Genomic DNA, 57,671 nt, shown 5'->3' with positions numbered 1-57,671 from the left:
TAGATATCAAGTCCCCAAACATTTTATAATCTATTCCTTGAGTTTTCATATAAAGGACTTCATTCCATCCACCAGGATTCCTAAGAGGTTCAAAAGCCATTATTTTTCCATCCACTTGAACTATATTGCCATATTCTATTTTACTATTTAGTTTTGTATAAAGTTTTATTTTAATTGGTTTTACATGGATTTTATTTTTACAAAGGATTTCACTGGATTTTATAATGCAGCTTATTTGACCGTCCCCTGTATCCTTGATATCCTCGATAACGCCTTTCACCTTAACATTCATACTGCTGTTTTTATTTATTGCTTCTTCTAAAATAACATCCTTAGGAATAAAGCTCAGCTCTATTTGTATATATCCAAACAACAAAAATAAGGGGAATACCAATATTCCGTTCCACTTTGTTTTTTTGTATAGTATTATTACAATAACAAAAATAAAACTAAAAAAAAGGATAGTGCTGCTTAAATTTAAGCAGTACCATCCCCCTAAAATACCTAATAAGTACATTAAAAATATCCAGATAAGCGGACGCTTCATTTTGTCCTCCACTTAATTCATTATCTAATTAAATTTTCATCTCTATCAAATAGACCGCTAAAATCATAATGCCCCTTAAATTCTTGTTGTTTTTCCCCTTCTATTAAAAATTGTACTTTTTTAACATTAGGTAACTCTGTAAGGGAATTTACAATAGAATAAATAGTCATAGTTTCCCCTGTAGAGCCTCCCCAATGTTTCGTTCTAAATTCATTGCTTAAATCCACATAACAAATTCCATCCTTAGTTTCGATATCCTTTATAGTTGTTTCTGGTGGAACTGTCATGATTAATTCCTTATTATTAGGTCCTAAAATCAATTGCTCCACAATGTATTTTTCCAATGAAATATTAGGATTTATTTCTATTTGTCTTTCTTCGGGAACTAATTTTTCTGCGTTATTGCTAGAAAAATATAATTTAACATTTTGTAAGCTAGCCTTAGTTATAGCATTGGACGGTTCAAGAACTATATCTTCCTTTGACATAGGACCTATAGCCTTACCATCTGCACCAAGAAGAGGCTCACCTTCAATCATAATTTCTAATAAGTCCACAAAATCAAATTCTGTAAGGCTTTTCACCAAGGATGCCCTAAGCAATACTTGTTTTTGTGCTGATAAATCTTTATATTGCGACGAGATATCAACTTTTAATGTGTTGCCCTCTAATACCATCGTATTGATTTTAATGTCCTGTGGAATAGAAGGTTGAAGCCCCACGGTTTTAGGCATTTTTTTAAGCTCCTCAACAGAGTATTTTATTAAGTCTTCTTTGCTTTCTAAATTGACCAACCGTTTTTCTTCTTTTAATTGTGATTTATCCCCATCAATAAAATATAAGATTACTTGCGTATCCTTATTTTTATCTTGTTTATTGTTTGACATTTTACAGCTTACTAATGAAATAAGTAAGATAAGTGAAAAAATAAATATGAAAATTAATGCGGTTTTATTTTTGGATCTCATCCTATCACCTCCGATAGATATACACTTATTATTAACTGTAATAGAATCAGTCTATATGGTATGGGATATTATATAATATAATCTTTACAATCATAGCAAATAGTTGTTACAAAATTATTAACTTTGCTTAAGTGGCAATCTTATAGTAAATTCTGAACCTTCACTCTCATTATTCGTTACCTTAATACTTCCATGGTGTAATAAAACAGTTCGATAGGTAATCGACAATCCCAATCCAGTTCCCCCCGTTTCTCTATCCCTTGTCTTATCTACTCTATAGAAACGATCAAATATTTTATCTTTTTCTTCTTCTGGAATACCTATTCCTGTATCGATAACCTTGATAAATGAATTTTGATGGTCTGCATCTACAGTTACCCTTACAGTTCCAGCTTCTTCAGTATATTTAATACCATTTTCAACTAAATTAGAAATAGCTAAGGTAAGTTTCATTTCATCTACTTCTGCATACACATCCCTAAAACTCTCATATATTAATTCTATATTTTTTTTGTTTGCTAGGGGGTGAAGACGTTTTAAAATTTCTTGAATGAGTTTATTTAAATTAGTATTTTGAACTGTCATGGGCACTTCTTTTCGATCTAACCTAACCAGTAATAAAAGATCATTTATAATTGCAGTTAATCTATCCACTTCTGAATTAATATCTATAAAAAATTCTTTATACATCTCGTTTGGAACTTCCTCTTGAAATAATAAAGACTCTCCTAAGACCTTAATAGAACTTAAAGGGGTCTTTAATTCATGGGATACATTTGAAACAAATTCCTGCCTTGACTGATCTACCTTCAAAAGCTGACTAGACATATGGTTAAATGCATTTCCAAGTTCTGCTAGTTCATCTCTACCTTTTATTTCGACTTTTTGTTCAAGATGTCCCTCTGTAATTTTTTGAATTACTTTTAACATTCTTTTTAAAGGATTAGTAATTACCCCTGAAGCAAAAAAACTTAAAATACCAATTATCATACTGGTGAGTATAGTTAAAAGATACAGCTGCCTTTTTATGGTATCTAAGGTTTTACTCACCATATCGTCAATTGGAGCAGATATCATTACTGCACCTATTATTTGGTTGCTATCTATAATGGATGCAGCAGCATATACTAAATTATCTTCGTGCTTTTCAGCGGTATCCTTTCCTTGAAGAGCTTTAAGTATTTCCTTATATACATGGGTCTTTTTCTTTTCTTCTGTTTGTTCTGTCTTATTAGAATCATAGGCCTCAAAACTATTCCCATCAACCACAATAATTCGGGCCTTGATTTCTTTGCTGGTTTGCTCAATCTCATATACAAACAATTCCCTTTTACTATCATCTAGTAAGTATTTTCCTATAGCAATATGTCCTGCGGTTACATTTGCCTGCCTGAGTAATTCTGCCTTTCGCTCTTCAATATAGTTATTTTCTAATCTCTTATATAGGGTCGTAGAAAATGCCATCAATGGTATAAAGCTAATGAGCATAAAAGTTAGTAATATCTTCCACCGTAAACTGTGAAATTGTTTTGTCTCAATCCTTAAAATAATAACCAACTCCCCATTTTGTATGGATAAATTCAGGCTGACTTGGGTTTGCTTCAATTTTTTCTCTTAGGCGTCTAACATGTACATCCACAGTTCTCACATCCCCTGGATAATCATACCCCCAAATTGTTTCCAAGAGACTTTCTCGGCTATATACTTTTCCAGGATTTGAGGCAAATAATTCTAACATATCAAATTCCTTTGCAGTTAGGTTTACTTCTTTTTCATCAACAAAAACCCTCCTACTACTTATTTCCATTTCAAGTCCATTGGTTTTTATCTTTTTCTTATCCGTTACATTTTCATTCTGAGTCACCCTTCTTAAAATTGCTTTTATTCTCGCCTTCAATTCCAATATGTTAAAAGGCTTTGTAAGGTAATCATCGGCCCCATATTCCAACCCCATAATTTTATCCATATCTTCACCTTTTGCAGTAAGCATAATTATAGGTACGTCAGAAAATTCTCTTATTTGTTGACAAACATTTAGCCCATCAATTTTAGGAAGCATGACATCTAATATAATTAAGTCATACCTATCTTTTTTCGCCATTTCTAAGGCTTCTTCTCCGTCATAGGCTGCATCCACAAGTAAGTTTTCCTGCTCCAAACTAAATTTAATCCCTTTTACAATTAATTTCTCATCGTCAACAACTAGAACTTTATTTTTCATTATATCCTCCTATTGTACTGTAATATTATTTCTTATTTTTTCAAAGGTCTTATCACCTATTCTTGATACGTTTTTAATTTCTTCAATCGTCCTAAAAGAACCATTGGACTGCCTATACTCAATGATATTTTGAGCTATTACAGAACCTATTCCTGAAAGTGTTTGAAGTTCTCTTGCTGATGCAGTATTAATATTTATTAATCCACTGCTACTAGTATTTATTGTAGAAACCTGCTCCTCTCTATTTTCCACTTTTAAGAGGGATTTGTCAATTTCTTCTCCTATTTTTGGTACATAAATTTTTTGTGTATCGATAACTTTTTCTGCTAGATTTAAATAGTTTAAATCTGCATCCTCTAGGGCCCCGCCTGCCATATCGATTACATCCTTAATACGGCTCCCTTCTTTCAGGGTATAAACATCGGGATTATTTACTGCTCCGCATATATAAACTGCCATAAGTATTTCTTCTTTAATAGGCTGTTCTTTAATAGGCTCTTCCTTAATAACTTCTTCTTTAATTTTTTCTTGATTTAATTTACTAGTATCTGCTTCTATAGGAGCCTGAATATCGGCTTCTATCTCGTATTCTAAGGAATTTAGTTCATTTATTGGGGAATCTATTAAGGATAATCGATTATTAATGTATAAAATTCCACATATTATAAATACTATTATAATGCATGCATAAAGTAAAGCTTGTCTTTTCATTTGCTTATTTCTCCTTTTTTATTATAATAGATAATCATCATTTCTTTACCAATTTTGATTTTTTTGATATACTTAAACAGTACTTTAAATAGAGAGGAGTTTCATAATGCACATTTCCCGTTTTTTAAGCAGGGCATGGGGTATTTTGGTGCTATCAACCTCCTTGGTTATATCCACGATTTGCACCCCATCTGAAATTTTTGCCCAAAATAAGCCAGTTATTCAATCTGAGTCTGCAATTTTAATGGATGCAAAGACCGGATTTATAATATACGAAAAAAATATTTACAAAAAGCAATTTCCTGCTAGCATCACCAAAATTATGACTACATTGTTGGCTATCGAGAACGGAAATTTAGAAGATACTATCACTTTTTCAAAAGATGCTGTTTATAGCATTGAGTGGAGAAGTAGCCATATAGGAATGAGAGAAGGAGAACAAATTTCTTTAAGAAATGCTTTGTATGGGATGGTACTTATGTCCGCTAATGAAGTATCTAATGCTATAGCAGAACATATAGATGGTTCTATTGATGGTTTTAGTGAGCATATGACTAGAAGGGCCAAAGAAATAGGGGCTATAAATACGAATTTTGTTAATCCTCATGGATTACATGATGAAAATCATTATACTACTGCTTATGATATGGCCTTAATTGCTAGAGAATGTCTTAAGTATGACGATTTTAGGGAGATTATAGGAACCATTACATATACGATTCCCCCAACCAATTTAGTCGAGGAGCCACGGCCTTTAGCCCATCAACATAGATTGTTTAACCAAAGGGCTTATCCCAATTCCTACTATGATGGTTGTGAAGGTGGTAAGACTGGTTTTACCGACGAGGCAATGCATACCCTTGTAACCTATGCAAAAAGAGGCGATATGGAACTTATTTCAGTTATTCTAAAATCTGAAAAACAGGCCATGTATGATGATACAGTAACATTACTAGATTATGGATTCAATCATTTTAAATTAATCCCTATAATAGAACAGGGCACCTCAATGGGTACTTTTCCCATTATCTATTTTGATGACGATGAAAACGAACATCAAGAAAATGTTGAGGTGTATGCCCAATCTGAAGTTTTTTGTGTGCTTCCAAAAGAGGCCTCAAAAGAAGATATAATTAAAAAAATCTCCCCTCCCAAAAAGGTAAATCTACCTATTAATAAAAATGAGGAAATTGGGGATTTGGACCTTGTGTTTGAAAATAAAGTTCTAGGTACCGTAAGTCTTATTTCAAGTGAAAACATAGAAAAAGCCCAGCCTGTTTCCACAAGTCAAGTTAAAGAAATAATAACCCCTCACAGCAGTCCTAATAAATATATTAGAATATTTATTATGATAGCTGCTACAGTGTTAATTTTGTTTGTGTTATTTTTTATTTTGATTTTGATTTATTCCTCTAAAAATAGAAAGCGCATGTACTACCTACCCAAAAATAAGCTCCGCCTTTCTAAGTCCTTGCACAAACGATAAAACGGGCGAAAATTCGCCCGTTTTATCGTTTACTTAATATTAGATTTTAACTCTTCTTTAGAGATAGTCTTAGCATCTCCCCATAATCTTTCTAAACAATAAAAATCCCTTACCTCATTATCAAATATATGAATGACTACCGAACCAAAATCAATTAAAATCCAGCCTGCTGAATGGTAACCTTCCCTGTGGACCAATTGATATTTATGTTTAAGTAATTCTTCTTCTACTGCCTCTGCCATGGCTTGAACCTGAATTGCATTCCTACCTGAGGCAATAACGAAATAATCTGCAATAACTGTTATATCTCGAATATCTAAAATCTTTATATCCTCTGCTTTTTTGTCGTCCAAAGCTCTATAGGCGATGCTAATCATTTCATTTAAACTCAATTTTTCTCCTCCTTTTTTGAAGTTAAGTAATCTAATGCCTGTAGGGTTAAGGGATGTAATGTTTTTTTATTATTCTTAATGTACTCAATCGTATTTATAAGAGCAAATATCACTGCCTTATCTAAATTCTCATAAGATAGCCTTCTCACGGTTTCCAACCCTTCAAAATTTTCACGATTGGGTTCTATATAATCTGCTAGATAGATTATTTTCTCTAGTTTTGTCATATGGGCTCTCCCCGTCGTATGATATCTTATGGCATCTAATATTTCTCTATCTAATATATTGTATTCTCTTTTTGCTATTTCTGCACCTAAAAAACTATGACATAATTCAATATCATCCCTCATAAATGAATCCAGAGGGATATGATACTCCTTGCATAATCTTGCTTTGGTGTTTACTGGCATATCCTTTGCACAATCATGGAGTAAAGCTGATAAAAATATCTTTTCTTTATCCATCCCATAAATACTCCCTAATTCTTGCGAAACTTGTACTACTCCTAAGGTGTGTTTGTATCTTTTAGGGCTAAGTGCCGATTGGAGTTTTTGTCTTATGGTATCATAATTCATCATAATTGCATCCTTTTACACATATAATTTAAACTTGTATATATAGTTTTCAACCGATTCAGGTACTAAATATTTAATAGGCATTCCTTTTTGAACCCTATTTCTAATATCTGTCGAAGAAATTGCCAAAGCAGGTACCTCTAAAAAATGAATCTTAGACTCATAATATTTTTTTATAATTTCTATCCTTTGGATAAGTTCTTCTATATTGTATTCCGGACGATTAACAGCTACAAAGGTACATAATTTTAGTAGTTCTTCTGCATCTTTCCATGAGAAAATATGCAGGAGAGCATCTGTACCGGTAATAAAAAATAATTCTATATCTTCCCCATAATCCCTTTTCAAATCCCTAATAGTATCAATCGTGTACGTTGGACCTGTTCTATCAATTTCTATTCTAGAAACATTAAAATGGGGATTAGCTGCGGTGGCTAATACACTCATTAGATACCTATGCTCACTATGGGTTACTTTTTTATCTGATTTGTGGGGCGGTTGCCCTGTAGGCATAAAAAAAACCTGCTCAATATTATATTGATATCTGACTGCCTCTGCAGTAACCAAATGACCATAATGAATGGGATCAAATGTCCCCCCCATAATTGCTAAAGATTTAGGGGTTTTGGCTTCATCAACTATATTTCTCATATATATAATCCTCCCATAAATTTCATCTACCGTTATTTAGGCAACTCAATTGATGGATTTTCTTTAGATTTTCGATACAGAACAATCTTTTTACCTATTACCTGAATAGGTTCAGAGCGGGTTCTTTCATGGAGTATATCACAAACCTCCCTAGGTAACATCATACAATTATTTAAAACATTTATCTTAATAAGCTCTCTCTTTTCTAAGGCCTCATCTATCCCCTTGGTCAAATCAGGAGTTACCCCACCCTTACCAATTTGAAAAATAGGTTCTATATTATTGGCTAAGCTTCTAAGGTATGCCCTTTGTTTACTGGTAATCATACATTTTCCCTCCTTAAATTCCATCTAATGGTTAGCATGAACATATCACTATTTGTAGTATTCAAATTCCAAATCATAGATTCTTACATAATCCCCTTCTTGTATACCACTTTCCACTAAGGCATCAATAATTCCTCGTTCCCTAAGATATTTTTGAAAAAAGGCAAGTCCCTTTTCTGATTCAAGATTGGTATATCCTATCATTTTTTCTACTCCGGTTCCTTCTACAATATAATAATTATCACTTGATTTATTAATGGTAAATGGTTCGTTAGTTTCTTTAGGTTCCTCAAATAGTTCAAAGTCTTCTTCAAACTTTAAAGGTTCGGCATCTATTTTTTCTAGTAATTTACTTACTTCTATCATTAATGGTTTTAGGCCTTTTTGTGCAGCAGCAGAAATGGGGATTACCTTGAAACCCATAGGCTCAAAAGTTTCTTTTAGCAAAGATATATTTTCCTCGCTCCCTGGGATATCTATCTTATTTGCAGCAATAATCTGGGGTCGTCCAGCTAGTTCTTCATTATAAGCCTTTAATTCATAATTAATTTTTTCGATATCTTCTATCGGGTTACGTTCTTCTAACCCTGCTGCATCCACCACATGTACTAGAACTTTTGTTCTTTCAATATGCTTTAAAAAGTCATATCCAAGACCTACTCCTTCATGGGCTCCTTCTATAAGTCCCGGTATATCTGCTATTACAAAATCCCTTCCATACGGATTGTCTACAACACCTAGGTTTGGATTTAGGGTAGTAAAATGATAATTTGCAATTTTGGGCTGAGCATTAGTGATAACAGATAAAAGTGTAGACTTCCCAACATTAGGAAACCCTATTAACCCAACATCTGCAATAACCTTTAGTTCTAAAATAACCCAGTATTCTCTTCCTTCTTGCCCACTTTCAGCATATCTTGGAGCCTGCCTTGTAGAAGTAGCAAAATGCTGATTACCTTTGCCCCCTTTACCGCCTTTAAGTAATATCCTCTTTTTTGTTTCTCCAGTCAAATCCGCCATAATTTTACCACTTTCGGCTTCCCTTATAATGGTTCCCGGGGGTACTTTTATAATTAAATCTTTTCCATCTTTACCATGGCATCTTTTTTTCCCTCCGTCTTCACCAGGCTGTGCTTTATAATGTCTTTTGTGTTGGAAATCCATAAGTGTACCCATACCTGAATCGACTTCAAAGATAATATCCCCACCTTTTCCGCCATCGCCTCCATCTGGCCCTCCATTAGGCACATACTTTTCTCTCCTAAAGGATACTGCCCCATGTCCGCCTCTTCCTGATTGTATAAATATTTTTGTTTTATCAACAAACATTTTATCACCTTCTTATTAAAATCCTTCTCTACTTTTTTATTATTCGCCACGGAATCTACTATTATAACAATTATGTACAAATAATATTATATACTAAAAAAGGTTTCAAATGAATTCATTTGAAACCTTACAAATATATGTTTTTACAATTAAGCAGGATATACAGAAACCTGTTTTTTGTCTCTGCCTTTTCTTTCGAATTTAACATTTCCATCAACTAAAGCAAATAATGTATCATCCTTACCTCTGCCAACATTATTGCCCGGATGGATTCTTGTTCCTCTTTGTCTATATAATATATTACCGGCTTTAACGAATTGTCCGTCTGCTCGTTTTGCTCCTAACCTTTTAGATTCGGAATCACGACCGTTTTTAGAAGATCCTACTCCCTTTTTGCTTGCAAAAAACTGAAGGTTCATTTCTAACATAAGTACACCTCCCTATATGAAATCTGAATGTTCTTATCATATCTTTTTTTAATATTCGTTAATCCAAATTCTAATGAATTAAACAATAATAAGGTTTTATCACTAGGACTTTTAAGTAAAACCACATTTAAAAATCCGCCTTCATCATCACTTTGTACCTCTATGGAATCCCTTGTAAATTGTTTTATTGAATTTACTGTATTGATAGCCAATGCACTAACAGCAGCGCATACTATATCTTTTCCATATTCACCATATGATGCGTGACCGCTTATTCTAAAACCAACCAACTGCTTGTCATCATTTAAATAAAAATTAACTTTAATCATGATTATGCATTAATGGCTTCAATTTTAATCTTCGTATATGGTTGTCTATGACCATGCTTCTTGTGGTAACCTTTTTTAGGTTTGTATTTGTAAACAATGATCTTTTTACCTTTTCCTTCTTCTATAACAGAAGCAGAAACACTTGCATTATTTACAAAAGGGGTTCCTACGGAAAGGGAATCATCTTTAGATACAGCGAGAACCTTATCAAATGTAATTTGCCCACCATCAGCTATTCCTAGTTTTTCAACAGAAATAATATCTCCTTCTTGGACCCTATATTGCTTACCACCTGTTTCAATAATTGCGTACATTCGTACACCTCCTTAAACCGATACTCGCCGAATACGGTACTTCAAGTCTAGAAGTTTCGACCTCTTCGTGCGGCTACATACCGACTAATGGTATCATAGCTCCTTCTAATTGTCAAGGTTTTTGCAAAATCCCTTTATTTTTCCTTTATAATATTGTATTTTTCGTTTGTAAGATTGTTATTTTCTATAAACTCTAATTTTTTGCCGTATTTTTTTTCAGTTAAAGACTTATAGGATGTATCCTTTGAGCTAAACCATTTTATCACCTGTTGGTTTGCTTCTATAGTAATCCTACTATATATTGTTTGAGTAAATATAAAGTCTATTTCCTTTTGGATTTTATCTCCGATATATTTAAGAGAATGTGTCATCCCCTTGCCCTCACAAAGCGGGCATTTATTAAATAATAAAGATGTAAGAGATGGCCCTGTTTTTTTTCTTGTCATTTCTACAAGTCCTAAGTTCGTTATGCCTAATACAGATGCCTTTACCCTATCATTTTTTAGCTCCTGTTCAAGAACATTAATAACTGCATTCTTATCTGCCTTGTCTTTCATATCAATGTAGTCGATAATTATTATTCCACCAATATTTCTAAGTCTTAGCTGCTTTGCAATTTCTATGGAAGCCTCTATATTAGTTTTCAAAATGGTTTTTTCCATATCTTTTTTACCTACATATTTTGCTGTATTTACATCGATAACTGTCATCGCTTCGGTGGTGTCAATTATAATCATACCTCCGCTTTTTAACCATACATGGCGATTTAAGGCTTTTTCAATTTGACTTTCTATCATAAGGTGCTGAAAAAGATTAGATTCCTCTTTGTATTGAATTTTGTCTTTTAAATGGGGAGATATCGCACCAATGAATTTTATTACATCTTCATAGATATCCCTATCATTAACAATATATTTCCTAATTTGTGAGGTTAATAAATCCCTACAGGCCTTTAGAGGAAGGGATATTTCTCCATACAAAAGGGACGGCGCTAATATGTACGTTTCCTTTTTTTCTATTTCTGCCCATCTAAGCTTTAAGAAGTTTAGTTCCTTAATCAATTCTTCTTCACTTTTACCCACACTATCAGTTCTTATGATGATACCGCAATTTTCTATTTTATGCTGCTCAAATATAGCTTTTAGACGTTCCCTTTCTGTATTATCCTCTATTTTTCTAGATATTCCGATGGAATTTTCCCTAGGTATAAGTACCATATACTTTCCTGTAATATTAATATTGGATGTAACTTTAGGGCCTTTCATACCCATTGCTTCTTTTTCTACCTGAACAGTAATATGCTCCCCTTGCTTTATATTTAAAGTAGAATTGTTTAGGTTTTGTTGTAATTTCCTTAAATCAAGATATGCATTTTTTTTATGACCTATATCCACGAAAGCAGCCTCAAGTCCTGGAAGAATCCTCTTAATAACTCCTCTATATATATTCCCTACTGTTTTATGTCTATTTTCATCATCAATATACAATTCAACTAGTTTTTGATTTTCTACCAATCCTACACGAATTTGATTAACACCTGCATCTACGATAATATCAGTGGCCATATGGCTATTCACTCCATCTTTAAATTTAGTAAGGGAATAAATTGGTTTTCCATTTCTGAAAATATTTCTGTTCTATGGATTTGCATTGTATATTCCCTAAACTTCCATTGGTTTTCTTCATAAAGTTTTTTAAGCACAGTTTCAGGTTTTAGATTTATCCTGCTTCCTGTTGCCAATTGTAAGTCAAGAGTCCATTGCTTATCTCTTTCTTCCATGGAATAATGCTGAATCATATGCTTGATGTTTATTTCTCTAACCTTCTTTTTCCCTTTCTTTATAACCCATATTTCTTTTTGAGAAAAAAAGCTTTCCCCCTTTTTTATAAAATCATCTGGAACATCTTTTTTATTGATAAATATTTTATAGCTGGCAGAGTCAACTGCTGCCATGCCTATTTTATCACCTTCCCCAAGATGAACGACATCTTCTATCTTAAGACCTACAGGGAGAACTTTGTTAAGACTGTGCTTAATTTGTATGTTTTCCATATTACAGTCTTCATTTAAATCTAAATCCATATATTCACTTTCACTAGTTGCCCCTATAGGTAGGGGAAGGGCAATATACATAAGCTGGTGAGGATTGTATCCCTTTGAATATTTTATAGGAAGTTTAGCTCTTTTTATACATCTTTGAAATAGTCTAATTAAGTCAAGATGACCCACAAATTTCGTGTTTCCAGACTTTGTAAACTTAATTCTAACCTTCATAACAAACTCCTCCCCCAAATCCTTTTGCCCCACAATCTTCACACTTTTGCCTACAGTTAGGGGTTCTTTTCCCGTTTAAGGCTCTTTCATGTTCTTTCTTTAAAAATGTCTTTGTTACTCCAACAAAAATATGATCCCAGGGAAGAATTTCATCGTAACTTCTTCTTCTATTGGCATAAAACCAAGGCTCTATCCCAGTTTCTTCAAAAGCCTTATTCCAATGGTCCATATTAAATAATTCAGTCCACCCGTCAAATTTTGCTCCAAATTTCCAGGCAGAATAGAGTAGTTTCCCTACTCGCCTATCTCCTCTTGCAATTGTTCCTTCTAGGGCACTGATTATAGCATCGTGATAATTATATTGAATCTGTCTTCTTTTTATTTTTCCTTTTAAAGCATATTGTTTATCCATAAATTCTTGATAACTATTTTGTGGCTCCCATTGAAAAGGCGTAAAGGGTTTTGGTACAAAACAAGAAGAACTTACAACAACTTTCACGGCCTTTTTTCTTTCTTCCTTAGGGATACTATAAAATATATCCACTATTTTTTCTGATAATTTAGCTATTCCCAAAATATCTTCTTCTTCCTCTGTTGGGAGTCCAATCATAAAATATAATTTTACCCTATCCCATCCACCTTCAAAAGCCCTTCTTGAACCCTCCATAATATCTTGTTCATTTATTCCTTTATTTATGACATCTCTTAGTCTTTGTGTCCCTGCCTCTGGGGCAAAAGTTAAACTGCTTTTCCGTATTTCCTGTATCCTTCCCATCAAATCTAAGGAAAACTCGTCAATCCTGAGGGAGGGAAGGGAGATATTTACCTTGGCCTCCCTACAGGTTCCAAGTAATTCCTCTGAAAAACTCTCCAATTCTGAATAATCGCTGGTACTTAAGGAAGACAATGATATTTCATCATAGCCTGTACTTTCTAACAGCATCATAGCTTGTTTCATAAGCACATCTCTTGATTTTTCTCTAACAGGACGATAGACAATTCCTGCATGACAAAACCTACATCCCCTGATACATCCTCTAAAAACTTCCAAAACTACTCTATCATGAACTGTTTGAATCCAAGGAATTATTGCCTTAGAAGGATAAAAGGAATTATTTAAATCCTTAACTATTTGTTTTTTTATCTTTGTCTTTGCCCTTTTATGGTTAGGAGTGAAACTTTTGATTGTACCATCTTCGTTATAATCAACATCATAAAAACAAGGTACATATATTCCTTCAACATCCAGCAGTTTTTCTAGGAAGTCCCTTCTTGAACCGCCCTGTTTTTTATGTTCTTTATAAAGGTTCAATACTTGTCCTAGTGAAGCCTCTCCTTCCCCAATATAGAAAAAGTCTACAATTTCTGCCAAAGGTTCTGGATTGTATGCACAAGGTCCTCCTGCACAAACAATGGGATGAGCATCTGTTCTGTCCTTGCTCCATATAGGTATACCTGATAAATCAATTAGATTAATCACATTTGTATAACACATTTCATATTGCAGGGTGAAGCCCAAAAAATCAAAATCGGCAATTTCATTTTGGGATTCTAATGAAAATAATTTAATATTATTTTCCCTCATTTTTTGCTCCATATCTACCCAGGGAGCAAAAACCCTTTCACAGTATGTATCTATTCTTTCATTTAAAAAATAATATAATATCTGCATTCCAAGATGGGACATACCAACCTCATAAACATCAGGAAAACAAAATGCAAATCTTATATCTATTTCTTTAGGATTCTTTATAATAGTATTTACTTCATTTCCGATGTATCTAGCGGGCTTTTCTACCTGTGTTAATATTTTATCTTCTACCCTTAACTTTACCATTGTTTTTCCTCCATAACTACAATTCGTTTAATTAAAAACTTATTGCAAATTCAACATCTAATATATGAATGACTTGGCCCTTTACCATTCAAATGTGCAATTTATATATTACCTTAACAAAAAAAAATAATCAAATCATAAGTAAGTAATTTTATTCATGATTTGATTATTCCATGGCTTCCTCCAATATGGGTAAATCTACATAACTAATAGGATCAATACTTAGACCATTTCTAAAAATACTATAGTGCAAATGGGGTCCTGTTGATAATCCTGTATTTCCAACAGTTGCAATTATTTGGCCTTGTTCAACCAAATCTCCTTCTTTTACAAGAATTTCATTACAGTGGGCATATTTGATTGTATATCCCCCTTGTACTTCATATTCCACAACATTTCCATAAGTATAAGATAATTCTCGTTTTGATACTCTTCCACTTTTAACTGCTACTATGTCTTTATTTTTCTCCGTGCCAATATCAATGCCATCATGGAACTCTTTCTTATCTAAGACAGGATTGGTTCTATTTCCGTAGGCAGAAGTAATATTCCCTTCAACAGGATTTATCCATGGCTCTTCATATAATCCAATACCTGCTCTAAATCCTATGGAATCACCAATTCCATAGGCTCCCCCAATTCAGGCTCTAATATAAAAATTTCTTCATCCTTATTAAGATTTATATCTTCTAATTCACCACCATTTTGTTCTATATCTAGGATTTGATCCTTTGGCATATTAGGTTCTTCTATTAAACAATCTTCCATCCTATCTTTATCACTGCTATTTTGAGTTTTATCCTCTTCAACCCAATCTTTTACTAAAGGAATATTACCAACTGTGTTTTTTACCGTGGTTATTGCTTCATCCCATGTCATATTATAATATATAACTTCACCAATATTTTGTGTGAGTGAATTTGTAAATTCTAATGGGGTGAACTTTAAAACTAAAATAAATAGAAATACAAAAACACTAATTCCTAGTTGTTTTAACATTAAGTTTAATATTACTTCCTTCGTATTGACCTTTTGATTTCGATATCTTCTTGTAGAGCCATGTAAATTCCTTCTCCTTTTTTCCATAATGCCCCTCCCATATTAATTTTATCAATACAATAGTCTATGGATACAATTAATTATATTACTAGGGCATTGTTTTTATGAGGATTCGGCTGTATTTATTAAAATGCAAAAAATGCACCAAAATGTGCATTTTTATCTCATAGCATCTCTCCACTCTAAATCCCCTCGTTCCAAAGCTTTTATAAGAAGTTCCGCAGTGGCCAAATTAGTTGCAACCGGAATATTATGGATATCGCATAATCTCATTAGGGCAGCTATATCTGGTTCATGATGTTTTTGTGATACAGGATCCCTCAGGAATATAACCATGTCAATCTGGTTATGGGCAATCTGGGTTCCTAATTGTTGTTCTCCCCCTAAATGCCCTGCAAGATATTTATGAACAGTCAAATTAGCTGCTTCTTCTATTAATCTCCCTGTGGTACCTGTGGCATAAAGGTTATGTTTAATTAATATATAGCGATATGCTATGGCTAAGTTTTCCATCAACTTCTTCTTTGCATCATGAGCTACCAATCCTATGTTCATATACTTTCCTCCTAAAAAAAAGACTTTTCTCTTCTCATGCCAACATTTAATATCAGTCCTACACCTATCATGTTCGCCCATAAAGAACTTCCTCCAGCGCTAAGAAAAGGGAGAGGGATTCCTGTATTAGGAAGAAGTGCTGTAACAACTCCTACGTTCACAAAAGTCTGAAATCCAATCATTGTAATAACACCTACAATTAATAACTTTCCCAGGGCATCCTTTGCATCTTTGGCAATCCAAATCCCCCGTATAATTATCAAAAGTATTAATCCTATTACTGAAATACATCCAATAAATCCAAATTCTTCACCGATAACAGAAAAAATAAAATCAGTATGAGGCTCAGGTAAATAACTTAATTGATTTAATGTCCCTTTATACAAACCCTTGCCATAAAGCTGACCAGAGCCAATGGCGTGAACTGACTGTTCTGTTTGAAAAGTGTTATCAGAGCTTTGTTCCTCATTGTTAATCATTGAAATAATGCGATCTCTTTGATAATATTTTATAAGTTTTTGGTCTGGAGTTTTAATAATGTATAAAAAAGCTATTGTCAAAATGGGAATTCCTATAAGAAGAGCCCCTAAAATATATTTATAGCTGATGCCCCCTACATATAATAATACCAAAAATATAACTACAAAAACAATACTAGTAGATAAATCAGGCTGTTTTTGTATAAGATAAACAGGTACTACTAAAAAAATAAAAGCCATTATTACTGTTAAAAAGGTGTTCATTTTATCTATTCTTTTATCAAATAATTTTGCCATAAATAAAATTATAATTATTTTTGCAAACTCAGATGGTTGAAGACGAATGGGCCCGATTTCAAGCCAACGAACTGCTCCTTTAGCATCATCTCCTAGAACAAGAACCGATAACAAAAGTCCCAATCCTACTACATATGCCAGTATATATAGTTCACCTAAAATATGATAGTCAATAAGTGCTGTAACAAGCATTAATATAAGGCCAATTAAATAGAACATTATTTGTTTATGGACATACTCAGGGTCAGCTCCAGAATTTACATGAAGAGCACTGCTAATTGCAACAACCCCTATCCCTACTAAGGCTGTTACTAGAAGAACTAACCCTATATCAAAACGTTTTAATTGTTCCTTGGAAATCATTTCTAATCACCTTTCATAATGAATTAAGCAGGATATATATCCTGCTTAATCATCGACTTCCTGCTTTACTTATGTTTTTTATTGGAATATTCGCATATAAAACTGGGACAGTACCATCATTTTCTTCTAATTTTGTTTGATCAATCCCTATATCTAAGTCTGTCTCGTCTATATCCATATAGTTTGATATAACTTTGATAATATCGGATTTCATCATTTCTAGAAGCTCGGTGGAACAGTTAATACGATCATGAATCAATAGTAATTTTAATCTATCTTTCGCAACGCTCCCCGAACTTGGTTTTCTACTGAAAAATTTTAAAATTTCCATGGTAATTCACATCCTTTAATTACCTATTCCGAATAATTTTTTTATCTTACCCATAAATCCTTCATTGATATCTAAATCCATCAATGGTACATTATTTCCCATAATGCGTTCAACTGCATTCCTAAAGGCTTGTCCCGCTAAAGAAGATGAATCTGTTACTGCTGGTTCTCCTCTATTGGTTGAAACCACAATATTTTCATCATCTGGTATAACCCCTAATAAATCAACAGCTAATATGTCAACCACATCATCCATCGCCATCATGTCTCCCCTTTTTACCATATTCATACGAATACGATTTAGAATAAGGGTAGGATTTCTTAGTTCGCTTGCCTCTAATAAACCAATGATACGGTCTGCATCCCTAACTGCTGATACCTCCGGTGTTGTAACAACAATAGCTCGATCAGCCCCAGCTATGGCATTTTTAAACCCTTGTTCAATACCTGCAGGACAATCAATAATTATGTAATCAAATTCTTCCCGAAGTTGATCACATAACTTCTGCATCTGTTCCGGACTGATAGCGTTTTTATCCCTAGTTTGAGCTGCTGGAAGCAAATATAATGTAGGGTAACGCTTGTCCTTAATCAAAGCCTGTTTAACCCGGCAGTGACCTTCCACAACATCAATTAAATCATAGACTATTCTATTTTCTAGTCCCATGACAACGTCTAAATTCCTAAGACCAATATCTGCATCTAGTAGCACTACCTTATTACCTTTTAGTGCGAGCCCAGTTCCAATATTGGCCGTTGTAGTAGTCTTACCAACGCCCCCTTTTCCCGATGTAATAACAATAACCTGACTCATGCAATTTCCCCCTTGCTGGCAAAGCATAATCTATATATTCATATTCTAACAGAAGTTTAATAAAAATGCATCATTTTTATTTCTACAAAATTTATCATGAAACTATTAATTATTACAAGTTTTCTAGGAGCTTATGATCTATTGGTTCAATATAAATGTTTTCATTATGTAAATGGGCGATTTGTGGAAATAGTTTTAGGCCTTCCTTATAATCTTCTTGGTCTGGAGCCCTTGTAATTATACCGCCTATTCGAAGTTGCATAGGTCTCATTCCTAAAGCAGCAACAAAGGCTTTACTACTGCCATCACAACCGGCATGAACGATTCCTTTGAGGAAACCTAGGATAATGATATTTCCTTTAGCAATTATTTCCCCGCCGGGATTCACATCCCCAATGACTACCACACTTCCCGGAAATTCTATTGACTGTCCGGAGCGGATTGTTCCCTTATAGTATTGGGTTTTATCTACTTCCATTCTTCCATTTTCAATCCTATTTAGCGGGAAATCATCAGGTCTATCCCCTGATTTCTTTGCACCAATGTTTTCCTCGTGAATATAACTTATGTTCAATTGGGTTTCTTCTGAAATAATTTGTAATAATTTATATTCTTCATCTTCATTTAAGATACGTCCCTTAAAGGTAATACTAACCTTCGCATCCTTAAAGAATTTTTTTGCTTCCTCGGTCTTCTTTCTTAGAACTTTTTTTAAGATATCAAAATCTATATCAGGGCTTAATAAAATAACCAATCCATCCTTTGTCCCTTTGAAAATTACACAGTTTTCATGATTCATACCTAATTCCCCCTTTAGCCCCGAGTATGCCTATCCAAAGAATTTTCGATACTTTTTTTCTTTTATTTCTAGTTTTTCATTTAAATAATAAATACCTTGGTATACAAATAATGAGATAATTCCTGTATATACCACACCGGGTAGCATAATATTATTAAAGAAAAATATAAAGTTGATTTTCCCCCTCACTAGATAAGTAAATACATAGACTGATAAATCATAAAAAAAAGTACTAAAGATAGTTAAAACAAGGGGTAATAAAAAGCTTTCTGGATAGAAATCCTTATTTATCTTTCCACAAAAATATCCAATATACATTCCAATTAAGGCAAAAAATCCAATAGCTGTTCCAAAGTATACATCTTGCAATAATCCCGCAAAAAGTCCTACAATTGCCCCCTCTTTACTTCCCCTAAGAAGTGCAAAAGAAACAATAATCATTATGTAAAAATTAGGAATAACACCTCTTATTTTCAGGGCCTGAAAATAAGTAGATTGCAATATATTGGTGATTATTAAAATGATACTTATAGCAAATATTCGGCGCACATATACTACTCCTTTGATTCTCCATCTTTTTTATTCCACTTTTTGTTAATTACCAAGACTTCCTCCAAATGTCGAAAATCCACTACAGGCTCAATTAATGCATATTTTGTTAATCCATGGCTTTCTATTTCAATTTCTTTGACAATTCCTATCATAATACCAGGAGGGTATATATCACTCAAATTTGAAGTGACAATTTCATCACCCTTTATAATATCTGCCTCAGCATCGATATATTCCATCTTGCAAAGCCCATCGTTCATTAAGGTTATATCTCCTTTAACAACCCCTAAATCCCCTGTTCTTAAAACTTTTGAGCTAACCGCATTTCTATCGTCAATAGCAGATAAAACCTTAGAATAATTAGGCGCAGTTTCAATAATATGACCTGCCAATCCATTTCCGGAAAGTACTACCATATCTACTTCTAATCCCTGATTACTGCCCTTATCAATTAAAAAAACATTGTACCAATTTCCCGGATCCTTACCGATTATTTCTGCCCCGATTTTCGGATAATCAGCATATTTTTTATCTAGCTTTAGCAAGTTTCTTAATCGATTATTTTCATCTTTATACTGCTGCAATATTTTATTTTCATAGGACAATTCATCTACTTTTTTAAGAAGCTTGGTATTTTGTTTTTCTAAATCTTTTATATTCTTAACAAAGCCTATTTGATCTATTACCCAGTCCCCGACACTACTGAACGACTTTTGAACAGGAATGACCACATAACCTAGTCCTTTTTCGATAAAAGAAATATTATTTCTTTTCCCAAAGGTAGCAACCAGTACTAGAACTAGTAAAATAGTTAAAAATAAAAGTAAATACTTATTAGGAATCTTAAATGAGTGCTTCAAAAAAAACCTCTCCTATCAAATAATTATTTTTAAATCTTTTTAGGAGATATTAATACATTTCTTAGAGTCTCTATATGCTCCAAGGCAAGTCCTGTTCCCAAAGCAACGCAATTTAAAGGTTCAGAAGCTATGTTAACAGGCATACCTGTTTCCTCAGTTATGAGCTTATCCAATCCCGATAACAATGCCCCTCCTCCTGTTAACATTATGCCTGACTCCATTATATCAGCTGCCAATTCCGGTGGGGTTTTTTCTAAAGTATATTTTATGGCATCTACAATGGCATTAACAGGTTCTCTTATAGCATCCATGATTTCGGTGGATGTAATGTTCATAGTTTTAGGAAGTCCTGTCACTAAATCCCTTCCCCTTACTTCCTTACTTTCTTCTTCAAGTTTCCGAAAAGCAGAGCCTATCGTTACCTTGATTTCTTCTGCTGTCCTCTCTCCAATCATAAGGTTGTACTCTTTTTTGATGTAATTTACGATATATTCGTCTAATTCATCCCCGGCTACCCTTAGGGACTTACTAGTCACAATGCCGCCAAGGGAAATGATGGCTACCTCACTAGTACCCCCTCCAATATCAACCACCATACTTCCGGTAGGTTCTTCTACTGGAAGACCTGCACCTATAGCAGCAGCCATTGGCTCTTCTATAAGATGGGCCTCCTTAGCACCTGCGTTCTTGGCAGCTTCATAAACGGCTCTCATTTCCACCGCTGTAACCCCTGAGGGAACACAAACAATAACCCGTGGCTTGGAAGTAAAAAGTCCTCTTCTATATGCCTTTTGAATGAAATATTTAAGCATTGCTTCCGTTGTAGCAAAATCTGCTATAACCCCATCTTTTAAAGGTCTTGTTGCTACGATGCTCCCCGGTGTTCTTCCTATCATCTGTTTTGCCTCATCACCTACAGATAATACCTCATTGGTCCTCGTGTTAACAGCAACAACTGATGGCTCACTAACGATAATTCCTTTACCTTTTAAAAATACCAATGTATTTGCAGTTCCCAAATCTATGCCCATGTCTCTTGAAAAAAACATAATTTTTCCTCCCAAATAACTATTCTAGATTATATACGATTATCCCCACCGAAGTTTGCCTTAAGTATTTAAAACTTCTAACTTCTATATAGTATAGCCCATATTTATGTAATCCATTAAAATATAAGTAAATTCTTTATAAGTTTGATTTTTTTGTATGTAAACACTAGTAACATCATACCCTTTTTTATTGTTTTTTTCAACAAAAATCTATATAAAAAGGACTATAACTCTAAATAAGGTTTTAGTCCTAGGGCTTTCATATGATACCTCGTTCTTTTAAGCTTATATAACTTCCATCACCTATTATAATGTGATCTAGTATATGAATACCGATTAATTCTCCACATTCTATCATTCTTTTAGTTACTTGTATATCTTCTTTACTTGGAGAAGGGTCTCCACTGGGATGATTGTGCAGCATTATAATTGCTGTGGCACTTTTTTTGATTGCATATTTGAATACTTCCCTTGGGTGAACTATGGAAGAATTAATACTTCCTTTAGTAATGTCTCTATCTGAAACAATCTGGTTTTTTGTATCTAAAAGTGCTATCTTAAAATGCTCCTGTTTTAGATATCTCATTTCTTCCATATAAACGGATGCAATACTACTTGGAGAATTAATCCTATGCTTTAATAAGTTTTGATGTTTGGATATTCTTTTAGATAATTCTAGGACTGCTTTTATTTGGATTGCTTTAACCCTTCCAATCCCATTTATACTCATTAATTCATCAAGAGAGTATTGGTACAATCCATATAATCCTTCTTCTTTTTCCAAAGCTAGTAATCTTTGTGCTAATTCCACCACCCTTACATTTCTTGCACCAGTTCTAAAAACTATTGCTAATAATTCTGCCTCAGATAGGACCTGTGGTCCGAAATGTTCTAACTTTTCATAGGGTCTTTCCAGTTCTGGGAGTTCCTTCATAGACATATGGGAGCAATTTATAGTGGTCATTACTCACACTCCTGACTTTTAAAAGTAATATAATTAAATAGTTCAATGTCTATTTCTCCTAATAATGCAGCAAGCAGCTTTAAAGGAAGACCCACTACATTATTATAATCCCCATGTATTTTATCTATAAGTAGGGTTCCTATCCCCTGTATGCCATAGGAACCTGCCTTATCCATAGGTTCCTTAGTATCTATATAAGCATTTATAATCTCTGGTGATAACTCCCTCATATGTACTTCCGTTTTTTCGAAGCCAGATTTTATGATATTGTCTGAGGTTTTAATTAGGGTAATACCTGTATACACTTCATGCATATCCCCCTGAAGAACAGAAATCATAGAATATGCATCGTCCATGTCTTTAGGTTTTCCAAGAATCTTGTTCCTATGAACCACAATGGTATCTGCCCCTATGACTAAATAACCTTTTCCCAAACCTCTAGCTACATCTTCTGCCTTTTGTCTGGATAATTCAATCACCAAGTCCCATGGCAGGGTAGAGGGTTCCATCTTTTCTTCGGCACTGCCAACGATAATATCAAAAGGGATTCCTATTTGTCTAAGAAGCATCCTTCTCCTTGGAGAACTTGAGGCTAAAATAATCTTGTCCATACATACACCGCCTAATGCAATTAGTAATTTGCTATATTTTCCTATATATAAGTATAGCCCCTATAATTCCTATTATACTTCCTATAGTAATTTGTATTTTGATGCTGAATTCAATATATAATAATTCCAAATCTAAAACCAAAGGGTTTTGAAATCCAAATTCTTTACCATATCTAATCCATTCCATATAGGGAATCTGTCCAATATAATGACCGATAAAACCTCCTATAACAATTCCTCCTAACAAAAATAAAAAAAGTGCCCAATTATTCTTTCCCCTTGTTCCATTCACTAGATACCCTCCTCAAATTGTATTTGTCCTATATTTTAACACAACTTATTAATCTTTTCATAAAAAAATGCACCAAAGCAAATTGTGCATTTTTTTTATATAAGATATACCATTTAATTTTATTTTTTAATTTAGAACAGGGTTCTATCCATACCTATATTAAATTGCCTCTGTAGAATAATTATCTTTATTAGAAATCCCTTCATCTAACACTTCTCCAAGGATGACTTTTGTAGGACATTTCTTAACGCAGGCCATACATTCCGTGCATTTATCATATTTTATATGGGCAAGATTGTCTTGAAACTCAATGGCATCATATTCACAGGCTTTAACACAAAGTCTGCATCCAATACATCCCACTGAACAGTTTTCCTTCGCTTCCTTACCTTTATCCTGTGAATTACATACTACTCTTACCTTATTTTTAACCGGTATCAATTCAATAATTGCTTTAGGACAAGCATCTACGCATTTCCCGCAGGCAGTACATTTTTCTTCGTCAATTACTGCAATTCCATTTTCAATTTTAATAGCTCCAAATGAACAAACCTTTTTACAGCTTCCAAGTCCGAGACAGCCATAGCTACAAGCCTTAGCACCACCCCCGGGAACAAGGGCTGCATCCCTACAATCCATAATTCCGTGATATTCGTATTTATCTTTAGCCTTATCACAGGTTCCCTTACATTTTACAAAGGCAACTTTTCTTTCAGTCTGCTCTACCATAAGCCCCATATAGGAGGCAATTTTTTCTATAGATTCACTATTATTAACCGGGCAGGCAGCAGGATTAGCACTTCCACCCACCACTGCTTTTGCAAAGGCATCACATCCGGCAAAACCACAGCCCCCACAGTTAGCTCCTGGGAGTAAATCGCGAACTTGCGGAATCCTTTCATCAACTTCCACGGCAAATTTTTTAGAAGCAAATCCAAGTCCCGCCCCAAATACTATTCCCAACCCACCTATACTGATAATAGGATAAAGAATATTTGTTATATCCATTTTTCCCCTCCTTATTAAAGTAGTCCCTGAAAACCTAAAAATGCTATTGACATTAGTCCCGCTGTGATAAGAGCTATGGGAAACCCTTGGAATGCAGCTAAAATTTTATTGTTTTCTATTCTTTCCCTTATTCCTGCGAAAAGTACAATAGCTAAGGTGAATCCTAGGGCAGCCCCCACACCGTTTATAATACTTTCAATTAAATTGTATCCTTCGTTCATATTGATTACTGCTACCCCTAAAACTGCACAGTTTGTTGTAATCAAGGGAAGGTACACTCCCAACGCCTGATAAAGTGTTGGGCTTGTTTTTTGAATAACCATCTCTACAAATTGAACTAGGGAAGCTATCACTAAAATAAATGCTATAGTATATAAATATTCAATTTGCAAAGGAATCAGCATCCAGTGATACACCATATAAGAAAACATGGAAGCTAAGGTCATTACAAAGGTTACAGCTATACCCATTCCTAGAGCTGTTTCTGCTTTTTTTGACACTCCAAGGAACGGACATATACCCAAAAACCTTGATAATACGAAATTATTAACTAAAATAGCACTCAGAAATAAAATAAATAAGTTCATTTGTTCCCCTCCTATGCATCCTTTACCTTTTTATTCCTAAAATGATTTAAAGTGGCCATAAGGATGCCTAAAGTAAAAAATGCACCAGGAGCCAAAATCATAATCACCGCCGGTTGATACGATGACGGCATAATAGGAAAATCAAATATTTTTCCTGCCCCTAAAATCTCCCTGACGGAGCCTAAGATAGCTAAAGCAAGGGTAAATCCCAATCCCATTCCTAATCCATCTGCTATGGATGGCAATAGTTTGTTTTTAGATGCATAAGCTTCTGCCCTAGCTAAAATGATACAATTCACTACAATCAAGGGAATAAACAAGCCTAATTGGCTATACAAACTACGTACAAATGCCTGTAGGATGAATTCTACGAGGGTTACCAAACTGGCAATGATTACAACGTATGCAGGTATTCGAATTTTAGATGGTATAAATTTGCGCAATAATGATATAAATAAATTGGAACCGACCAATACAGCAGTGGTAGCTAGTCCCATCCCTATGCCATTTTTTGCTCCTGTTGTAACAGCTAAGGTAGGACACATTCCGATTACTTGAACAAATGTCGGATTCTCCACTATAATTCCATTTGTAATTCTTTCTACTAACTTTTTCAACTTTATTCCCCCTAATTAAAATCAAAAGTTATTTCTTCATCCGTTCCCCCATGGTGTTGCAGAAATATAAGGACTTCATTTACCCCATCTGTAATAGCTCTTGATGTGATAGTTGCCCCCGTAAGGGCTTGTATTTCATTATCTTTATTAGGTATCGTCTTAGTTACTGTAAGTTCACCAGATGTATCCTTATATTGAGAGGTAAAAGAATCATCCTCTGCATTAGCACCTAAGCCTGGAGTTTCCGAATGTTTTAGCATTTTAATTCCTTGCACAATCCCGTCCTTAGAAACCCCTACCATTATTTCAATAGGACCTCCAAAACCTTTTGGGGATACCTTTACTACAAAACCCTCTAATAAATCCCCCTTATATCCCGCATTAATTTCTGAAATTTTGGAGCCCTTGGGCAATTCAACCATCACTTCTTCAAATCTATCTGCCTGGGAGAGAGTTTCATTCATAGCTTTTTCTCTAGCAAGGCGGACCTGATTTTCTATAGGTTCTTTAGTAATTTCATGGGCGAAACCAAGAAGCATAGCAGAAAAAGCTGTAATAGCAAATAATATTAATCCAAGCTTCATTATCTCTTTCATTATTTCACCTCCCCAAAAACTCGAGGCATTGTATATTTATCAATAAGCGGAACAGCTAAATTCATAATAAGTATTGCATAGGACACCCCTTCCGGATATCCTCCATAAAGACGTATCACTGTTGTAATGATTCCACAACCTATTCCCATTATATATTGTCCTCTTTGGGTAACAGGAGAAGATGAATAATCCGTAGCCATAAAAAATGCTCCTAGGATAAGCCCCCCCGTAAGAATTTCGTATACGGCATTGGGGTCAAACATTGCATCTCTACCCAAAATAAATGTAAGTATAAGTACGGTTCCAATGAAGGTTGCTGGAATCCTTATGGAAATCACCTTTTTGTAAAGCAAATATCCTGCTCCAATCAAAAGAGCAATAGCCGAGGTTTCTCCAATAGACCCTCCAACATGGCCTATAATTACATCTATTATGGGCGGTAGTGCCCCCCCTTCTTTTAAAATCCCTAAAGGAGTAGCTGTGCTTATTCCGTCTATAGTCCAGTTTGTCATATGTCCTGCCCAAGAAGTAAGTAAAAATGCCCTTGCTGCTAGGGCGGGATTAATAAAGTTTTGACCTAATCCACCAAATAGCTGCTTTGCAATGATAATAGCAAAGGTTCCCCCTATAATAGGTATCCAAAAAGGAACTGTAGGAGGCAGGTTCATTGCAAGGAGTAATCCTGTAACTGCCGCACTATAATCATTTATTGTAATTTTTTGTTTTGTGAGCTTTTGCCATAGGGCTTCTACTCCAACACAAGATGCTATTGATAAAACAATAGTAATAAAAGCTCCTAGTTTAAAAAACCAAATCCCCATCATTGCCCCAGGAAGTAATGCAATTAAAACATCCCTCATTATACTCTTTATAGAATTTTTAGAGGAAATGTGAGGAGATGAGGATACTGTATATACGTCCATAGACATTAAATCTCCCCCTTTATGCGTTTTTTCTCCTATTATTTAATATCTCTCTTTTTGCTGTACGAACCGATTGAACCAAATGCCTTTTGGAAGGACATGCAAAAGTACAAGTCCCACATTCCATACAATCCATTCCATGTATTTTTTCAAACTTATCATATTCATGATTTAAAGCATATTGATTGAGGAGTAAAGGCATTAGATTGATTGGACAAACGGATATACATTTACCACACCGAATGCAATTTTGCTCTTCTGGTAGTTCAGCCTCTTCCTTGGATAAGCATAAAATCGCAGAAGAGCCTTTTACTATCGGAACATCCAATGAAGAGAGGGCTAATCCCATCATAGGACCTCCAGATATTATCTTTACAGGTTCTAAGGAAAAATCACCGGCTGCCTCTATAAGCTCCCTATATGTAGTCCCTATCCTAACCTTGAAATTTTTAGGTTCCTTTATAGCTTTTCCAGTTACAGTTACAATCCTTCTCATCAAAGGACGCCCACGGACAATTGCCCTTTGGATTGCCACGGTGGTATCTATATTATGAACGATACATCCAACATCTGCCGGCAATCCCCCAGAGGGTACCTCTCTTCCTGTAATAGCATATATTATTTGTTTCTCTGCCCCCTGTGGGTACTTGGTTTTAAGGAGTTTTATCTCTATATTTCCTATTCCTTGAGCTGCCTTTGTAAGGGCTTTTACTGCGTCCATCTTATTATTTTCTATTCCAATATATCCCTTGGCTCCAGGAAAAAGCTGCAGAATGATTTTTAAACCTTCTATTACTCTATCAGTCTCCTCTAGCATAACCCTATGATCTGAAGTTAGATAGGGCTCGCATTCTGCACCGTTAATAATAATAGCATCTATATGTTTTTCTGGTGGTGGAGATAATTTAATGTGGGTAGGAAACCCCGCCCCACCCATACCTACAATACCTGATTCTTTGATAATCTCAAGGATTTGTTCCTTTGTGAAATTTTTATAATCTCCCCTAGGACCGATGGATTCATGTTCTTCATACAAGCCATCGTTTTCTACTATAACCGATAATACTTTATTTCCATTAGGATGAGGCATTGGAGTAACATCTTTAACGGTACCCGATACTGAACTATGAATCGGCGATGAAACAAAGGCCGTAGCTCCCCCTATTTTTTGTCCTACCAAGACCCTATCCCCTTTTTTAACTAGAGGCTCACAGGGTGCACCTATATGTTGAATCATAGGAAACACCAAATTTCCCTTAGGAAGAAGATATTCTATAGGTTTGTTTTCCGTAAAATGCTTCCCATGGGGAGGATGGACGCCCCTTTTAAATGTAAGCAAACGCATAATTTTCCCCCTTCTTATTTAAAGATAGTCCAAGACCTAAAGTCATAAATCTATCATAATACATTGCCACTTTTTCCTCAAGAAATGATAAAAAATGCACAATGGATTTCTACATTATTTACCACCTTTCTGCATTCCCCAACCCTCTAAGAAGATTTGTTTTGTATGCAGTATGCATTCCCTTTCAACCTTCTAGCAAGTAGAATAATCTTATAAATTTCTTCTATAATTTATGGTCTTCGTCTAATTTCTATCAAACCCTGATTTATGTAATCTTTAAGCCAAAGAATAATAGATATATCGCTAATAGGAACTCCGTCTAAAATGTTTTTTATCTCCTTGGTATCAATTAAAAATAATTCATCATTGTACTTATGCTCATAGACAAATTCCACATCTGGATTAGACATAATTAGATTCGTTATAGTACTGGTAATATCCCCTAAAGGCGCTCTATCTATATGATTATACATCATTACCGCCCTAATTTTTGTCCCCCCTCCCTTGGAACTTATTATTTCGAGATTACCATTGCATCTTTTACAGGCCTCCTCTAAAAGAGAAATTCCAAGGCCTACTTTCCTTGTTGTCCGAGTAGTTTTAAAAGGATTTTTTACTACTTTTACAAACTCTTCATCCATCCCTTTACCATTATCCTCAACAAGAAATATAAATCTATTATTATGGATATCCTCTTCAATCTTTACATTAATACTTGTCGCCTCTGCCCTAATGCTATTTTCTACAATATCCAAGATATGCAGGGATAACTCCTTCATACATTGCCTCCCTTTCATAAGAAGTGATTGAAAGCCCAACCGTCTATAATCTTTAAGATTAATATATAATGAATTGTACACTACTTTAATAATAAATCAATAATATTACATAATAAAAACATCCTTTGAAAGGATGTTTTATTAATATTTACAGGATGCATTAGGTCTTACTTTACCATCCCCTTTTTTCGTATGATATATCTATTTCGTCACAATTGATTCCAACCATGGCTTCTCCTAAATCCTCTGATACCTTAGCTAATATTTGGGGTTCATTAAAATGTTTTACTGCTTTCACAATGGCTTTTGCCCTTTTTGCTGGGTCCCCTGATTTAAATATCCCAGAACCTACAAATACACCATCGCTTCCTAACTGCATCATAAGCGCCGCGTCTGCAGGGGTTGCTACTCCTCCAGCTGCAAAGTTAACCACAGGAAGGCTTCCTAATTCCGCTACCTGTTCAATCAAGTGATAGGGTGCACCTAATTCCTTTGCAAAGGTCATTCTTTCTTCCCTTGCCATAGTTTTAAGTTTTCTTATTTGAGACATCATAGTTCTCATATGCTTTACTGCCTGAACTACATCTCCCGTTCCTGCTTCTCCTTTAGTCCTAATCATCAGAGCGCCTTCTCCTATTCTTCTTAAGGCTTCCCCTAAATTCCTTGCACCACATACGAAAGGGGTCTGGAAAGTTTTTTATCTATATGATATTGATTATCTGCGGGAGTTAGGACCTCGCTCTCATCTATATAATCAATCTCTAAGGCCTCTAAAATTTGCGCCTCTACAATATGTCCTATTCTGCATTTAGCCATAACTGGTATATCTACTGCTCCTTTAATTTCCTTTATGAGCTTGGGATCTGACATTCTTGCTACGCCACCCTGTTTTCTAATATCTGCTGGAACTCGTTCTAGGGCCATAACTGCCACTGCCCCCGCTTCCTGTGCAATAAGAGCCTGTTCCTTATTGATTACATCCATTATTACTCCGCCCTTTAACATTTGGGCTAGGTCGTTTTTTGTTTCACATTGTGTATTCATTTTTTCTCCTCCTATGTCTTGGAAATAGACATTTGATATTTAGTATGATAAAATATTGTATCGATACACTTTAGCATCCTTACATAAAAGAGTATCTTTACATTATAATCATTATACTTATATAATAGGTTAAATCAATGACTAAGGGAGGATTTTATAAAATGAATCATTTTGTATCGATACAGTTAGATAAAAATAGAAAGACCCCTCTTTATCAACAACTAGGGGATGCTTTATATGAATTTATTCAAAATGGCATCTTAAAGCCCAATATGAAACTTCCTACTATCCGTAAGCTTGCATCACAGCTTAAAATTAATAATGTAACCGTGGTTAATGCATATAAATATTTAGAAAACAAGGGAATAGTATATGCCCAGATGGGGAGCGGCACTTATGTTTCTCCCCTTCCTTTAGAGGCATTATCCTCTCCTATTATTCAAGAACCCAATAAGGATATTCAATTAAAACAGATTACTATGACTAAAAATACTATTAATTTTGCTAGTATTTCTCCTACCACCGATATGTTTCCCGTGGATGATTTTAAATTAGTGTTAAATGAAGTCCTTGATAGGGATAGGGGAGATGCATTTAGTTACCAAGAAAGTCAAGGATATGATAGACTCCGGGAAGCTATAGGGGATTATCTGGAGAACTATGGAATACACGCTACCCAAGATAAAATCCAAATAATTTCAGGGGCACAACAAGGTATAGATATACTCTCTAAGGCATTGCTACAATTTGGAGATACCTTATTTGTTGAAAAACCAACTTATCATGGGGCTATTGCTGCTTTTCAAAGTCGTGGAGCGCGGATAGTAGAGGTGCCTTTAGAATCCGATGGAATGGATACTTCTATCCTAGAAGACTATCTAAAACTTTATCACCCTAAATTTATATATATAATGCCTTATTATCAAAATCCTACAGGATATTCTTATTCATTAAAAAAGAAACGAATTATCCTAGATTTGGCTGAAAAATATAATATCTATATCATCGAGGACGATTATTTAAGTGATTTAAATTACTCAAAACAGCCTAATATCCCCCTAAAGGCTTTGGACCATAGAAATCGGGTTATCTATATTAAAAGTTTTTCGAAAATCCTAATGCCGGGGTTACGTTTGGGTTTTTTGGTTGTTCCTAAAACACTATTAGATTATATCCTATCCGCTAAACATACAACCGATATTTCAACCTCTAGTTTTATCCAAAGGGTTTTTGATTTATACCTTAGAAAAGAACTATGGAAAAAACATATTGGAAAAATATGCGATATTTATGAAAAAAGATATAACACCCTAACTAACTCTTTGGATAATTACCTAAAGGATTATATGACTTATACTCCTCCCCAAGGTGGATTAAGTATATGGGTTAAATTCAAGGAAGAAATCTCTGTAAGTTCCCTATGTGACTTGTTACTATCAAGAGATGTTATTCTTACTCCCGGTTCTTTATTTTCCATTACACAGGATTCATTTTCCTCCATAAGAATTAGTTTTGCGGCTGTGGATGAGGAACAGATTGAAAAAGGAGTCAAAAAAATAAAAGATGTAATAGAAAATATGATAAATGTACCGGCTTCTATTACACCTCTTCTTTAATATTAAAGACTTTCTGTCTTTACTTCTATGATTGCTTTATAGATATATATGATAATTATTGCATAATAAGCGAAGAAAAACATCATCCCAAAGAATGGTATACGGATTGGGATTTGTTTTATAACTAGTTTTATGATTGAAGGTAGGGTCAGGGAATAAATTCCTATCTTATAAATACCATCATATTTAAGATTTCCTTTGCTTATTGCATTTACTATAAGCCCTAATATGCTTACTATAAGAGAACTAAATAATTTCCCCAATACAGCTCCTAGTATTACAAAAACAATAATAATAGGAATGATTATATACTTTAATTTAGGCATAAAAGCCTTTATAGAATCTCTATCAAATTCTAAATTCCCCAAATCTGTATACTTTATCTCCTGATATTGAGGCCCTTGTTTGTTAATCATACTGTTTTTGTACAGAATAAATCCTTGATAATAATCATTAAGTATCCCTTTATCAATTTGATTTGTAGTATCAATTATTATAATCTGACTGCCTTGTTCAAAGACCATAGGCATTTCATCCTCTACGGTTAATTCCCCATTGCTTAGATTGAAATAAGGTATTTCTGATTCAAAGGTTTTTACAGCCATATCGATAACTTTATTTGTTAAGTAAATAGGTTTAATACATCCTAGTAGACCAATAATTAGGGAAAGAAGTACCAAATAACCTATAGCCCTTCCAACAGATTCCTTAATTATTAAAGGATACATTTTAAAGTCAGTTATACTCTTTAAAATCTTCGAAAAAAAGCCTGTTTTTTCATTTTCCATTTATTAACCTCCTAATATTACTTTTTAAAAACAGCAGATTGAATACCCTATCAATTCTGCTGTTTTTTATAGTTACTATTATATTTTATAATGTTCTAACAGAAAGAATTCCATTTATTGCTTTTAATTTTTCTACAATTTCATCTGATACCTTTTTATCAGAATCAATCATAGTATACGCCCAATCTTTTTTACTCTTATTCATCATGTCCATAATATTTACCCCAGCATTTGCAAGGGTAGTAGTCACCTGTCCTACCATATTGGGAACATTTTTATGGGCTACAACCGTACGATTATTAGTTGATCGGGGCATTTCACAATCTGGGAAATTAACCGAATTTTTAATGTTTCCATGTTCTAGATAATTTTTCATCTGTTTCGCCGCCATAATTGCGCAGTTATCTTCAGATTCTGGAGTGGAAGCTCCTAGGTGAGGAATAGTGATAATATTCTCTATGTCTATCAAATCTTCTGATGGGAAATCCGTAACATAGCAAGATACTATACCTTCCTTAATAGCTTCTTTTAAATCAGCATTATTAACCAATTCTCCTCTAGAGAAATTTAAGAGTCTTACTCCCCTTTTCATAAGAGCAAAAGTTTCTTTATTAAGCATATATTTTGTTGCATCCATTAAAGGTACATGAATTGTAATGTAATCACACTCAGAGAGTAAAGTATCAAGACTGCAAGCTCTATGGACTGACCTAGATAACCCCCATGCTGCATCTATAGAAATATATGGGTCATATCCTTGCACATCCATTCCCAGGGATTTTGCCGCATTGGCTACTAATACCCCAATAGCTCCTAAACCTATTACTCCTAACTTTTTACCTAATAATTCGGGACCTGCAAATCCTCCCTTGCCCTTTTCCACTAACTTGGGTACTTCATCGTTTTTGCCCTTTAAACTTTTGGTCCAATTAATCCCATCAACAATCTTCCTAGATGAAATAAGAAGCCCCGCTAATGCTAATTCCTTAACTCCATTGGCGTTAGCTCCTGGAGTATTAAATACAACTATGCCTTTTTCTGAGCAAATATCCACAGGAATATTATTAACCCCTGCCCCTGCCCTTGCTATTGCTTTAAGTGAAGCAGGTAATTCCATATCATGCATTTTAGCACTTCTAACTAAAATCCCATCAGGGTTATTACCCTCGGTAGAAACTTCATAGGTATCCTTAGGTAACAGTTCTAACCCCACTTCTGCTATATTATTTAAAGTCTTTATTTTAAACATCTTGCTCCCCCTATCGATTTTCCATTTCAAATGTTTTCATAAAATCAACTAAAGCCTTAACTCCTTCTATGGGCATAGCATTATAAATACTTGCACGCATTCCTCCAACACTTCTATGACCTTTTAAATTAACTAAACCTTTTTTAGTAGCCTCTTTTACAAATTTTGCATCTAATTCATCGGAATGGGTTACAAAAGGTATATTCATTAAGGAGCGGTCCTTAGGAACAACTGTTCCTCTGTAAAAGTTAGAATTATCTAGTAACTCATAAATAAGTCCAGCTTTTTCTTCATTTATTTTTTCCATAGCTGATACGCCGCCCATTGCTTTAACCCACTCAAAAACCAGTTTTGCAATATAAATACTATATGTAGGCGGTGTATTAAACATTGAAGCATTATCCGCATGGGTTTGATAATTGAACATGGTAGGAGTAATATCCATAGCATGACCAATTAAATCCTCACGAATAATAACAACAGTAAGACCTGCAGGTCCCATGTTCTTTTGTGCTCCTGCAAAAATTATTCCAAATTTATTTATATCGTATACTTCTGATAAAATATTTGATGACATATCTGCAACCAAAGGAATATTTCCTGTATCAGGTAAGTCAGTATACCTTGTTCCATAAATTGTATTATTGGTTGTTATGTAAAAATAATCTGCATCCAGTGAAAAAGTATTTTTATCTAACTCTGGAATATAATTAAAGGTTGAATCTTCAGAAGTTGCAACTACATTTATAGTTCCATATCTTTTTGCTTCAGCTATAGCTTTCTTAGACCACATCCCTGTATTTACATAATCTGCTTTTTTACTCTTCCTAAAAAGATTTAGGGGAACCATGGCAAATTGACTAGAAGCTCCCCCCTGCAAGAACAGAACCTTGTAATTTTGAGGAATGTTCATAATATCCCTAAGTACCGCTTCAGCTTCATTAATAATAGCTTCATAAGCTTTTGAACGGTGGCTCATTTCCATTACTGACATTCCTGCATCTTTATAACAAACCAATTCCTCCTGTGCCCTTTTTAAAGCTTCTAAAGGCAACATTGAAGGCCCTGCTGAAAAATTAAACACTCTATTCATTTTACCCCTCCTAATATTGAAGATGTTTTTACAAAATTACTTGATATTTTGCTAACAATCTTTTCTAAAAATTATATCTAAAAACATAAAATTCGTCAATGTATTATTAATTATAATTTTCCAATTATGCTAAGCCAATGTGGCAACCATAACCGCTTTAATGGTGTGCATTCTATTTTCCGCTTCATCAAAAACTACTGAAGCCTTTCCCTCAAACACTTCTTCAGTTACCTCATTACCTTTAACTGCTGGAAGACAATGCATAAATAATGTTTCTTCTTTTTTAGTTTTATTCATCAATGTCCCATTGACTTGGTAAGGCTTTAATAGCTCAATGCGTTCCTTTCCCTTTTCTTCTTCACCCATGGAACACCAAACATCGGTATAAATAACATCGGCCCCTAATACAGCAAAATCAACATCTTCTGTAATGGTGATTTTACCTCCAGATTCCTTTGCAAAGTCTTTGCATTCTTCAATAAGCAACTCTTCAGGCCATAGGCTTTTTGGTGCGGCTATGACAAAATCCATACCCATTTTAGATGCGCCTATCATTAAACTGTTTCCCATATTATTTCTCCCATCTCCAACATATACAAAACGAATTCCTTTTAAATATCCAAATTTCTCTTTAACAGTTAAAAAATCCGCAAGAATTTGTGTAGGATGATACCTATCGGTTAAACCATTCCAAACTGGTACTCCACTGTATTTTGCAAGTTTTTCCACAGTTTTTTGTTCAAATCCTCTAAACTGTATTCCATCAAACAGTCTACCCAATACCCTTGCCGTATCTTCTACAGATTCCTTATGGCCTAATTGAATATCATCTTTTCCTAAATATTCAGGATGGGCCCCTTCATCAATACAACCTATTGTAAAAGCACATCTTGTTCGTGTAGAAGGCTTTTCAAAAATGAGGGCAATATTTTTACCTTTTAAAAGATTTCCTTGTATGCCCATTCGTTTTTTTCTTTTTAAATCCTCTGCTAAATCTAATAAATATTTTATTTCTGCAGGGGTAAGGTCCTTTAGGGTTAAAAGACTTCTCCCTCTTAAGTTCATTCCCATAGAAATCCTCCTATCTTTATATGTAATAATTCATTGTTTCATATGTTAGGAACTGTTTTTCATTATATGTTTTATAAGCCTTAATATATGCTCCTACCGTATCTAAGGATGTAAAACAAGGGATATTTATTTGTTGGGCAGCATTTCTAATCTTGAATCCATTTTTATTTGGATTTTTACCTAATGTAGGTGTGTTAATGACCATAGTTATAGTTTTGTTTTTCATTGCATTATAAATTTCATCAAATTTATTCAGTGAAAGGACTTTTATTTTTAACCCTTTCTCTGAGAAATACCTTGCTGTCCCTTCACTTCCTGCAAGCTCAAATCCCAATCCTTTTAAGGTTTCTAAAATTTCAAATGCCTCTTTTTTATCCTTCTCATTTAGAGATACGAATACATTCCCCCCATCTGGGAAGGTATAACCTGCCCCTTTGAATGCCTTTATCAAGGCCTTTTCATAACTAGAATCTACTCCCAAAACTTCACCTGTGGACTTCATCTCTGGAGTTAAGGCCACATCAACATTATTGAGTTTTTGAAATGAAAATACAGGAGCCTTTACAGCTACAAGATTATTATTTTTATATAATCCTACTCCAAATCCAAGTTCCTTTAATCTTTCTCCTAAGATAACTTTTACTGCAACATTTACCATAGGGATTTTTGTTGCCTTGCTTAAGATGGGTACAGTCCTTGAGGCCCTCGGATTAACTTCTATTACATATACTTTTTCATCTTTTACGACAAACTGAATGTTCATAAGTCCTATTACTTGCAATGCCTTAGCTATTTTTTTAGTATATTGGGTTATGATCTTGATTATATTTTGTGAAAGATTCTGAGGTGGGTAGACACAAATGCTATCCCCTGAATGAACCCCCGTTCTTTCAACATGTTCCATAATACCCGGTATTAATATATCTTCTCTATCAGAAATCGCATCAACTTCTACTTCTTTTCCTTCTATATATTCATCTATTAAAATAGGGTGTTCCGTTGAGAGGGAGGCTGCTTCTTTTACATATCCTCTTAACTCGCTTTCGGAATATACCACCTGCATTGCCCTTCCTCCAATAACATAGGAAGGCCTTACTAACACGGGATATCCAATCTTTTTTGCTACTTTTATTGCTTCTTCCATATTGATTACAGCATAGCCCTTAGGTTGAGGAATATCTAGTTCCCGAAGTAGCTGTTCAAATAATTTTCTATCTTCTGCCACGTCAATAGAGTCTACAGAAGTACCTAGTATTTGTACCCCCCGTTTTAATAATTTGGGGGCTAGATTGATTGCTGTTTGCCCCCCAAATTGAACAATAACACCCTTTGGCATTTCTTTTCTTATAACGTTATATACATCCTCGATAAATAGGGGTTCAAAATAAAGTTTCCCTGCCGTATCAAAATCTGTACTTACGGTTTCTGGATTATTGTTAATAATTATTGATTGATATCCTGCCTCTTCTATTCCCCAAACTGCATGAACGGAACAATAGTCAAATTCGATACCCTGTCCTATTCTAATGGGCCCCGAACCTATAACAATAATTTTTTCTTTTTTGCTTATTATATTTTCGTCTTCCTGTTCGTAGGTGGAATAATAGTAAGGGGTATTAGATTCAAATTCCCCTCCACAAGTGTCTACCATTTTATAAACCGGATACATATTGTGGGCTCTTCTTAAGGTATCCAACATGGAAAGAGGCTGTTTGGATAAATCCTGAATCTCGATATCGGTAAAACCCATTTCTTCTGCTTCTTTTAATAACTCTACAGTAAAAGGTTCATTTTGAAGTCTTTTTTCAATTTCGACTATATGATTTATCTTATATAAAAACCATTTATCAATCTTAGTAATATTGTAAACAATATCTATACCCATATCTCTTCTTAAGGCTTCAGCCACTACAAAAATCCTCTGATCGTCAGCTATGCTGAGTTTGTTTAGAATTTCAAAGTCGGTTTTTGAACTTAAACCTTTTTTTCTTAGACCCGTACCTTTTCCTTCAAGGGAAATCACTGCTTTTAAAAACGAACTTTCAAAATTCCTATCAATGGCCATAACTTCCCCTGTTGCTTTCATTTGGGTTCCCAACAATCTATCGGCATATCCAAATTTATCAAAGGGCCATTTTGGAATCTTAGTTACTATATAATCCATGGCAGGTTCAAAAGAGGCCTTGGTTTTACCTGTAACATAATTTGGTATCTCATGAAGATGTAGCCCAATAGCTATCTTTGCAGAGATCTTTGCAATAGGATATCCAGAAGCCTTAGAAGCTAGAGCCGAAGAACGACTTACCCTAGGATTAACTTCTATGACTACATATTCCATGCTAAGGGGATTAAGAGCAAATTGCACATTACATCCTCCCTCTATTTTAAGGGCCCTTATTATTTTGATAGCAGAATTTTTAAGCATATATACTTCTTCTTTTCTTAGGGTCTGAGAAGGGGCAACAACAATACTATCTCCTGTGTGTATCCCTACGGGATCAAGATTTTCCATATTACATATAATAATACAAGTATCATTGCTATCCCTCAAAACTTCGTATTCGATTTCCTTCCAACCAGCAACGCTTTGTTCTAAGAGCACCTGATGAATTCTACTATAAATCAAGCCGCTATGAAGTATTTTTTCTAGTTCCTCTATAGTATTGGCGATTCCACCACCGGTTCCACCTAGGGTATATGCAGGTCTTACAATAATAGGGAATCCTATTTCCTTAGCAAATTCAATCCCTTCTTCCATAGAAGATACAATCTTGCTTTTAGGAATAGGCTCATTGATTTTTGTCATTAATTTTTTGAACTTCTTCCTATCCTCTGCGTTTTGAATTGCTTCTAAGGAAGTCCCCAATAATTTTACACTGTATTGATCCAATATTCCTGCCTCTTTTAGTTCCACCGCAAGATTTAATCCTGTCTGACCGCCTAATGTAGGAAGAAGTCCATCCGGTCTTTCTTTTTTTATTATATAAGAAAATGCTTCTACATCTAAAGGTTGTATATATACTTTATCTGCCATATTCTCATCGGTCATAATTGTGGCGGGATTACTATTTACTAATATAACCTTTATGTTTTCTTCTTTTAATGCCTTACAGGCCTGGGTTCCTGCGTAATCAAATTCTGCAGCCTGACCTATTATAATTGGACCTGAACCAATTACCATTACTTTTTTAAGTTCAATATTCTTGGGCATCTTCTTCCCCCTTATCGAGTAAATTTATCCATTCTCTAAAGAGTATACTGGCATCATTGGGCCCCGGACCCGCTTCTGGCTGGAACTGCACTGCATGAATATTTAACTTGTTATTACAAAAACCTTCTACAGTAAAATCATTAACGTTAATATGGGTGATTTCTAATTCCTTATTGTCCTTATCACTTACGGTATAGCCATGGCTTTGAGAAGTAATCATAACCTTGTTGGTCCTCAAATCCAGCACAGGGTAGTTTGCCCCCCTATGCCCGAATTTCATTTTATAGGTATCTCCCCCTAGTGCTAAAGCTAGGACTTGATTACCTAGGCATATGCCAAATAATGGCAACTTTCCTATTAGCTTTTCTGCAGTATAAATTGTATTTTTTATATCTTTAGGGTTGCCCGGACCATTTGAAAATAAGAGTGCATCGAGATTATAGGAAAGTAATTTCGTATAAGTAATATCCCAAGGAAAAATAGTAACCGAACATCCCATGTTTTGTACTTGTTTGACCATCCCCTTTTTTAGCCCTAGGTCCACTATTCCTATATGTTTTCCCTCTCCTTTTACTTCTTTTATTTCCTTTGTTGAAATATTGGCTACTAGATTGTTTGGGGGGGTGTATTTTTCTAATTGTCCTTTTAAATCTTGCGTAATTTCTTTAGTTGTTAAAACACATTTCATAACTCCTTGATTTCTGATTTTTTTGGTCAGCATCCTTGTATCAATACCTGAGATAGCAAATACCCCATGATTTTTTAGATAATTAGACAACTTCCCTTGACTCTTCCAATTACTTTCATACCTAGAGTATTCTTTAACAATTAAGCCTCCTACCTGTATCCTATCTGATTCTACATCCTCTATATTCACTCCATAATTGCCTATTAAGGGATATGCCATAACTAAAATCTGCCCTGCATAAGAAGGATCTGTGAGAGTTTCTTGATATCCTGTCATAGATGTATTAAAAACAATCTCCCCAAATACAGTTTTATTATCACCAAATGCCTGACCGGTAAGGATTGTTCCATCTTCTAATAGTATGTTTGCCTTCATACTATACCTCCCTTATAGCCTCTTCTAATATGAGTATTGCTTTTTTTATATCCTCTTCTTCTATAATCAGGGGTGGAACAAATCTAATAACATTGGGACCAGCCCCGACAAGTAATAGACCTTTATCCATACAGGCCTTAATAAGATTTCCTATAGGAATGGATAGTTCTATGCCCTGCATTAACCCAATTCCTCTTATATCTTTAACAACATCATATTTTTCCTTTAAAATATTAAGTTGTTCCTTAAGGTAATTCCCTTGTTTTTTAACATTCGCTAATAAATTGTCATTTAATAAAGTATCTAAAACTACCTTTGCCGCAGTTGTAGCCATATGATTCCCCCCGAAGGTTGAAGCATGATCTCCAGGAATAAATGTATCAGAACATTTTTTAACGCTCATCATAGCTCCTATAGGAAATCCCCCTCCTAAACCTTTGGCTAAAGCTATTACATCAGGAGCTATATCATAGGCTTCATAAGCAAATAAGTGACCTGTACGCCCTATACCACACTGAACCTCATCGTACATAAGGAGAATATCCGTTTCATCACAAAGCTTTCTTATTTTTGCTAAAAATTCTTTTTGGGCTGGGTATATTCCCCCTTCCCCTTGAATCGGTTCAAGGAGTATTGCACAGGTTTTATCACTTACTAGTTCTTTTATAGATTCGAAGTCATTGTACTGAGCATATAAAACACCGTCTAAAAGAGGGTTTAAGTCTTTTTGGTATTTTGGCTGACCTGTGGCAGTAATAGCTCCTAAAGTCCTCCCATGAAAGGATTGCTTCATAGTTATAATCTCATAGCACCCTTCTCCACGGACCTTTCTTCCATATTTTCTTGCCAACTTTAGTGAACCTTCTATAGCTTCAGCTCCACTATTGCAAAAAAATACTTTATCAAAAACACTATTATTAATTAACATCTCAGCTGCTTCAATTCCAGGGATATTCCAATAAAGGTTAGAGCAATGCATCATCTTGTTAACTTGGCTGGCTAAAGCTTCACCCATGGCTTTATTTCCATATCCTAATGCATTAACAGCTATTCCGGATACGAAATCCAAATATCTTTTTCCATTCGTATCCTTTGCATAGACTCCCTTACCTTCAGTTAATGTAATCGGAAAACGGTTATAAGTATTCATAATCACATTTTTCCCTCGTTCTACCCATTTATCCTGTAACATACCTATCTCCCCCTAATCTTTTTACTTATTCTTATTTTTATAATTATACATCTAAATGATATTTTATGCAATGATTATAGGGTAATTATTCATTTGAATATTAATACCATGTATAATTATAAAAGAGTCTAAGTAAGCCTCTTATATCTTAAGCCTTATTATAATTTCTACCATTTTAAATCAGTGGCCACAAGAAAAGCAGGGAAATAAATTCCCTACTTTTTTGATCTGGATATTTGTCCTATAAGTGTAAATCCGAAGATTAGTATGCCTCCTGCTATTTGCGGCAATTTAAGTGGTTCCCCTAACAATGCTATGCTAAAAACTATCGCAGATAAGGGGTCTATATAACTTAGGATGGCTGCCCCTTGGGCATTAATTTGCCTAACCCCAGTAAAGTATATGACGTAGGCAATTCCTGTATGAACTATCCCTATAATTAAAACAAATATGCCACTGGTCATGTCTTTGATATGGAGTTCATTTCTCATCAATACGAAGGGAAGTAGAACAACTGCAGCTGAAGCTATTTCAATTAAGGTCATTTCAATACCTGATACATCTTTTGTGTACTTACTTAATAATACAACCGTAGCATATAGAGCAGCAGCTAAAAGGCCATACATAATCCCCAATTTATCATTAGTCCCTTCTACCGTATTTCCCGATGAATAATACATAATGATAAATAAACCTATCAATGCTCCTAAGCTTGATATTATTTTTAGGATTGTAAGCCTTTCTTTTAATATTAGGGGGGATAAAAGTATAATGATGATAGGAGCAAAATAATAACTCATGGTCGAGTTGGCAATGCTTGTATAATGATAAGCTTGAAATAAAAAAATCCAATTAAATCCCATCGCAATTCCTGCAACTACTAAAGGGATAATATTTTCTTTGATTTTATGTAGCCGTGCTTTTTTACTATAAACTGTATATACAAATAAAAATGCCGATGCTATGACTGCCCTTAAAAAAGCAGTTTCTATCGAAGGCAAATGAATATATTGAATAAAGACCCCTATACTTCCCCATATTAACATTGCAATTATTATTTGTATCATCTGTAATCCCACCTTAAATAATCATAAAGTCTATTTAATCCTATAATAAAAGCTAAACCAAAACAAGCTTGGGGATACCCCCATAGAGCCAAAAACATTTTTGGTTAGGGCTATATCTTCATTAGATTCTATGCTAAAATAAGAGTCAAGTTTTGTATTCTTTTATTGAAAGGAGAATTTTTTTGAGCAACCCAATTAATTTATTAGAATTCGAATTAAATAATTCTTTGGAAATCAATATACCCCTAACTTTTCTTAAATCTTTCAAATCAATCTTAGAATTATATCATAATCCACTATTTTTAACCATAGATGATACCCATAAAGAACTGGGGGAAATGATTGAATATCTAAAGGACACCCTTCTAAATCTAAATGATGTTTTGGAAGAAAACAGTGGGCAAAAGGTGGATAGGACTAAGGATTTACTTAGGTATAAAAATCTTATTTCACAATTGTTTAGGATTGCATATGGATATACCATAGAATTTAATACCCTTTCTTTCCTAATAGAAGAAGCATATCAACTTAAGCAGTTTAAAAAAGAGGAACTTTTTGATTTAGATTACAACCAGTTTTTTCAGGAATGCCACGATTTTGTATTTAAGAGCAACAAGATAGATAAAAACACTAAAATAAAAGAAATTATCAAACATATTCCCCTCAGAATGACAAAGGATAATTACTTTGATTATATTACAAAATCTATAAAGCTTATTGAACTGGATTATTCTGACGAATCTTTAGAGTATTTTTTCTCTATACTCAAACAGCAGTTCATAGGCTCTAGTGTAGAGGGTTATGAGGACTTTTTACCCGGGGTTGCATCCTCTATAAATGACATTATAAATAAAGACATGTTTTCCCTTACAGAGAACCAGTTACAAAAACTTTGGGATGAAACTGAAGATATTGGGACTAATTTATCAAATATGATGCATTTATTATCTTTAACCTTTGATATTTATAATTGCCTATCTATTTTAATGATGTTAGAAAATATTCGTATGGAAGGGTTCTATGCTAAACATGTGGCTTATAAAGACTTCTACTTATCTGTACATTCCGTCCTTGATTGGTCAACAAATCCACAAGAAAGGGAAATATTGCTAGAAACACTACCGGAATTATTAACTCAACATTTAGAGGCTCTTGAAAAAAAGTCACAAGATAATTATGATAAAATCATAGGATTCCTTAGTAAATACGACAATGACTTAGACTTTGGCTCCGAATTACTAGGTCAGCTTGAAAACTACGAGTTAATTTTGTACTATATGCATTTGGATTTATCGGATCTTTTTAGCTACGAAAAAAAAGCAAATTCCTCTATTACAGAGAATAAAAACCTTAATTCCTACATAACAAAATTAGAAGATTTCATAAATAAAAATCTTTCCGTCATGCCCAATCCCCTTAGAAAGGCAAGAATGCAGCATTTTTTAAGTATCCTTCCCGTTGCTATGGATGAAGAAGAGTTTATGAATTACCTAGTATCCTCTATTCGAATGTGTTCTACCATGGAAAGAAAAGCACTACTTTTAATTAAAATTGGAGATTTAATGGATAACTATGGTTTTTTCGATGAAGAACATAATTGCAATTGTCACCATCACTAAAAGCCGCTTAATTAAGCGGCTTTTAGTTTTATGATAATATTTATTTTCTGACTACAACTTCATTTCTTAACATGGTCCACATTTTTGGATCTTCCATTCCCAGTCTCCAAAGGGCTATGCCTTTGATTCCTAAATCCCAGGCCCTTTGAACCTTAGCCTTAATACTTCTATCATCTTCAAACCAAACTTCATGTTTGTTCCCCTGGGCATCGGTATATGAGTACATAGGGGTTTGGGTTGCCTCATCAAATATTATCTCTGCATTGTACTGCCTTGCCCTATTTACAGCCATCGAGTGGGTAACATAGGTATTCCTTCCTGTTGTAAGGTTAAAATCAAAACCGAATACAGATACAGCCGCCACTGTTTTATCCCTTGGCATTTTTGTCATGGTATATTTTAGGACTCTATCCATCCATCCTATTGAGACAACGGGCCCGGGTCCACTACCTGGCCAGCCGTGTTCATTATATAGCATAACAACAAATTCGTCCACAGCTGCTCCAATAGGGGCATACTGAAAAGGATCGGAGAATGGATTAAATGGCCTATCACTTACTCTTGAAGGCACGGAGGCAGAAAGAAAATAGCCTCTTTGATGTAATGCCCGCCCCAATTCTGTATAAAATGCAGACAATCTTGTACTATCCTCTAAATACACATCCTCGATATCCATATTTACTCCATCAAAACCATAGCCCTCAATTAATTCGACAACATTTTGTATAAATGCTGCTCTAGTTTGTGGAGTTGCAACCATTGCTTTTACTGTATCCTTAGATACAGTCACATCTCCCCTTCTATAAAGTAAATTATGAATTACTGGAAGTATTTTAATATTGTTTTCATGGGCAATTCTAACTAAGTTTTCTGCATACTCATTAGTAAATTCCCCAAACTTTTCAATTTCTGTCGGGTTATTAGCATCTATCCTAAACATAAATAATCCAAGTTCCGATATTTCTCCCGTATTATTAATAAAAGATTCATAGGAACTAGGCAGAGTAGGCCCTTCTTCTAGGGTATAAAAACCTAAGATGGTTGTTATAGGTAAATTGGAACCATAAACATTAAATTCAACAATGCTTTTTGATATCCATCCCCTCGTGCCATCGAATAATTCTACTTCATACCAGTTGCCACTAGAATTACTGACAGGCAATTTTGCTCCCCTTACCATGACTGTTATAATAGGAAAATTGGTTCCTGGTCCTTTTCTTATATTTGCCATATCCACATTTATGGTGGCTTCAGAGTATTGCGGAACCTGTAATCTTTGGCCTATCCTAAGGAAAGTACTGGTTAGATTATTTAAAACCATAAAACTTTCTATGGTTGTATTAAATTTTTGTGCCAACTTATAAAGGCTATCCCCTGACTGTACACTATAAATCCCTATGGGGATTATTAATCTTTGTCCTGGATAAATGGTGTTTCCTACAATTCCATTTATATTTATTATTTCCTGCACACTAAGGCCGTACATTCTCGCAATTTGGTAAAGTGAATCCCCAGGTCTTACTGTATAAATGGTCTTGGGAAATCTTAACATATATAATCAACTCCCACAATTATAATCTCATGGTATTATATTCTATAAGAATTATAATTGTGTTTTATATGTAATATTTCCTTATCCTCCCGTTTTAGTCTAACATATCTTCCGTTAGCCCAAAACTTTCATTATGCTCCACATTTCCTAAGGGTTCCACGTGGACTATGACATCATAAACATCCTGTACGTTTTCTTTTATGCTTTTTTCTACGGCCATGGCAATCTTATGAGCTTCTGATACATTAAGGTTCCCATCTACTTCAATATCCGTATCGATAATATAAAGATTAGATAGTTTCCTTACCCTTGTTCGATGAGGATTATAGGCTTCTTTTATATATTCAATGGCTTTAAATATATCTTGATATATGGTCGTGTCCTGCACACCATCCATTAGCTCCATATTTGTTTCTATAACAATATCGTAGGATGCTTTTATAATCCATAAACTTATGATAAACGCAGCGATAGAGTCAAAAATAGGCAATCCAAGTATAAATGTAAATACCAATCCAATAAGTACACCACTGGAAATAATGATATCATTGCGCATATTCTTGCCATTGGCAATAAGCATTGAACTTTGGGTCTTTACCCCAGCCTTTTTCTGATAAAATGCTAAAAACATTTTACCAATAATGGATATTACCACTATATATATTGAAATACTTGAAGGTATATCCGTTTCTTTTTTAACCAACATATTAGATACACTGCTAATAAATAATTGTGCCCCCGCAAAAAATATCACAAATGCAAGTATAGTAGTTGCGATGGTCTCTGCCCTATGATGTCCATAGGGGTGTTCCCTATCCGGTGGCTTTGACATTATCTTTGCGGCAAATAATATTATAAAACTAGTAACAACATCTGTGGAGGAGTCAATCCCATCCCCCACTAATGCCATACTTCCCCCTACAAGGCCAAATGATATTTTTAATACCGCCAATATACCGTTACCGATAATTCCAATCCATGAAGCTCTTTTGATTTCTTTTTCTCTTGTTTTCATTTATGGGCTCCTCTTAATAATAAAATTCTTTCTAATATTTTCTCTACATATGGATATATTATAATACATCAACTGAAAATAAACCATTGTATAATATGTGGAGGATTTTTATGCCTGAGATGAAGTTTTTTCCTGAAAATATTAACAAAACAATAAACAGCAACAAACAAGTTCGAGACAAACTAACATCCAAGGATAATTCAAGTAAAACTAACACACCTCAAGATACCCCTGACGATTTTACTAAAATGAACTGCTTCTTGTCATCTAAAAATGAAACTTAAAAAAGGACGAATATTCGTCCTTTTTTAATAAAAGTAGGATTGGGTTATTCCTCTATCATGGTCCCTACCCCTCTTTGGGTGAAAACTTCAAGAAGAAGACAATGCTGAACCCGGCCATCTAGTATATGTACTGTTTTTACTCCTTTCTTTACTCCTTCCACACAACATTCCACCTTAGGAATCATTCCCCCTGAGATGATGCCATCTTTAATATATTCATCTACATCCCTTACAAGGAGGCTAGATATAATACTAGAACTATCCGATACATCCTTTAATACTCCTTCTACATCTGTTAAAAATACAAGTTTTTGCGCTTTTAAGGCTCCTGCCACAGCTACTGCCGCATAATCGGCATTGATATTATAGGAATTTCCTTCTTTATCAATTCCAATTGGGGCGATTACAGGTATAAAGTCTGTCTGTATTAAGGTTGTTATAAGCTTCGTATTAACATTAATAATTTCCCCTACAAATCCCACATCTTTATCATCAACTAATCTTTTTTCAGACTCTAAAGTAGCCCCATCTTTACCACTAATCCCCACAGCATTAATCCCCTGATTTTGGATATGGCTTACTATATTTTTATTAACTTTCCCTGATAAAACCATTTCTACTATTTCCATGGTTTCCTTATCCGTAATCCTAAGACCATTTATAAACTCGGATTGCTTGCCCATTTGTTTTAGGGCATTATTTATTTCTGGCCCACCTCCATGAACGATTACTGGGTTTATTCCTACGAGCTTCATTAAAATGATATCTTGCATCACTGTCTCTTTTATTTTTTCATCAATCATTGCACTGCCGCCATATTTGATAACAACTGTTTTACCATAAAACTCTTTTATATAGGGCAGAGCCTCTATCAATACCTTTGCCTTTTCAATACATTCTTTCATTTTAGCACCTTCCTACGTTCTATAATCTCCATTAATGCGAACATATTCATAACTTAAATCACATCCCCAAGCAGTGGCTTCTTGGTTGCCTTCTCCTAGGAAGGCTATAATTTTAATATCCTTTTCATGCAGAATTTCAAAAGCCAATTCTTCATTGAATTTCAAAGGTATACCCTCTTTAATTAATGTAATATCTCCACCTTCTGAAACAAACTGAATAGTTACCTTGCCGGTGTCGAATTTGACCCCTGAATAGCCCATGGCACAAAGAATCCTTCCCCAGTTGGCATCTTCCCCAAAGAATGCGGTTTTTACTAGATTAGAAGTTATAATTGATTTTGAAAGAATACGGGCATCCTCTTTAGTTTTTGCTCCCTTTACACTTACCTCTAAAAATTTTCCCGCTCCTTCACCATCCCTTACTATCTGCTGTGCTAAGTAAGTATTAACATAATTAAAGACTTTCTTAAAAATTTCATACTCCCTGTTTTCCTTATCTATAATGTCATTTCCTGCGGCTCCATTAGCTAAGACTAAAACCATATCATTGGTACTGGTATCTCCGTCGACGGAAATCATATTATAAGAATCTACAATACTTTCACTTAGGGCCTTTTGCAAAAGCTCCCCAGAAATATTTAAATCCATAGTTATAAAAGAAAGCATTGTTGCCATATTAGGATGAATCATTCCCGAGCCTTTAGCCATGCCTGCAATAGTGACTATTTTATCCCCTAGACTAAAAGTTACCGCGATTTCCTTTGAAAATGTATCAGTAGTCATAATAGCCTCTGCGGCCTCCATAGAAGCTTCCCTAGATGAAGCTAACATAGTTACTGTTTTTTCAATCCCGGGATGAATAATATCCATCGGTAGGGGCACACCGATGACCCCAGTTGAAGCAACTAAAACCTCTTCCTTTTTTAAGTTTAGACAGTTTGCTGTGGTTTGTGCCATAGAATTAGTATCTATCATTCCTTGTTCCCCTGTGCAGGCATTAGCATTGCCACTATTAACAACTATGGCTTGTATGTTTCCCTTACTATTAATAATCCTTTGATTCCAGATTACGGGGGCAGCTTTTACTACATTAGTTGTAAAAGTAGCCGCTCCTTTTGCAGGAAGTTCACTATATACTATTGACAAATCCTTCCGCTTCTTTTTTACTCCTATATAATTCCCTGCGGCCTTAAATCCTTTAGGGCTTGTAACTCCTCCATCAATTATTTGCATAATCACCACTCCTTAGAAAATTTGTTATGCATTTTTCAAATATGATGTTAATAATTATACATTACACTGAAAGTTTATGCAAGTATTTTTTAAAATACTCTTGCATAAATCATATAAAATGTGTATAATTATTAAAAATTCATTAATTAAATAGGAGGCTTTGTTATGAGTAAAAAAGTTATTCTTGCATATTCCGGTGGATTAGATACAACTGTTATCCTACATTGGTTAAAAGAAAATTATGATTATGAAGTAATCGCCGTATGCGTAGATGTAGGTCAAGGAAAAGAATTAGACGGCATGGAAGAAAAGGCTTTAAAAAATGGGGCAAGCAAACTCTATATTGAAGATGTAAAAGAAGAATTTATGGAAGACTTTGTTTTCCCAATGGTTAAAGCAGGGGCTGTATATGAATCCAAATACTATCTTGGTACTTCTATAGCAAGACCCCTTATTGCAAAAAGATTCGTTGAAATTGCACTAGAAGAAGGAGCTGAAGCTATTTGCCATGGCTGCACAGGTAAAGGGAATGACCAGGTTCGTTTTGAGCTAGCAATAAAAGCATTAGCTCCTCAACTTAAAATCATTGCTCCTTGGAGAATATGGGATATCCAATCCCGAGAAGATGAAATAGAATACCTTGAAAAAAGAGGCATAGAGGTTCCAATGACAAGGGAAGAAAGCTATAGCCGTGATAAAAATATGTGGCATCTAAGCCATGAAGGTCTAGAGCTTGAAGACCCGAACCATGAGCCTGATTACGATAAATTGCTCAAGTTAGGCGTTTCCCCGGAGCAGGCTCCTGATGAACCTACCTATCTAGAATTAGACTTTGAAAAGGGGATTCCTGTAAAACTAAATGGGGAAACCTTATCACCTATTGATATGATGTTTAAACTTAATAAAATTGGTGGAAAAAATGGTATTGGTGTATCCGATATCGTGGAAAACCGCGTAGTTGGGATGAAATCAAGGGGCGTGTATGAAACCCCCGGTGGAGTGATTCTATATGCCGCCCACGAAGAGCTAGAACATCTATGTTTAGATCATCAAACCTACGCTTACAAGCAACAGGTGGCATTAAAATATGCAGACCTTGTTTATAGCGGGGAATGGTTTACACCCCTTCGCGAAGCACTGGCTGCATTTGTAGATTCTACACAGGAAACGGTAACAGGCAAGGTTAAATTAAAACTATATAAAGGAAATATTATTCCTGCTGGAACAACCTCACCCTACTCCTTATACAATGAATCTATTGCAAGCTTCACTACCGGCGAATTATACGATCATAAAGATGCAGAAGGATTCATTAACCTATATGGACTTCCTTCCAAGGTAAGGGCTATGATGAAACAAAAAAACATTTAATCTTTAATACTCTAGATAAAAGGATGTGACAAAATGAAATTATGGGGCGGCAGGTTTAATAAGGCAACCAATACGATGACAGATGACTTTAACTCCTCCATTTCCTTTGATCAAAGGTTATATAAACAAGATATCCTAGGAAGCATAGCCCATGTTTCTATGCTTGGAAAACAAAACGTCATTCCCCTAGGGGATTCAGAAATAATCAAATCCGAATTAAAAAACATACTTAAGGATATTGAAGATGGAAAAATAGAGTTTGATATTGAAGCTGAAGATATTCATATGAACATAGAAAAAATCCTTATATCAAGGATTGGGGACATCGGGAAAAAACTTCATACCGGGAGAAGTAGAAATGATCAAGTTGCCTTGGATATGCGAATGTATGTAAAGGATGAAATAAAAGAGATTCAAAATATGATTTTAAATCTCCAAAAGGTTTTAGTTGATATAGCTACAATACATATTGAAACCATTATGCCGGGATATACCCATCTTCAAAGGGCCCAGCCCATTACCCTAGCCCATCATCTGATGGCTTATTTCGAAATGTTAAAAAGAGATTACGAAAGGCTAGACGATACTTATAATAGAACAAATATCCTGCCCCTAGGTTCCGGAGCTCTAGCGGCAACTACTTACCCCCTTGACAGATACTTTGTTGCAAAAGAACTGGGGTTTGCTGATGTTACATACAATAGTTTAGATGGGGTTTCAGATAGAGACTTTTGCGTCGAATTATTAAATGGGATTTCCTTAATAATGATGCATCTTAGTCGTTTTTCTGAGGAAATCATCCTTTGGAGTTCTCATGAATTCCATTTTATTGAGTTAGATGATGCCTATTCTACCGGTAGCAGCATTATGCCCCAAAAGAAAAATCCTGATATTGCCGAATTGGTCCGCGGCAAGACAGGACGGGTATACGGAAATCTAGTGGGCCTTCTTACTACTATGAAATCTCTTCCTTTAGCATATAATAAAGATATGCAGGAAGACAAGGAAGCGGTTTTTGATGCTATTGATACTATAAAAATGTGCCTTCCCGTCTTTACATCTATGATAAAAACCATGACTATATTAAAAGACAATATGTATAGTGCTGCCGGTGGCGGCTTCACAAATGCTACGGATGCTGCCGATTACCTTGTTAAAAAAGGACTACCTTTTAGGGATGCCCATGAAGTTGTCGGTAAACTAGTCTTATATTGCATCCAAAATAAAACTGCCCTAGAAAAACTGAGTCTAGAAGAATATAAAAATATTTCCCCTGTTTTTGACAAAGATATATTTGAAGCCATTTCCTTAGAGGAATGTGTAAACAAACGAAATATTATCGGAGGACCTTCTAGGGAAATGATGCTTAAACATATAGATAAAGCTCAAAAATTCATTTATAGTAAAGACCCCTTCTAAGATATCTTAGAAGGGGTCTTTACTATAAAGTATAGCATTTCCCTTTTTACCTACTTCTTTTATACATTTCATTTTCTTAAAACAATAAGTTGCTCTAGTGGCTTGTGAAATAGTAATATCTAGATACTGCGAAAACATTCTATTGGTAAAAGGTTGTGGAATATCTTTGTGGATAAGAGGTAAAAAATCCTCTTTATTATTAAAAATGATGGAATGATTTACATCTAATAGCTTCCTATCCTTAATACTTAATCCCTTTCTTCTCCAGCTTCCTTTTCCATCTTGACATCTTATTTCCTCTGCTTTAATAAATAAAACTTCTAGGGAAAAATTTTTTTCGTTAATCAACCAGGGGCAGCGGATTAATTCATTGAACAAATCAAATATGGTTCCTTTTTTAGGCGATTTTCTTTTCCTTAATATTCTTCCATTTTCATCTACAGTTAAAATCCATTTTTCTTCATATATTGGGTAAACCAGCCTTACAGGGTAATTTGTACATAGGTTTTTAATTTTATTTTTAATCGCTCCAAAGTTTGCTGTTTGAATCTCAATTAATTTTCTACCCCTCATTATATCAATTATATAATTTTCTACCTTTACCTCAAATCTATCATTTTCTTTTGAATACCAGCGTTTAATCTGACTATGTAAGGAACCTTCATTATGGATGTTTATACCTACTTCCTCTTCTTTTATTTCTTCACACCATTTTTTATCTATAGTTATTTCGACCCCTCTTTCTAATCGTTTTTCACTATTGTATCATAAATATGTTGTAATATAAAAAACAAGTATGTATAATTACATTAGAATAAGAACCTTGTCAAAAAATATCAAATAAAGGGGATTAAAAATGGATTTTTTTATTGCCTTATTGATAACCAATTTTATATCTTACATTATATTTGGAATAGATAAAACTAAAGCTGAAAAAAAAGAATGGAGGATTTCAGAAAAAACCCTTATTTTTTCGTCACTCTTTGGGCCCTTGGGGGCATTTATCGCCATGTATACCTTCAATCATAAGACTAAAAAATTAAAGTTTAATATACTAGTCCCCCTATTGGGAATTGTTCAATTAAGCATCATCATATATATTTATACTGCATACTAGCTTAATTGTATAAGCTGTTCACCTAAATAGGTGAACAGCTTTTTTATTTAAAAATATTAATCTTCTATTTTCTTTAAAATAGTCATTCCTAAAGGGGGAACCCTTAGTTCGATACTGTGTTCCCTTCCATCCCATTCCCTAACATCTGATACCATGTTTTCTTTATTTAATACATTACTTCCCCCATATTTAGAAAAATCGCTATTAAAAATCTCTTTATATTTCCCTTTCTGAGGCACACCTATTCTATGTTTATAATGAGGTACGGGGGTAAAGTTACATACAAAAACCAGAGTATCTTTAGTATTTTTCCCTTTTCTAATAAATGAAACCATACTGGCATTGGCATCAAATCCATTGATCCATTCGAAACCATCACTACTAAAATCATATTCCCAAAAAGCACTCTCTTTATTATATAAGTTGTTTAAGTCCTTGATGTATTCTTGCATTTCTTTATGCTTATCGAATTGGAGCAAATGCCAATCAAGGCTTTTATCCTCACTCCATTCTTCAAATTGGGCAAATTCCCCACCCATAAATAGGAGTTTTTTCCCTGGATGGCCATACATGAATCCATAGGATACTCTGAGATTAGCAAACTTTTGCCAATAATCCCCAGGCATTTTATTAATCATAGAGCCCTTACCGTGAACTACCTCATCATGAGAAAGAACCAAAATAAAATTCTCAGTATATGCATATATAAGTCCAAAAGTTAAATCATTGTGATGGTGTTTTCTATGGATGGGATCCTTAGAAACATATCTTAGAAAATCATTCATCCATCCCATATTCCACTTCAATCCAAAACCCAATCCCCCTATATCGGTAGGCCTTGATACATTAGCCCAAGCTGTAGATTCTTCTGCAATCATCATAATACCTGGATAATCCTTATAAATAATCGAATTGAGATGCTTAAAAAATTCTACTGCCTCCAAGTTTTCACGACCGCCAAATTGATTTGGAATCCAGTTACCATCAGTTTTGCCATAATCCAAATAAAGCATAGAAGCCACAGCATCTACCCTTAATCCGTCTATATGATATTTTTCAAGCCAAAAGAGAGCATTTGCAATCAAAAATAATTTAACTTCATAACGGCCGAAATTAAAAATCAGGGTGCCCCAATCAGGATGTTCTCCCTGTTTTGGATCTGAATGTTCGTAAAGGGCAGTACCGTCAAATTTAGCCAAGCCATGGGCATCCTTAGGAAAATGGGCAGGAACCCAATCTAATAAAACACCAATACCATTAATATGACAATAATCCACAAAATACATAAAATCTTCTGGAGTACCAAATCTACTAGTTGGGGCATAATATCCCGTTACCTGATATCCCCAGGAGCCATCAAAGGGATGCTCTGCGACTGGCATAAGCTCAATATGGGTATATCCCATTTCTTTTACGTAATCAACCAGCTTATGAGCAAGCTCTCTATAAGTTAAATACCTATTGCCTTCTTCTATCACCCTCATCCAAGAACCCAAATGAACTTCATATATAGATATAGGTTGGTTCAATGGATTTGTTTTCCTTCTTTTATCCATCCACGCTTTATCATTCCAAGTAAAGTTATTTATGTCATAAACTATCGAGGCGGTATTAGGGCGGATTTCTGCGTAGTTACCATAAGGGTCTGTTTTCTTTATAACATAATCTTCCCTTGTCTTGATTTCATATTTATAGATATCCCCATGAATTACCCCCGGAATAAACAATTCCCATATACCACTGTTTTCTAAACATCGCATTGGATGCCTTCTGCCATCCCAACCATTAAAATCCCCAATAACACTCACTCTTTTTGCATTGGGTGCCCAAAGGGCAAATAATGTTCCGCTGACCCCATTTATCTCCATAGGATGGGCTCCTAATTTTTCATATATTTTGTAGTGAGTACCTTGTCCAAAAAGATATTTATCTAAATCAGATAGAATAGGCTCAAATGAATAGGGATCATAAGAAATCCATGAGTTTCCTTCATAATCCGTAATATGTAATTTGTACTTAAATTTATCTGCCTTTGTATCTATAGTAGCTTCGAAAAACCCATCCTCATGGACCTTAATCATATTGTGTTTTGTATCTAGGCTTTTCCCGTTTATAATTTCTATCTTGTATGCCTGGGGAACGAATGCCCGTATAACCGTAACCTTTTTCCCATCAATTACAACCTCATGGATTCCTAAAATATTATGCGGGTTTCTATGCTCTGAATTTATAATTTCATATAATTCTATCCTATTTACCGTTGTTTTCATTATCTATACCACAGTCTAAGACTGCGGTTCCCCCTTTCAATATATTTTTAATGTTCAATATATCCTTATTCATTTTACCATAATTCTCTTTAATATACAATAAACACCATGTCGCTTATGGCTTTCCAATTTATATTCACAATTAAATCATTTAAAAATAATCATATCATATTAAACCTTTATTGTATATTGTTTTGATCTATAAATCCTCCAAAAAAACTGAGTTTCCTCAGTTTTTAAGTTGTTTAATAATATTTGATATCAACTTTCTTTCTTAAAGGCTATCTGATTTCGAAAGTCATCAGGAGTTATTCTTTCCATTTGTTCAAATATCTTTCTATAATAATTCTTGTCATTATATCCTATTTTAACAGCTATCAAATTATCATCAAAATCTGTTTTTACCATGAGTTCCTTAGCATAATCAATTCGAAGTTTTGTACAATAGTCGTAAAAAGAACGATGTCCTTTCTTTGCAAATAAAACACTTAAATTTTCTGGTGTTGTTTGAACCCTAGCTGCCACCTTATTTAGGGATATATTCTCTGCTAGATGTTTACTTACATACTCCTGTGCTTTAGTTATTATATGTTCCTCTTTCACTTTTCTTTCTTTATTGATATGTTTACATATGGATGTTAAGATATCAATAAAATATGAAAACCCTTCATCTAAATCCTCTCTTTTAATTATTTCCCTCATAGAAAAATGTCTCGCGAAAAACCTTTCCATATTAATACCTTGTTCGCTAGCATAACGGTTTATGGATACAAGGATATCCAATATAATTTTGGGTAGTAATTTCTCAGGAAGAGGTTGACTATTTCTTAGAACTCCATATAATTCTTTTGAAAGCTCTATGGCCCTTTTTTCATTTCCAATTACAGTTTCATAAACGAGCAACTCTTCTTTTTTTAAAGGGTATTCGTATGTGATTTTATTATTAGGCTCTACATAATTAATATGGATAACCGAATTACACCCCAAATAAAAATTATATCTAATAGCAGCTTTAGCCTGTTTATAGGAAATATTGATTTTTCTAGCTTCGCTATACATTTTTCCTATTCCTACAGTAACAGTTATCTTTTGCTTAGTTTCCACTATTTTTCTGATATTTTCTCCTATCTCAATGGATTGGTCTATTGACAACCGATTTCCCAGTAATACTGTTATTTCATCATGCCTATTAATAAAAGCAACCCCATTTTTGCACTCTTCTAAGATAGACTGTACATTATATAAAATAGAAAAAATAAGTACATGTTTATCTTTCTCTTCCATTATTAAAGAAAGTTTATCATAATAATCAATTTTTAATACCATTACCGTATATCCAGGTATTATCATAATATTAAAATACTCAAAGGTACCTTGTATCTCCCCTTCCTTGTCTAAATGGCCGTGCATAAGATTTATTAAGAATCTATCTTGGAAAACAGGAAGTGATTCATCGAGCTTAGTTAATATTCTGCTTTGTTCTTCATATTGCTTAAAAAGTTCATCAAAAACTCTTTTTGCCCTAATAAGACTTCTTTTTAATTCTTGTTCCTTTACAGGCTTAAAGACATAATCAATTAACCCTTCTTCTAAAGCTTTTTGAACATATTCATATTCATTATAAGAAGAGTATAAAATCATTTTAGTTCTAGGATAGTTTTCCTTTACGAGTTGAAACAACTGATAACCGTTGATATCCGGAAGCCTTATATCAGAAATAATCAAATCAATATTGTTTTTTTCTAATATATCCAAGGCTTCTTTCCCCGAAGCAGCCTCTTTTGACATATTAAAGCCTAATTTAGCTGAGACGATTATTTGTGATAGCTTCTTCCTGTTATAACCTTCCTTATCAACTAACATTATCCTTATCATATTTACCCCCTATAATTTTGCTCCTTATTATATTTATCGGATAAACATGGTTATTTATTCATTAATGATTAATATATTTCCTAATTAAAATAAAAGACTCCCAAAAAATTTGGAAGTCCTTTATTTTAATTGAATTGTAAGCGGGTGATGGGAATCGAACCCACGTACCCAGCTTGGAAGGCTGGTGTTCTACCATTGAACTACACCCGCATAAATTTGGCAGCCACCTACTCTCCCAGGTAGTCTCCCACCAAGTACCATCGGCCGTTTATGGCTTAACCGTCATGTTCGGTATGGGTATGGGTGTTTCCCATAGACGAATCACTACCGAAAAGTTAGATATCAGATG

At 34.4% G+C, this 57,671-nt stretch carries 58 protein-coding genes, 1 tRNA gene, 1 rRNA gene and 1 pseudogene (1 of these 61 running past the window's edge); 7 read left to right on the top strand and 54 right to left on the bottom strand.

Going from position 1 to position 57,671, the window contains the following annotated elements; translation table 11 throughout:
• The 5 genes from GX308_05520 to GX308_05500 all read right to left on the bottom strand — a co-directional run.
• Positions 1 to 547, bottom strand: partial view of a DNA internalization-related competence protein ComEC/Rec2 gene (locus GX308_05520; GenBank protein NLK21533.1) — the beginning only. 1,904 nt of this gene lie to the left of the window's left edge; 547 of the gene's 2,451 nt are visible here — the first part of the coding sequence; the start codon lies at positions 545 to 547; the stop codon falls past the left edge of the window.
• 20 nt (positions 548 to 567) lie between these two features.
• Positions 568 to 1,515 (bottom strand): GerMN domain-containing protein, encoded by a 948-nt coding sequence (locus tag GX308_05515; protein ID NLK21532.1) that lies wholly within the window; start codon positions 1,513 to 1,515, stop codon positions 568 to 570.
• Between the two features lie 117 nt (positions 1,516 to 1,632).
• Entirely contained in the window at positions 1,633 to 3,003 is a 1,371-nt protein-coding gene (locus GX308_05510) for a cell wall metabolism sensor histidine kinase WalK (GenBank protein NLK21531.1), read from the bottom strand.
• Positions 3,004 to 3,049: 46 nt separating this feature from the next.
• A complete protein-coding gene (locus tag GX308_05505; protein ID NLK21530.1) occupies positions 3,050 to 3,736 on the bottom strand; it encodes a response regulator transcription factor in 687 nt (228 codons plus the stop codon).
• A gap of 9 nt (positions 3,737 to 3,745) precedes the next feature.
• Complete coding sequence (locus GX308_05500; protein NLK21529.1) at positions 3,746 to 4,447, bottom strand: competence protein ComEA; 702 nt, start codon at positions 4,445 to 4,447, stop codon at positions 3,746 to 3,748.
• 106 nt (positions 4,448 to 4,553) lie between these two features.
• On the opposite strand from GX308_05500, the gene GX308_05495 reads away from it, so the two are divergent.
• Positions 4,554 to 5,933 carry a D-alanyl-D-alanine carboxypeptidase gene (locus GX308_05495; protein ID NLK21528.1) on the top strand — a complete coding sequence of 460 codons (1,380 nt, stop codon included), beginning with the start codon at positions 4,554 to 4,556 and terminating at the stop codon, positions 5,931 to 5,933.
• Between the two features lie 29 nt (positions 5,934 to 5,962).
• Here GX308_05495 and rsfS read toward each other — a convergent pair whose 3' ends face one another.
• The 32 genes and pseudogenes from rsfS to pdxS form a co-directional block, all read right to left on the bottom strand.
• Positions 5,963 to 6,310, bottom strand: coding sequence for a ribosome silencing factor (gene rsfS, locus GX308_05490; GenBank protein NLK21527.1), 348 nt, complete (start codon positions 6,308 to 6,310; stop codon positions 5,963 to 5,965).
• Between the two features lie 11 nt (positions 6,311 to 6,321).
• Positions 6,322 to 6,903, bottom strand: coding sequence for an HD domain-containing protein (locus GX308_05485; protein NLK21526.1), 582 nt, complete (start codon positions 6,901 to 6,903; stop codon positions 6,322 to 6,324).
• A 12-nt stretch (positions 6,904 to 6,915) separates the two neighbouring features.
• Positions 6,916 to 7,551, bottom strand: a complete 636-nt coding sequence (locus GX308_05480; GenBank protein ID NLK21525.1) for a nicotinate-nucleotide adenylyltransferase — start codon at positions 7,549 to 7,551, stop codon at positions 6,916 to 6,918.
• A gap of 32 nt (positions 7,552 to 7,583) precedes the next feature.
• Positions 7,584 to 7,874 carry a ribosome assembly RNA-binding protein YhbY gene (gene yhbY / locus GX308_05475; GenBank protein NLK21524.1) on the bottom strand — a complete coding sequence of 97 codons (291 nt, stop codon included), beginning with the start codon at positions 7,872 to 7,874 and terminating at the stop codon, positions 7,584 to 7,586.
• A gap of 51 nt (positions 7,875 to 7,925) precedes the next feature.
• Positions 7,926 to 9,206, bottom strand: coding sequence for a GTPase ObgE (gene obgE, locus GX308_05470; protein NLK21523.1), 1,281 nt, complete (start codon positions 9,204 to 9,206; stop codon positions 7,926 to 7,928).
• Positions 9,207 to 9,355: 149 nt separating this feature from the next.
• Positions 9,356 to 9,634 carry a 50S ribosomal protein L27 gene (gene rpmA, locus GX308_05465; protein ID NLK21522.1) on the bottom strand — a complete coding sequence of 93 codons (279 nt, stop codon included), beginning with the start codon at positions 9,632 to 9,634 and terminating at the stop codon, positions 9,356 to 9,358.
• A complete protein-coding gene (locus GX308_05460) occupies positions 9,628 to 9,963 on the bottom strand; it encodes a ribosomal-processing cysteine protease Prp (protein ID NLK21521.1) in 336 nt (111 codons plus the stop codon). The genes rpmA and GX308_05460 overlap by 7 nt, the downstream gene beginning before the upstream one ends.
• Before the next feature lie 2 nt (positions 9,964 to 9,965).
• Complete coding sequence (gene rplU, locus GX308_05455) at positions 9,966 to 10,277, bottom strand: 50S ribosomal protein L21 (protein ID NLK21520.1); 312 nt, start codon at positions 10,275 to 10,277, stop codon at positions 9,966 to 9,968.
• A 134-nt stretch (positions 10,278 to 10,411) separates the two neighbouring features.
• Positions 10,412 to 11,842: an Rne/Rng family ribonuclease gene (locus tag GX308_05450; protein ID NLK21519.1), complete on the bottom strand. Its 1,431-nt coding sequence runs from the start codon at positions 11,840 to 11,842 to the stop codon at positions 10,412 to 10,414.
• 8 nt (positions 11,843 to 11,850) lie between these two features.
• Complete coding sequence (locus tag GX308_05445; GenBank protein NLK21518.1) at positions 11,851 to 12,552, bottom strand: DUF2344 domain-containing protein; 702 nt, start codon at positions 12,550 to 12,552, stop codon at positions 11,851 to 11,853.
• Positions 12,542 to 14,389, bottom strand: a complete 1,848-nt coding sequence (locus GX308_05440) for a TIGR03960 family B12-binding radical SAM protein (GenBank protein ID NLK21517.1) — start codon at positions 14,387 to 14,389, stop codon at positions 12,542 to 12,544. Before GX308_05440 ends, GX308_05445 begins: the two co-directional genes overlap by 11 nt.
• Before the next feature lie 166 nt (positions 14,390 to 14,555).
• Positions 14,556 to 15,029, bottom strand: coding sequence for a M23 family metallopeptidase (locus tag GX308_05435; GenBank protein NLK21516.1), 474 nt, complete (start codon positions 15,027 to 15,029; stop codon positions 14,556 to 14,558).
• Positions 14,996 to 15,475 (bottom strand): hypothetical protein, encoded by a 480-nt coding sequence (locus tag GX308_05430; protein NLK21515.1) that lies wholly within the window; start codon positions 15,473 to 15,475, stop codon positions 14,996 to 14,998. Before GX308_05430 ends, GX308_05435 begins: the two co-directional genes overlap by 34 nt.
• 132 nt (positions 15,476 to 15,607) lie before the next feature.
• Complete coding sequence (locus tag GX308_05425; protein NLK21514.1) at positions 15,608 to 16,003, bottom strand: methylglyoxal synthase; 396 nt, start codon at positions 16,001 to 16,003, stop codon at positions 15,608 to 15,610.
• An 11-nt stretch (positions 16,004 to 16,014) separates the two neighbouring features.
• Positions 16,015 to 17,142, bottom strand: coding sequence for a rod shape-determining protein RodA (gene rodA / locus GX308_05420; GenBank protein NLK21513.1), 1,128 nt, complete (start codon positions 17,140 to 17,142; stop codon positions 16,015 to 16,017).
• 49 nt (positions 17,143 to 17,191) lie between these two features.
• On the bottom strand, positions 17,192 to 17,473 hold the full coding sequence (gene minE / locus GX308_05415; GenBank protein ID NLK21512.1) for a cell division topological specificity factor MinE: 282 nt from the start codon (positions 17,471 to 17,473) through the stop codon (positions 17,192 to 17,194).
• 15 nt (positions 17,474 to 17,488) lie between these two features.
• Positions 17,489 to 18,286: a septum site-determining protein MinD gene (gene minD, locus GX308_05410; protein NLK21511.1), complete on the bottom strand. Its 798-nt coding sequence runs from the start codon at positions 18,284 to 18,286 to the stop codon at positions 17,489 to 17,491.
• 112 nt (positions 18,287 to 18,398) lie between these two features.
• Positions 18,399 to 19,085: a septum site-determining protein MinC gene (gene minC / locus GX308_05405; GenBank protein ID NLK21510.1), complete on the bottom strand. Its 687-nt coding sequence runs from the start codon at positions 19,083 to 19,085 to the stop codon at positions 18,399 to 18,401.
• Positions 19,086 to 19,115: 30 nt separating this feature from the next.
• Positions 19,116 to 19,634 carry a rod shape-determining protein MreD gene (gene mreD, locus GX308_05400; GenBank protein ID NLK21509.1) on the bottom strand — a complete coding sequence of 173 codons (519 nt, stop codon included), beginning with the start codon at positions 19,632 to 19,634 and terminating at the stop codon, positions 19,116 to 19,118.
• Positions 19,635 to 19,639: 5 nt separating this feature from the next.
• Positions 19,640 to 20,497, bottom strand: coding sequence for a rod shape-determining protein MreC (mreC, locus tag GX308_05395; protein ID NLK21508.1), 858 nt, complete (start codon positions 20,495 to 20,497; stop codon positions 19,640 to 19,642).
• A gap of 29 nt (positions 20,498 to 20,526) precedes the next feature.
• Positions 20,527 to 21,546: a rod shape-determining protein gene (locus GX308_05390; protein NLK21507.1), complete on the bottom strand. Its 1,020-nt coding sequence runs from the start codon at positions 21,544 to 21,546 to the stop codon at positions 20,527 to 20,529.
• Positions 21,547 to 21,805: 259 nt separating this feature from the next.
• Positions 21,806 to 22,510, bottom strand: coding sequence for a DNA repair protein RadC (radC, locus tag GX308_05385; GenBank protein NLK21506.1), 705 nt, complete (start codon positions 22,508 to 22,510; stop codon positions 21,806 to 21,808).
• On the bottom strand, positions 22,510 to 23,121 hold the full coding sequence (maf, locus tag GX308_05380) for a septum formation protein Maf (GenBank protein ID NLK21505.1): 612 nt from the start codon (positions 23,119 to 23,121) through the stop codon (positions 22,510 to 22,512). Before maf ends, radC begins: the two co-directional genes overlap by 1 nt.
• A gap of 31 nt (positions 23,122 to 23,152) precedes the next feature.
• Entirely contained in the window at positions 23,153 to 23,413 is a 261-nt protein-coding gene (locus GX308_05375; protein ID NLK21504.1) for a DUF4321 domain-containing protein, read from the bottom strand.
• Positions 23,414 to 23,572: 159 nt separating this feature from the next.
• On the bottom strand, positions 23,573 to 24,421 hold the full coding sequence (locus tag GX308_05370; protein NLK21503.1) for an RnfABCDGE type electron transport complex subunit B: 849 nt from the start codon (positions 24,419 to 24,421) through the stop codon (positions 23,573 to 23,575).
• A 14-nt stretch (positions 24,422 to 24,435) separates the two neighbouring features.
• Entirely contained in the window at positions 24,436 to 25,008 is a 573-nt protein-coding gene (rsxA, locus tag GX308_05365; protein ID NLK21502.1) for an electron transport complex subunit RsxA, read from the bottom strand.
• 11 nt (positions 25,009 to 25,019) lie between these two features.
• Positions 25,020 to 25,625, bottom strand: a complete 606-nt coding sequence (locus tag GX308_05360; protein NLK21501.1) for an electron transport complex subunit E — start codon at positions 25,623 to 25,625, stop codon at positions 25,020 to 25,022.
• An 11-nt stretch (positions 25,626 to 25,636) separates the two neighbouring features.
• Positions 25,637 to 26,221 (bottom strand): RnfABCDGE type electron transport complex subunit G, encoded by a 585-nt coding sequence (locus tag GX308_05355; protein NLK21500.1) that lies wholly within the window; start codon positions 26,219 to 26,221, stop codon positions 25,637 to 25,639.
• Positions 26,221 to 27,150, bottom strand: a complete 930-nt coding sequence (locus tag GX308_05350) for an RnfABCDGE type electron transport complex subunit D (GenBank protein NLK21499.1) — start codon at positions 27,148 to 27,150, stop codon at positions 26,221 to 26,223. The genes GX308_05355 and GX308_05350 overlap by 1 nt, the downstream gene beginning before the upstream one ends.
• 13 nt (positions 27,151 to 27,163) lie before the next feature.
• Complete coding sequence (rsxC, locus tag GX308_05345) at positions 27,164 to 28,489, bottom strand: electron transport complex subunit RsxC (protein NLK21498.1); 1,326 nt, start codon at positions 28,487 to 28,489, stop codon at positions 27,164 to 27,166.
• A 230-nt stretch (positions 28,490 to 28,719) separates the two neighbouring features.
• The gene (locus GX308_05340) at positions 28,720 to 29,268 is read right to left on the bottom strand and encodes a sensor histidine kinase (protein ID NLK21497.1); all 549 of its coding nucleotides are present in this window, start codon (positions 29,266 to 29,268) and stop codon (positions 28,720 to 28,722) included.
• A 172-nt stretch (positions 29,269 to 29,440) separates the two neighbouring features.
• Positions 29,441 to 30,312, bottom strand: a pseudogene (pdxS, locus tag GX308_05335) (pyridoxal 5'-phosphate synthase lyase subunit PdxS).
• Positions 30,313 to 30,473: 161 nt separating this feature from the next.
• Here pdxS and GX308_05330 point away from each other — a divergent pair.
• Positions 30,474 to 31,928 carry a PLP-dependent aminotransferase family protein gene (locus GX308_05330; GenBank protein NLK21496.1) on the top strand — a complete coding sequence of 485 codons (1,455 nt, stop codon included), beginning with the start codon at positions 30,474 to 30,476 and terminating at the stop codon, positions 31,926 to 31,928.
• 2 nt (positions 31,929 to 31,930) lie between these two features.
• On the opposite strand, the gene GX308_05325 is transcribed toward GX308_05330, so the two are convergent.
• The 8 genes from GX308_05325 to GX308_05290 form a co-directional block, all read right to left on the bottom strand.
• The gene (locus tag GX308_05325; protein NLK21495.1) at positions 31,931 to 32,716 is read right to left on the bottom strand and encodes a DUF1189 domain-containing protein; all 786 of its coding nucleotides are present in this window, start codon (positions 32,714 to 32,716) and stop codon (positions 31,931 to 31,933) included.
• Positions 32,717 to 32,801: 85 nt separating this feature from the next.
• Positions 32,802 to 33,965: a phosphoglycerate dehydrogenase gene (locus GX308_05320; protein ID NLK21494.1), complete on the bottom strand. Its 1,164-nt coding sequence runs from the start codon at positions 33,963 to 33,965 to the stop codon at positions 32,802 to 32,804.
• A gap of 10 nt (positions 33,966 to 33,975) precedes the next feature.
• Complete coding sequence (serC, locus tag GX308_05315; GenBank protein ID NLK21493.1) at positions 33,976 to 35,058, bottom strand: 3-phosphoserine/phosphohydroxythreonine transaminase; 1,083 nt, start codon at positions 35,056 to 35,058, stop codon at positions 33,976 to 33,978.
• 129 nt (positions 35,059 to 35,187) lie between these two features.
• The gene (argF, locus tag GX308_05310; protein ID NLK21492.1) at positions 35,188 to 36,123 is read right to left on the bottom strand and encodes an ornithine carbamoyltransferase; all 936 of its coding nucleotides are present in this window, start codon (positions 36,121 to 36,123) and stop codon (positions 35,188 to 35,190) included.
• A 22-nt stretch (positions 36,124 to 36,145) separates the two neighbouring features.
• On the bottom strand, positions 36,146 to 39,340 hold the full coding sequence (gene carB / locus GX308_05305) for a carbamoyl-phosphate synthase large subunit (GenBank protein NLK21491.1): 3,195 nt from the start codon (positions 39,338 to 39,340) through the stop codon (positions 36,146 to 36,148).
• Positions 39,324 to 40,403 carry a glutamine-hydrolyzing carbamoyl-phosphate synthase small subunit gene (gene carA, locus GX308_05300; protein ID NLK21490.1) on the bottom strand — a complete coding sequence of 360 codons (1,080 nt, stop codon included), beginning with the start codon at positions 40,401 to 40,403 and terminating at the stop codon, positions 39,324 to 39,326. The genes carB and carA overlap by 17 nt, the downstream gene beginning before the upstream one ends.
• Position 40,404: 1 nt before the next feature.
• The gene (locus GX308_05295; protein ID NLK21489.1) at positions 40,405 to 41,595 is read right to left on the bottom strand and encodes an aspartate aminotransferase family protein; all 1,191 of its coding nucleotides are present in this window, start codon (positions 41,593 to 41,595) and stop codon (positions 40,405 to 40,407) included.
• A 215-nt stretch (positions 41,596 to 41,810) separates the two neighbouring features.
• Positions 41,811 to 42,662 (bottom strand): EamA family transporter, encoded by an 852-nt coding sequence (locus GX308_05290; protein NLK21488.1) that lies wholly within the window; start codon positions 42,660 to 42,662, stop codon positions 41,811 to 41,813.
• Between the two features lie 182 nt (positions 42,663 to 42,844).
• Between GX308_05290 and GX308_05285 the strand changes: the two genes are divergently transcribed.
• Positions 42,845 to 44,281, top strand: coding sequence for a hypothetical protein (locus tag GX308_05285; GenBank protein NLK21487.1), 1,437 nt, complete (start codon positions 42,845 to 42,847; stop codon positions 44,279 to 44,281).
• A gap of 40 nt (positions 44,282 to 44,321) precedes the next feature.
• On the opposite strand, the gene GX308_05280 is transcribed toward GX308_05285, so the two are convergent.
• Both GX308_05280 and GX308_05275 read right to left on the bottom strand, forming a co-directional pair.
• Positions 44,322 to 45,833, bottom strand: coding sequence for a LysM peptidoglycan-binding domain-containing protein (locus tag GX308_05280; protein ID NLK21486.1), 1,512 nt, complete (start codon positions 45,831 to 45,833; stop codon positions 44,322 to 44,324).
• 94 nt (positions 45,834 to 45,927) lie between these two features.
• Positions 45,928 to 46,848: a cation transporter gene (locus GX308_05275; GenBank protein ID NLK21485.1), complete on the bottom strand. Its 921-nt coding sequence runs from the start codon at positions 46,846 to 46,848 to the stop codon at positions 45,928 to 45,930.
• 110 nt (positions 46,849 to 46,958) lie between these two features.
• Here GX308_05275 and GX308_05270 point away from each other — a divergent pair, with 110 nt between their 5' ends.
• The gene (locus tag GX308_05270; GenBank protein ID NLK21484.1) at positions 46,959 to 47,132 is read left to right on the top strand and encodes a hypothetical protein; all 174 of its coding nucleotides are present in this window, start codon (positions 46,959 to 46,961) and stop codon (positions 47,130 to 47,132) included.
• Between the two features lie 44 nt (positions 47,133 to 47,176).
• Here GX308_05270 and argB read toward each other — a convergent pair whose 3' ends face one another.
• A complete protein-coding gene (argB, locus tag GX308_05265; protein NLK21483.1) occupies positions 47,177 to 48,037 on the bottom strand; it encodes an acetylglutamate kinase in 861 nt (286 codons plus the stop codon).
• Positions 48,038 to 48,049: 12 nt separating this feature from the next.
• Entirely contained in the window at positions 48,050 to 49,270 is a 1,221-nt protein-coding gene (gene argJ, locus GX308_05260) for a bifunctional ornithine acetyltransferase/N-acetylglutamate synthase (protein ID NLK21482.1), read from the bottom strand.
• Positions 49,271 to 49,435: 165 nt separating this feature from the next.
• Here argJ and GX308_05255 point away from each other — a divergent pair, with 165 nt between their 5' ends.
• Both GX308_05255 and argH read left to right on the top strand, forming a co-directional pair.
• Positions 49,436 to 50,641, top strand: coding sequence for an argininosuccinate synthase (locus tag GX308_05255; GenBank protein ID NLK21481.1), 1,206 nt, complete (start codon positions 49,436 to 49,438; stop codon positions 50,639 to 50,641).
• Positions 50,642 to 50,674: 33 nt separating this feature from the next.
• A complete protein-coding gene (gene argH, locus GX308_05250; GenBank protein NLK21480.1) occupies positions 50,675 to 52,060 on the top strand; it encodes an argininosuccinate lyase in 1,386 nt (461 codons plus the stop codon).
• 6 nt (positions 52,061 to 52,066) lie between these two features.
• Here the strand turns inward: argH and GX308_05245 are convergent, their stop codons facing one another.
• A complete protein-coding gene (locus GX308_05245; protein NLK21479.1) occupies positions 52,067 to 52,633 on the bottom strand; it encodes a hypothetical protein in 567 nt (188 codons plus the stop codon).
• 283 nt (positions 52,634 to 52,916) lie between these two features.
• Between GX308_05245 and GX308_05240 the strand changes: the two genes are divergently transcribed.
• Positions 52,917 to 53,177: a DUF1294 domain-containing protein gene (locus GX308_05240; GenBank protein NLK21478.1), complete on the top strand. Its 261-nt coding sequence runs from the start codon at positions 52,917 to 52,919 to the stop codon at positions 53,175 to 53,177.
• A gap of 56 nt (positions 53,178 to 53,233) precedes the next feature.
• Here the strand turns inward: GX308_05240 and glgB are convergent, their stop codons facing one another.
• The 4 genes from glgB to rrf form a co-directional block, all read right to left on the bottom strand.
• Complete coding sequence (glgB, locus tag GX308_05235; GenBank protein ID NLK21477.1) at positions 53,234 to 55,447, bottom strand: 1,4-alpha-glucan branching protein GlgB; 2,214 nt, start codon at positions 55,445 to 55,447, stop codon at positions 53,234 to 53,236.
• Positions 55,448 to 55,708: 261 nt separating this feature from the next.
• Positions 55,709 to 57,322, bottom strand: a complete 1,614-nt coding sequence (locus tag GX308_05230; protein ID NLK21476.1) for a response regulator — start codon at positions 57,320 to 57,322, stop codon at positions 55,709 to 55,711.
• A gap of 139 nt (positions 57,323 to 57,461) precedes the next feature.
• Positions 57,462 to 57,532: transfer RNA gene (locus GX308_05225), tRNA-Gly, on the bottom strand.
• Positions 57,533 to 57,536: 4 nt separating this feature from the next.
• A 5S ribosomal RNA gene (rrf, locus tag GX308_05220) occupies positions 57,537 to 57,654 on the bottom strand.
• Positions 57,655 to 57,671 lie beyond the last annotated feature (17 nt).

The sequence above is a fragment of the Candidatus Epulonipiscium sp. genome (assembly GCA_012519205.1).
Classification (GTDB): domain Bacteria; phylum Bacillota; class Clostridia; order Lachnospirales; family Defluviitaleaceae; genus JAAYQR01.
This window is presented reverse-complemented; position numbering and strand designations above follow the sequence as displayed.

Excerpts from the sequence above, each read along its gene's own strand:
- obgE (NLK21523.1), bottom strand. The coding sequence starts at position 9,206 with ATGTTTGTTGATAAAACAAAAATATTTATACAATCAGGAAGAGGCGGA.
- GX308_05515 (NLK21532.1), bottom strand. The coding sequence starts at position 1,515 with ATGAGATCCAAAAATAAAACCGCATTAATTTTCATATTTATTTTTTCA.
- minC (NLK21510.1), bottom strand. The coding sequence starts at position 19,085 with ATGAATCATGAAAACTGTGTAATTTTCAAAGGGACAAAGGATGGATTG.
- GX308_05440 (NLK21517.1), bottom strand. The coding sequence starts at position 14,389 with ATGGTAAAGTTAAGGGTAGAAGATAAAATATTAACACAGGTAGAAAAG.
- GX308_05350 (NLK21499.1), bottom strand. The coding sequence starts at position 27,150 with ATGTCTATGGACGTATATACAGTATCCTCATCTCCTCACATTTCCTCT.
- GX308_05390 (NLK21507.1), bottom strand. The coding sequence starts at position 21,546 with ATGTTTTTTTCAAGAGACATGGGCATAGATTTGGGAACTGCAAATACA.
- GX308_05290 (NLK21488.1), bottom strand. The coding sequence starts at position 42,662 with ATGATACAAATAATAATTGCAATGTTAATATGGGGAAGTATAGGGGTC.
- argH (NLK21480.1), top strand. The coding sequence starts at position 50,675 with ATGAAATTATGGGGCGGCAGGTTTAATAAGGCAACCAATACGATGACA.
- rodA (NLK21513.1), bottom strand. The coding sequence starts at position 17,142 with ATGATTTCCAAGGAACAATTAAAACGTTTTGATATAGGGTTAGTTCTT.
- rpmA (NLK21522.1), bottom strand. The coding sequence starts at position 9,634 with ATGTTAGAAATGAACCTTCAGTTTTTTGCAAGCAAAAAGGGAGTAGGA.
- GX308_05445 (NLK21518.1), bottom strand. The coding sequence starts at position 12,552 with ATGAAGGTTAGAATTAAGTTTACAAAGTCTGGAAACACGAAATTTGTG.
- GX308_05485 (NLK21526.1), bottom strand. The coding sequence starts at position 6,903 with ATGATGAATTATGATACCATAAGACAAAAACTCCAATCGGCACTTAGC.
- GX308_05370 (NLK21503.1), bottom strand. The coding sequence starts at position 24,421 with ATGGATATAACAAATATTCTTTATCCTATTATCAGTATAGGTGGGTTG.
- minE (NLK21512.1), bottom strand. The coding sequence starts at position 17,473 with ATGGAAATTTTAAAATTTTTCAGTAGAAAACCAAGTTCGGGGAGCGTT.
- GX308_05340 (NLK21497.1), bottom strand. The coding sequence starts at position 29,268 with ATGAAGGAGTTATCCCTGCATATCTTGGATATTGTAGAAAATAGCATT.
- GX308_05480 (NLK21525.1), bottom strand. The coding sequence starts at position 7,551 with ATGAGAAATATAGTTGATGAAGCCAAAACCCCTAAATCTTTAGCAATT.
- GX308_05330 (NLK21496.1), top strand. The coding sequence starts at position 30,474 with ATGAATCATTTTGTATCGATACAGTTAGATAAAAATAGAAAGACCCCT.
- rplU (NLK21520.1), bottom strand. The coding sequence starts at position 10,277 with ATGTACGCAATTATTGAAACAGGTGGTAAGCAATATAGGGTCCAAGAA.
- GX308_05240 (NLK21478.1), top strand. The coding sequence starts at position 52,917 with ATGGATTTTTTTATTGCCTTATTGATAACCAATTTTATATCTTACATT.
- rsxC (NLK21498.1), bottom strand. The coding sequence starts at position 28,489 with ATGCGTTTGCTTACATTTAAAAGGGGCGTCCATCCTCCCCATGGGAAG.
- GX308_05270 (NLK21484.1), top strand. The coding sequence starts at position 46,959 with ATGCCTGAGATGAAGTTTTTTCCTGAAAATATTAACAAAACAATAAAC.
- GX308_05505 (NLK21530.1), bottom strand. The coding sequence starts at position 3,736 with ATGAAAAATAAAGTTCTAGTTGTTGACGATGAGAAATTAATTGTAAAA.
- rsfS (NLK21527.1), bottom strand. The coding sequence starts at position 6,310 with ATGATTAGCATCGCCTATAGAGCTTTGGACGACAAAAAAGCAGAGGAT.
- glgB (NLK21477.1), bottom strand. The coding sequence starts at position 55,447 with ATGAAAACAACGGTAAATAGGATAGAATTATATGAAATTATAAATTCA.
- serC (NLK21493.1), bottom strand. The coding sequence starts at position 35,058 with ATGAATAGAGTGTTTAATTTTTCAGCAGGGCCTTCAATGTTGCCTTTA.
- carA (NLK21490.1), bottom strand. The coding sequence starts at position 40,403 with ATGAAGGCAAACATACTATTAGAAGATGGAACAATCCTTACCGGTCAG.
- GX308_05255 (NLK21481.1), top strand. The coding sequence starts at position 49,436 with ATGAGTAAAAAAGTTATTCTTGCATATTCCGGTGGATTAGATACAACT.
- argF (NLK21492.1), bottom strand. The coding sequence starts at position 36,123 with ATGAACTTAAGAGGGAGAAGTCTTTTAACCCTAAAGGACCTTACCCCT.
- GX308_05450 (NLK21519.1), bottom strand. The coding sequence starts at position 11,842 with ATGGCCACTGATATTATCGTAGATGCAGGTGTTAATCAAATTCGTGTA.
- argJ (NLK21482.1), bottom strand. The coding sequence starts at position 49,270 with ATGCAAATAATTGATGGAGGAGTTACAAGCCCTAAAGGATTTAAGGCC.
- GX308_05295 (NLK21489.1), bottom strand. The coding sequence starts at position 41,595 with ATGTTACAGGATAAATGGGTAGAACGAGGGAAAAATGTGATTATGAAT.
- GX308_05320 (NLK21494.1), bottom strand. The coding sequence starts at position 33,965 with ATGTTTAAAATAAAGACTTTAAATAATATAGCAGAAGTGGGGTTAGAA.
- GX308_05245 (NLK21479.1), bottom strand. The coding sequence starts at position 52,633 with ATGAGGGGTAGAAAATTAATTGAGATTCAAACAGCAAACTTTGGAGCG.
- maf (NLK21505.1), bottom strand. The coding sequence starts at position 23,121 with ATGGACAAGATTATTTTAGCCTCAAGTTCTCCAAGGAGAAGGATGCTT.
- GX308_05230 (NLK21476.1), bottom strand. The coding sequence starts at position 57,322 with ATGATAAGGATAATGTTAGTTGATAAGGAAGGTTATAACAGGAAGAAG.
- GX308_05275 (NLK21485.1), bottom strand. The coding sequence starts at position 46,848 with ATGAAAACAAGAGAAAAAGAAATCAAAAGAGCTTCATGGATTGGAATT.
- GX308_05355 (NLK21500.1), bottom strand. The coding sequence starts at position 26,221 with ATGAAAGAGATAATGAAGCTTGGATTAATATTATTTGCTATTACAGCT.
- minD (NLK21511.1), bottom strand. The coding sequence starts at position 18,286 with ATGAGTCAGGTTATTGTTATTACATCGGGAAAAGGGGGCGTTGGTAAG.
- GX308_05495 (NLK21528.1), top strand. The coding sequence starts at position 4,554 with ATGCACATTTCCCGTTTTTTAAGCAGGGCATGGGGTATTTTGGTGCTA.
- GX308_05325 (NLK21495.1), bottom strand. The coding sequence starts at position 32,716 with ATGGAAAATGAAAAAACAGGCTTTTTTTCGAAGATTTTAAAGAGTATA.
- GX308_05430 (NLK21515.1), bottom strand. The coding sequence starts at position 15,475 with ATGGAAAAAAGGAGAAGGAATTTACATGGCTCTACAAGAAGATATCGA.
- radC (NLK21506.1), bottom strand. The coding sequence starts at position 22,510 with ATGACCACTATAAATTGCTCCCATATGTCTATGAAGGAACTCCCAGAA.
- GX308_05280 (NLK21486.1), bottom strand. The coding sequence starts at position 45,833 with ATGTTAAGATTTCCCAAGACCATTTATACAGTAAGACCTGGGGATTCA.
- GX308_05460 (NLK21521.1), bottom strand. The coding sequence starts at position 9,963 with ATGATTAAAGTTAATTTTTATTTAAATGATGACAAGCAGTTGGTTGGT.
- GX308_05500 (NLK21529.1), bottom strand. The coding sequence starts at position 4,447 with ATGAAAAGACAAGCTTTACTTTATGCATGCATTATAATAGTATTTATA.
- GX308_05425 (NLK21514.1), bottom strand. The coding sequence starts at position 16,003 with ATGAACATAGGATTGGTAGCTCATGATGCAAAGAAGAAGTTGATGGAA.
- rsxA (NLK21502.1), bottom strand. The coding sequence starts at position 25,008 with ATGAACTTATTTATTTTATTTCTGAGTGCTATTTTAGTTAATAATTTC.
- argB (NLK21483.1), bottom strand. The coding sequence starts at position 48,037 with ATGAAAGAATGTATTGAAAAGGCAAAGGTATTGATAGAGGCTCTGCCC.
- GX308_05510 (NLK21531.1), bottom strand. The coding sequence starts at position 3,003 with ATGCTCATTAGCTTTATACCATTGATGGCATTTTCTACGACCCTATAT.
- carB (NLK21491.1), bottom strand. The coding sequence starts at position 39,340 with ATGCCCAAGAATATTGAACTTAAAAAAGTAATGGTAATTGGTTCAGGT.